49 protein-coding genes, 3 pseudogenes and 1 riboswitch are annotated in these 51,261 nt (G+C 67.1%); of the genes and pseudogenes, 23 read left to right on the plus strand and 29 right to left on the minus strand.

Going from position 1 to position 51,261, the window contains the following annotated elements; all coding sequences use genetic code 11:
* Nucleotides 1-4: 4 nt before the first annotated feature.
* The 6 genes from F6Q13_RS06850 to F6Q13_RS06875 all read right to left on the minus strand — a co-directional run bounded on the left by F6Q13_RS06850 (nucleotide 5) and on the right by F6Q13_RS06875 (nucleotide 6,128).
* Complete coding sequence (locus F6Q13_RS06850) at nucleotides 5-1,312, minus strand: ISL3 family transposase (RefSeq protein ID WP_293054320.1); 1,308 nt, start codon at nucleotides 1,310-1,312, stop codon at nucleotides 5-7.
* Nucleotides 1,313-1,394: 82 nt separating this feature from the next.
* Nucleotides 1,395-1,604: a hypothetical protein gene (locus F6Q13_RS06855; protein WP_293054323.1), complete on the minus strand. Its 210-nt coding sequence runs from the start codon at nucleotides 1,602-1,604 to the stop codon at nucleotides 1,395-1,397.
* Nucleotides 1,605-1,803: 199 nt separating this feature from the next.
* Nucleotides 1,804-2,664, minus strand: a complete 861-nt coding sequence (locus tag F6Q13_RS06860; RefSeq protein WP_293054326.1) for a cyclopropane mycolic acid synthase family methyltransferase — start codon at nucleotides 2,662-2,664, stop codon at nucleotides 1,804-1,806.
* Between the two features lie 170 nt (nucleotides 2,665-2,834).
* Complete coding sequence (locus tag F6Q13_RS06865; RefSeq protein WP_293054440.1) at nucleotides 2,835-3,692, minus strand: 3-hydroxybutyryl-CoA dehydrogenase; 858 nt, start codon at nucleotides 3,690-3,692, stop codon at nucleotides 2,835-2,837.
* A 71-nt stretch (nucleotides 3,693-3,763) separates the two neighbouring features.
* Complete coding sequence (aceA, locus tag F6Q13_RS06870; RefSeq protein ID WP_293054329.1) at nucleotides 3,764-5,050, minus strand: isocitrate lyase; 1,287 nt, start codon at nucleotides 5,048-5,050, stop codon at nucleotides 3,764-3,766.
* A gap of 280 nt (nucleotides 5,051-5,330) precedes the next feature.
* Nucleotides 5,331-6,128: an acyl-[acyl-carrier-protein] thioesterase gene (locus F6Q13_RS06875; RefSeq protein ID WP_293054332.1), complete on the minus strand. Its 798-nt coding sequence runs from the start codon at nucleotides 6,126-6,128 to the stop codon at nucleotides 5,331-5,333.
* Between the two features lie 130 nt (nucleotides 6,129-6,258).
* Here F6Q13_RS06875 and ramB point away from each other — a divergent pair, with 130 nt between their 5' ends.
* The gene (gene ramB, locus F6Q13_RS06880; protein WP_293054335.1) at nucleotides 6,259-7,680 is read left to right on the plus strand and encodes an acetate metabolism transcriptional regulator RamB; all 1,422 of its coding nucleotides are present in this window, start codon (nucleotides 6,259-6,261) and stop codon (nucleotides 7,678-7,680) included.
* Nucleotides 7,677-8,252, plus strand: coding sequence for a carboxymuconolactone decarboxylase family protein (locus F6Q13_RS06885; protein WP_293054338.1), 576 nt, complete (start codon nucleotides 7,677-7,679; stop codon nucleotides 8,250-8,252). The genes ramB and F6Q13_RS06885 overlap by 4 nt, the downstream gene beginning before the upstream one ends.
* Here the strand turns inward: F6Q13_RS06885 and F6Q13_RS06890 are convergent.
* The 7 genes and pseudogenes from F6Q13_RS06890 to F6Q13_RS06920 all read right to left on the minus strand — a co-directional run bounded on the left by F6Q13_RS06890 (nucleotide 8,243) and on the right by F6Q13_RS06920 (nucleotide 14,282).
* A complete protein-coding gene (locus F6Q13_RS06890) occupies nucleotides 8,243-8,560 on the minus strand; it encodes a hypothetical protein (protein ID WP_293054341.1) in 318 nt (105 codons plus the stop codon). The two genes, F6Q13_RS06885 and F6Q13_RS06890, sit on opposite strands and share 10 nt — an antisense overlap.
* Nucleotides 8,521-9,916: pseudogene (gene lpdA, locus F6Q13_RS06895) on the minus strand (dihydrolipoyl dehydrogenase). Before lpdA ends, F6Q13_RS06890 begins: the two are co-directional and overlap by 40 nt.
* A 106-nt stretch (nucleotides 9,917-10,022) precedes the next feature.
* Nucleotides 10,023-11,135, minus strand: a complete 1,113-nt coding sequence (locus tag F6Q13_RS06900) for a fatty acid desaturase (RefSeq protein ID WP_293054344.1) — start codon at nucleotides 11,133-11,135, stop codon at nucleotides 10,023-10,025.
* Between the two features lie 188 nt (nucleotides 11,136-11,323).
* On the minus strand, nucleotides 11,324-11,728 hold the full coding sequence (locus F6Q13_RS06905) for a hypothetical protein (protein ID WP_293054347.1): 405 nt from the start codon (nucleotides 11,726-11,728) through the stop codon (nucleotides 11,324-11,326).
* Between the two features lie 136 nt (nucleotides 11,729-11,864).
* On the minus strand, nucleotides 11,865-12,146 hold the full coding sequence (locus F6Q13_RS06910; RefSeq protein WP_293054350.1) for a putative holin: 282 nt from the start codon (nucleotides 12,144-12,146) through the stop codon (nucleotides 11,865-11,867).
* Nucleotides 12,147-12,176: 30 nt separating this feature from the next.
* Nucleotides 12,177-12,758 carry a DUF779 domain-containing protein gene (locus F6Q13_RS06915; protein ID WP_293054353.1) on the minus strand — a complete coding sequence of 194 codons (582 nt, stop codon included), beginning with the start codon at nucleotides 12,756-12,758 and terminating at the stop codon, nucleotides 12,177-12,179.
* Entirely contained in the window at nucleotides 12,759-14,282 is a 1,524-nt protein-coding gene (locus tag F6Q13_RS06920; protein ID WP_293054356.1) for an aldehyde dehydrogenase family protein, read from the minus strand.
* Nucleotides 14,283-14,349: 67 nt separating this feature from the next.
* On the opposite strand from F6Q13_RS06920, the gene F6Q13_RS06925 reads away from it, so the two are divergent.
* Nucleotides 14,350-16,404, plus strand: coding sequence for a prolyl oligopeptidase family serine peptidase (locus F6Q13_RS06925; protein WP_293054359.1), 2,055 nt, complete (start codon nucleotides 14,350-14,352; stop codon nucleotides 16,402-16,404).
* A 30-nt stretch (nucleotides 16,405-16,434) separates the two neighbouring features.
* Here F6Q13_RS06925 and F6Q13_RS06930 read toward each other — a convergent pair whose 3' ends face one another.
* The 3 genes from F6Q13_RS06930 to F6Q13_RS06940 form a co-directional block, all read right to left on the minus strand.
* Nucleotides 16,435-17,019, minus strand: coding sequence for a fasciclin domain-containing protein (locus F6Q13_RS06930; protein ID WP_293054362.1), 585 nt, complete (start codon nucleotides 17,017-17,019; stop codon nucleotides 16,435-16,437).
* Nucleotides 17,020-17,143: 124 nt separating this feature from the next.
* Nucleotides 17,144-18,841, minus strand: a complete 1,698-nt coding sequence (locus F6Q13_RS06935) for a cytochrome c biogenesis protein DipZ (protein WP_293054365.1) — start codon at nucleotides 18,839-18,841, stop codon at nucleotides 17,144-17,146.
* A gap of 107 nt (nucleotides 18,842-18,948) precedes the next feature.
* Nucleotides 18,949-19,605: a fasciclin domain-containing protein gene (locus F6Q13_RS06940; protein WP_293054368.1), complete on the minus strand. Its 657-nt coding sequence runs from the start codon at nucleotides 19,603-19,605 to the stop codon at nucleotides 18,949-18,951.
* 378 nt (nucleotides 19,606-19,983) lie between these two features.
* Here F6Q13_RS06940 and F6Q13_RS06945 point away from each other — a divergent pair, with 378 nt between their 5' ends.
* From F6Q13_RS06945 to F6Q13_RS06955, 3 genes are all read left to right on the plus strand, one after another.
* Nucleotides 19,984-20,550 carry a sigma-70 family RNA polymerase sigma factor gene (locus tag F6Q13_RS06945; RefSeq protein ID WP_293054371.1) on the plus strand — a complete coding sequence of 189 codons (567 nt, stop codon included), beginning with the start codon at nucleotides 19,984-19,986 and terminating at the stop codon, nucleotides 20,548-20,550.
* Nucleotides 20,547-21,245 carry an anti-sigma factor gene (locus tag F6Q13_RS06950; protein WP_293054374.1) on the plus strand — a complete coding sequence of 233 codons (699 nt, stop codon included), beginning with the start codon at nucleotides 20,547-20,549 and terminating at the stop codon, nucleotides 21,243-21,245. The genes F6Q13_RS06945 and F6Q13_RS06950 overlap by 4 nt, the downstream gene beginning before the upstream one ends.
* Nucleotides 21,246-21,450: 205 nt before the next feature.
* Entirely contained in the window at nucleotides 21,451-22,062 is a 612-nt protein-coding gene (locus tag F6Q13_RS06955; RefSeq protein WP_293054377.1) for an LpqN/LpqT family lipoprotein, read from the plus strand.
* A 35-nt stretch (nucleotides 22,063-22,097) separates the two neighbouring features.
* Here the strand turns inward: F6Q13_RS06955 and F6Q13_RS06960 are convergent, their stop codons facing one another.
* Nucleotides 22,098-22,616 carry a mycothiol transferase gene (locus F6Q13_RS06960; protein WP_293054380.1) on the minus strand — a complete coding sequence of 173 codons (519 nt, stop codon included), beginning with the start codon at nucleotides 22,614-22,616 and terminating at the stop codon, nucleotides 22,098-22,100.
* Nucleotides 22,617-22,705: 89 nt separating this feature from the next.
* Between F6Q13_RS06960 and F6Q13_RS06965 the strand changes: the two genes are divergently transcribed.
* Entirely contained in the window at nucleotides 22,706-24,433 is a 1,728-nt protein-coding gene (locus F6Q13_RS06965) for an amidohydrolase family protein (RefSeq protein WP_293054383.1), read from the plus strand.
* Nucleotides 24,434-24,504: 71 nt separating this feature from the next.
* Here F6Q13_RS06965 and F6Q13_RS06970 read toward each other — a convergent pair whose 3' ends face one another.
* The 5 genes from F6Q13_RS06970 to F6Q13_RS06990 form a co-directional block, all read right to left on the minus strand.
* Entirely contained in the window at nucleotides 24,505-25,377 is an 873-nt protein-coding gene (locus tag F6Q13_RS06970; RefSeq protein WP_293054386.1) for a hypothetical protein, read from the minus strand.
* A 149-nt stretch (nucleotides 25,378-25,526) separates the two neighbouring features.
* Entirely contained in the window at nucleotides 25,527-27,152 is a 1,626-nt protein-coding gene (gene groL / locus F6Q13_RS06975; RefSeq protein ID WP_293054389.1) for a chaperonin GroEL, read from the minus strand.
* A 202-nt stretch (nucleotides 27,153-27,354) separates the two neighbouring features.
* The gene (locus F6Q13_RS06980) at nucleotides 27,355-28,047 is read right to left on the minus strand and encodes a M24 family metallopeptidase (RefSeq protein ID WP_293054443.1); all 693 of its coding nucleotides are present in this window, start codon (nucleotides 28,045-28,047) and stop codon (nucleotides 27,355-27,357) included.
* A 109-nt stretch (nucleotides 28,048-28,156) separates the two neighbouring features.
* Entirely contained in the window at nucleotides 28,157-29,629 is a 1,473-nt protein-coding gene (locus tag F6Q13_RS06985) for a PH domain-containing protein (RefSeq protein ID WP_293054446.1), read from the minus strand.
* Between the two features lie 44 nt (nucleotides 29,630-29,673).
* Nucleotides 29,674-30,186 (minus strand): PH domain-containing protein, encoded by a 513-nt coding sequence (locus F6Q13_RS06990; RefSeq protein WP_293054392.1) that lies wholly within the window; start codon nucleotides 30,184-30,186, stop codon nucleotides 29,674-29,676.
* A gap of 66 nt (nucleotides 30,187-30,252) precedes the next feature.
* Here F6Q13_RS06990 and F6Q13_RS06995 point away from each other — a divergent pair, with 66 nt between their 5' ends.
* The 3 genes from F6Q13_RS06995 to pssA all read left to right on the plus strand — a co-directional run bounded on the left by F6Q13_RS06995 (nucleotide 30,253) and on the right by pssA (nucleotide 32,831).
* Nucleotides 30,253-31,176, plus strand: a complete 924-nt coding sequence (locus F6Q13_RS06995) for an SDR family NAD(P)-dependent oxidoreductase (RefSeq protein ID WP_293054395.1) — start codon at nucleotides 30,253-30,255, stop codon at nucleotides 31,174-31,176.
* A gap of 126 nt (nucleotides 31,177-31,302) precedes the next feature.
* The gene (locus tag F6Q13_RS07000) at nucleotides 31,303-31,971 is read left to right on the plus strand and encodes a phosphatidylserine decarboxylase (RefSeq protein ID WP_293054448.1); all 669 of its coding nucleotides are present in this window, start codon (nucleotides 31,303-31,305) and stop codon (nucleotides 31,969-31,971) included.
* A complete protein-coding gene (pssA, locus tag F6Q13_RS07005; RefSeq protein ID WP_293054451.1) occupies nucleotides 31,971-32,831 on the plus strand; it encodes a CDP-diacylglycerol--serine O-phosphatidyltransferase in 861 nt (286 codons plus the stop codon). Before F6Q13_RS07000 ends, pssA begins: the two co-directional genes overlap by 1 nt.
* A 28-nt stretch (nucleotides 32,832-32,859) precedes the next feature.
* On the opposite strand, the gene F6Q13_RS07010 is transcribed toward pssA, so the two are convergent.
* The 4 genes from F6Q13_RS07010 to F6Q13_RS07025 all read right to left on the minus strand — a co-directional run bounded on the left by F6Q13_RS07010 (nucleotide 32,860) and on the right by F6Q13_RS07025 (nucleotide 35,148).
* Entirely contained in the window at nucleotides 32,860-33,507 is a 648-nt protein-coding gene (locus F6Q13_RS07010) for an LON peptidase substrate-binding domain-containing protein (RefSeq protein ID WP_293054398.1), read from the minus strand.
* Nucleotides 33,508-33,647: 140 nt separating this feature from the next.
* Nucleotides 33,648-34,280: a superoxide dismutase family protein gene (locus F6Q13_RS07015; RefSeq protein ID WP_293054401.1), complete on the minus strand. Its 633-nt coding sequence runs from the start codon at nucleotides 34,278-34,280 to the stop codon at nucleotides 33,648-33,650.
* A 27-nt stretch (nucleotides 34,281-34,307) separates the two neighbouring features.
* On the minus strand, nucleotides 34,308-34,775 hold the full coding sequence (locus F6Q13_RS07020) for a LytR C-terminal domain-containing protein (RefSeq protein ID WP_293054404.1): 468 nt from the start codon (nucleotides 34,773-34,775) through the stop codon (nucleotides 34,308-34,310).
* Between the two features lie 64 nt (nucleotides 34,776-34,839).
* Entirely contained in the window at nucleotides 34,840-35,148 is a 309-nt protein-coding gene (locus F6Q13_RS07025) for a DUF3263 domain-containing protein (protein ID WP_293054406.1), read from the minus strand.
* 191 nt (nucleotides 35,149-35,339) lie between these two features.
* Between F6Q13_RS07025 and F6Q13_RS07030 the strand changes: the two genes are divergently transcribed.
* The 5 genes from F6Q13_RS07030 (at nucleotide 35,340) to F6Q13_RS20275 (ending at nucleotide 42,794) form a co-directional block, all read left to right on the plus strand.
* Nucleotides 35,340-35,936: a peptide deformylase gene (locus tag F6Q13_RS07030; protein WP_293054409.1), complete on the plus strand. Its 597-nt coding sequence runs from the start codon at nucleotides 35,340-35,342 to the stop codon at nucleotides 35,934-35,936.
* 32 nt (nucleotides 35,937-35,968) lie between these two features.
* On the plus strand, nucleotides 35,969-36,850 hold the full coding sequence (locus tag F6Q13_RS07035; protein WP_367141217.1) for a GNAT family N-acetyltransferase: 882 nt from the start codon (nucleotides 35,969-35,971) through the stop codon (nucleotides 36,848-36,850).
* Nucleotides 36,851-36,892: 42 nt separating this feature from the next.
* Nucleotides 36,893-37,735 carry an exodeoxyribonuclease III gene (locus tag F6Q13_RS07040; RefSeq protein ID WP_293054454.1) on the plus strand — a complete coding sequence of 281 codons (843 nt, stop codon included), beginning with the start codon at nucleotides 36,893-36,895 and terminating at the stop codon, nucleotides 37,733-37,735.
* A gap of 136 nt (nucleotides 37,736-37,871) precedes the next feature.
* Entirely contained in the window at nucleotides 37,872-38,297 is a 426-nt protein-coding gene (locus F6Q13_RS07045; RefSeq protein ID WP_293054456.1) for a hypothetical protein, read from the plus strand.
* 42 nt (nucleotides 38,298-38,339) lie between these two features.
* Nucleotides 38,340-42,794 carry an HAD-IC family P-type ATPase gene (locus F6Q13_RS20275; protein ID WP_367141225.1) on the plus strand — a complete coding sequence of 1,485 codons (4,455 nt, stop codon included), beginning with the start codon at nucleotides 38,340-38,342 and terminating at the stop codon, nucleotides 42,792-42,794.
* Here the strand turns inward: F6Q13_RS20275 and F6Q13_RS20280 are convergent.
* A pseudogene (locus tag F6Q13_RS20280) lies at nucleotides 42,718-42,951 on the minus strand (hypothetical protein); the annotation flags it as partial. The gene F6Q13_RS20275 and the pseudogene F6Q13_RS20280 sit on opposite strands and share 77 nt — an antisense overlap.
* Between F6Q13_RS20280 and F6Q13_RS07060 the strand changes: the two are divergent.
* The 4 genes from F6Q13_RS07060 (at nucleotide 42,857) to F6Q13_RS07075 (ending at nucleotide 46,398) form a co-directional block, all read left to right on the plus strand.
* Nucleotides 42,857-43,132: a hypothetical protein gene (locus tag F6Q13_RS07060; protein ID WP_293054462.1), complete on the plus strand. Its 276-nt coding sequence runs from the start codon at nucleotides 42,857-42,859 to the stop codon at nucleotides 43,130-43,132. The pseudogene F6Q13_RS20280 and the gene F6Q13_RS07060 sit on opposite strands and share 95 nt — an antisense overlap.
* Nucleotides 43,133-43,199: 67 nt before the next feature.
* A riboswitch (TPP riboswitch) is annotated at nucleotides 43,200-43,310 on the plus strand.
* On the plus strand, nucleotides 43,302-44,948 hold the full coding sequence (gene thiC, locus F6Q13_RS07065; RefSeq protein WP_293054414.1) for a phosphomethylpyrimidine synthase ThiC: 1,647 nt from the start codon (nucleotides 43,302-43,304) through the stop codon (nucleotides 44,946-44,948). Its footprint overlaps the riboswitch before it by 9 nt.
* Entirely contained in the window at nucleotides 44,945-45,781 is an 837-nt protein-coding gene (thiD, locus tag F6Q13_RS07070) for a bifunctional hydroxymethylpyrimidine kinase/phosphomethylpyrimidine kinase (RefSeq protein WP_293054416.1), read from the plus strand. The genes thiC and thiD overlap by 4 nt, the downstream gene beginning before the upstream one ends.
* Nucleotides 45,778-46,398: an alpha/beta family hydrolase gene (locus F6Q13_RS07075; protein ID WP_293054419.1), complete on the plus strand. Its 621-nt coding sequence runs from the start codon at nucleotides 45,778-45,780 to the stop codon at nucleotides 46,396-46,398. The genes thiD and F6Q13_RS07075 overlap by 4 nt, the downstream gene beginning before the upstream one ends.
* Nucleotides 46,399-46,411: 13 nt before the next feature.
* On the opposite strand, the gene F6Q13_RS07080 is transcribed toward F6Q13_RS07075, so the two are convergent.
* Complete coding sequence (locus F6Q13_RS07080) at nucleotides 46,412-46,861, minus strand: Hsp20/alpha crystallin family protein (protein WP_293054422.1); 450 nt, start codon at nucleotides 46,859-46,861, stop codon at nucleotides 46,412-46,414.
* A gap of 138 nt (nucleotides 46,862-46,999) precedes the next feature.
* Here F6Q13_RS07080 and F6Q13_RS07085 point away from each other — a divergent pair, with 138 nt between their 5' ends.
* Nucleotides 47,000-47,377 carry a helix-turn-helix transcriptional regulator gene (locus tag F6Q13_RS07085; RefSeq protein ID WP_293054425.1) on the plus strand — a complete coding sequence of 126 codons (378 nt, stop codon included), beginning with the start codon at nucleotides 47,000-47,002 and terminating at the stop codon, nucleotides 47,375-47,377.
* A 79-nt stretch (nucleotides 47,378-47,456) separates the two neighbouring features.
* Nucleotides 47,457-48,941, plus strand: coding sequence for an NAD(P)/FAD-dependent oxidoreductase (locus F6Q13_RS07090; protein WP_293054428.1), 1,485 nt, complete (start codon nucleotides 47,457-47,459; stop codon nucleotides 48,939-48,941).
* Nucleotides 48,942-48,976: 35 nt separating this feature from the next.
* On the opposite strand, the gene F6Q13_RS07095 is transcribed toward F6Q13_RS07090, so the two are convergent.
* On the minus strand, nucleotides 48,977-49,423 hold the full coding sequence (locus tag F6Q13_RS07095; protein WP_293054431.1) for a nitroreductase family deazaflavin-dependent oxidoreductase: 447 nt from the start codon (nucleotides 49,421-49,423) through the stop codon (nucleotides 48,977-48,979).
* Nucleotides 49,424-49,639: 216 nt separating this feature from the next.
* Here F6Q13_RS07095 and F6Q13_RS07100 point away from each other — a divergent pair, with 216 nt between their 5' ends.
* Both F6Q13_RS07100 and F6Q13_RS20285 read left to right on the plus strand, forming a co-directional pair.
* Nucleotides 49,640-49,891, plus strand: a complete 252-nt coding sequence (locus tag F6Q13_RS07100) for a hypothetical protein (RefSeq protein WP_293054434.1) — start codon at nucleotides 49,640-49,642, stop codon at nucleotides 49,889-49,891.
* A gap of 2 nt (nucleotides 49,892-49,893) precedes the next feature.
* Nucleotides 49,894-50,370 (plus strand): annotated as a pseudogene (locus F6Q13_RS20285) (helix-turn-helix transcriptional regulator); the annotation flags it as partial.
* Between the last annotated feature and the right edge of the window lie 891 nt (nucleotides 50,371-51,261).

Raw genomic sequence — 51,261 nt, forward strand, 5'->3', positions numbered from 1 at the left:
GGCTCTACGCCACCAAGCTGGGACGTCGGGTTCTAATCCGTGATGTCTGGTGATTGTTCTGGATTCGGCCGTGGTTGAGAAGTAGCCGCAGCCGGTAGTTGTCGAAGTTGCGGAATCCGCGCGCGGTGCGCTTGGTGTTTTTGATCTTCAGATTCAACGATTCGGTGGGCCCGTTGGAGACGTCGGTGTGGGCGAAGTAAGCCAGAAACTCCACCCGCCAGGTGTGCAAGGTCTTTCCCAGGCGGGCGACTTCGGGAACGGGGCAGTCGCGGGCGGCGGTGATGACCGCTGCCGCGGCGTTGGCGTCGCGCAGCTGGTAGCAGCGCATCAGATCCTGGGCGATGCTCCAGGCCGCGGTGATTTCCCCGTGCGGGTCACCAGCCAGCAGTCCGGCCCGCAGCCGATCCCAGGCCCGCTCGGAGAGCCGGTCAGCGCGGCACCGCAGGATGCGGCGGATCCCGTAAAGCGGGTCGCCGCGATGACCCCGATGCCCGTGGCTATCTTGCTGCACGCGGCGACGCACCTGGTCGAGCGCGGTCAGCCCAAGCCTGGTGACATGGAACGGGTCGAGCACGCGAACCGCTCGCGGCAACTGCTGTTTTAAGGCGCTGGCATAGCCGCGGAATGGGTCCAGCGACGCGGTGGCGATCTGCGCCTTCCACTGGTCGTCACGCTCGGAAAGCCAGCTGGCCAGCACCACACCGGAGCGGCCGTCGACCACCTCGAGCAGCCGCGCCGGCTGACCCGGTGTCAGATCAGCGATGCCGGTCGCATACTTCGTCGGATGCTGTCCAGTCGCGCGCAAGAACGCGGTCTCATCCACCCCGATCGCCCTCGGCGCATCCAGCCGGGCGGGGTCGTCGATGAGCGGCTTACCGCGAGCGGTGACGATCCGCATGATGGTCGCCCAGCCCACACCGAGCGCCGAGGCGACCCGCGAGACGGCGCCGTCGTGGGCACCGACCTGCTTGAACGCCCACCCCCGGGCCCGCTCGGTCAAACACGCGCGCGGCTGGATCGCAGGATGCTGCTCAGTCCACGTCTTTTTCGGACATAACGCATGCGGGCAGCACCAGATGCGTTTATGCCAGCACACCACCACCGGCCTGTCGCCAAGCGGCAGGTCGCGCACCCACACCGGGCGGCGATCCTTGGCCCGCGCCACCGCGCCGCACTCCGGGCACGCTACCGCTTCGGTGATGGTCTCTACCAGCAATTCCACCTCACCGCCGGCATCCGCGGCGGCCAGTACCCGAAACCCATCCAATCCGAACAACGCAGCAACCACCGATCCGGTAACCTCTGTTTCCAACCTGGGGCTCCTCAACAATCCGTGTGAACTTTGGTTTGTCATCACGGATCATGCCGAGCCCCAGGCCCACGATCAGCTCATTTCAAAGCCTCAAGCGGGTCTCGCCCGGACCCCCAGCTCCCAGGATCATGAAGAAGAGCCCGTAATGCTCAGGCTTGGTCTGGTAGCCGGCGTTTCTGGCCCACTTCCGCCCTGTGTTGCCCGATACCCCGGCCACCGTGGCCGCCGCCGTCGGTGACAACCCCGACCCCAGCGCCTCCCAGAACCTTTCCCGCACCGACGCTGCTGACATAACATCAAGATGAACACCCTGCCGCCGAAACCCCGTCTCGTACCCCATTGCTGCCAACACCTCTCGCTAAGATGTTGCAGCGATCACTTGAGGCTAAGCGGCGTGTCGTCGCCCTGGATGCACAGTCAAACCGATCATGTTCTGCACGCACCACTAGACCCGCACACCACGCTCCTAACCCCAGCGGCTTTTTGGGTGCTTATTTGGTCAGGGTGAACTGAGCGACTTCGGTGATGCCGCGCCGGAAGAAATCCGCACAGCCCACCAGATAACGCATGTAGCGGTTGTAGACCTCTTCGGACTGGACGGCAATGGCGCGGTCTCGATGAGCCTCGAGATTGGCCGCCCAGGTGTCCAAGGTTCGCGCGTAGTGCGGGTTAAGCGATTGGATCTTCTCGACCGAGAACCCGGCAGCCTGGGAAAACTCGAGGATATCCTCTTTCGAGGGCATTTGCCCGCCGGGAAAGATCTCTTGGCCGATGAAACGCATGAACCGCAAATCGCTCATCGACACCGGGATGCCGTGCTCGTGCCAGTAGGTCCAGGGATGGGTGAATAGGCTGTGCAACAACATCCGGCCGTCGCCGGGCATAATGTCAAAAGACCGTTCGAAGAACGCGGGATAACGCTCCTTCTTGAACGCGTCGAAGGCCTCCACGGTGATAATCCGATCGACTTTTTCGTCGAACTCTTCCCAGCCTTGCAGCCGCGCTTGTGCGGTCCGTTTGCTCGGAATGCTTGCCAGCTTCCGTTTGGTGTACTCGTATTGGTTGCGGCTAAGGGTGATACCGATGACATTGACGTCGTATTTCTCGATCGCCCTGGCCACGGCCCCGCCCCATCCGCAACCGACGTCGAGCAGCGTCATCCCCGGCTCGAGGTCCAACTTGCTCAGCGCCAGATCGATTTTGGCAAGCTGAGCCTCCTCCAGCGTCATGTCTTCTCTCTCGAAGTACGCGCACGTGTAAGTCATCGTGGGGTCGAGGAACAACGAGAAGAACTCGTCGGACATGTCGTAGATCGCTTGCGCCTCTTCGTAGTAGGGCCTTAATTTCGTCATAGAACCAACTACCCCGTTCACGCTGTCCGCACTGTTTTGATAGCACCCTACCGCACGCGTGGGGGCGGCAATATCGCGATGCGAGCTTGGCGCGCACCCCACCCCGTGATCCGGGTCGAAATGGCCGACCCCGGTGTCGGGGTAAGCACGTACCAAGCTTAGTAGCGCGCTCAGTAGCGGTAGAAACCCTGGCCGGATTTCTTACCGAGCAGACCCGCCTCGACCATGCGCAGCAGCAGCGGCGGCGGCGCATACTGCGACTGCTTGAACTCGTCGAACATCTTGTCCGCGATGAGTTTGAGCGTGTCGAGCCCGATGAGGTCGGACAGCCGCAACGGGCCCATCGGGTGCGAGAGCCCGGCGACCACGGCCTTGTCGATGTCCTCGGCGCCGGCAAAACCGGCCTCGACCATCCGGATCGCCGACAGCAGGTAGGGCACCAGCAAAGCGTTGACGACGAACCCCGACCGGTCCGCGCAGCGCACCACCTGCTTGCCCAGGACCGCACCGGCGAAGTCCTCGGTGCGGGCGGCTGCGGCGTCGTCGGTCACCAGCGTGCTGACCAGCTCGACCAGCGGCAGCACCGGGACGGGATTGAAGAAATGCAAGCCCAGCACGCGGCGCGGGTTTTTGGTGGCCGCGGCCAGCTTCATGATCGGAATGCTGGAGGTGTTCGAGGCCAATACCGCATCGGGGTCAGTGAGGATGTCATCCAGTTGGGCGAATATCTTGGCCTTCACAGCCTCGTCCTCGATCACGGCCTCGATCACCAGTTGCCGGTCGACCAGATCATCGAGGTTGGTGGTGAAGGACAGCAGGGCGGTGGCGGCGTCGCGTTCGCGCTCGGTGATCTTGCCGGCACTGACGCCGCGCTCCAACGATTTCACGATGCGGTCGCGACCAGCGGTGACCAGCGCCTCGGTGGGCTCGAACACCGTCACGTCGACACCCGCGCGCGCGGACACCTCGGCGATCCCCGCGCCCATCTGGCCCGCCCCGACCACACCGACGCGACCTATGCGTTCGATCGGCACAGCACTCCTTCCGGAAACCTTCGCTCAGCTGGTGGCCGGGCAGGGCCGCCGAACACCACCGAGCCTCAGTGGAACTGGCCCTCCTCGGTAGATCCGGCCAGCGCAGTCGTCGAGGAACGCGGGTCGACGGTGGTGGCGACCCGGTCGAAGTAACCGGCGCCGACCTCGCGCTGGTGCCTGGTCGCAGTGTAACCGCGCTCCTCGGCGGCGAATTCGCGTTCCTGGAGCTCGACGTAGGCGCTCATCTGGTTGCGGGCGTAACCGTAGGCCAGATCGAACATCGAGTAGTTGAGGGCATGGAAGCCGGCCAGCGTGATGAACTGGAACTTGTATCCCATCGAGGCCAGCTCCTTTTGGAACTTGGCGATGGTGGCATCGTCGAGATGCTTTTTCCAGTTGAACGACGGCGAGCAGTTGTAGGCGAGCATCTGGTCGGGATGCTCGGCCTTGACCGCCTCGGCAAACTGGCGAGCCAGCTCGAGATCCGGGGTGCCGGTCTCCATCCAGATCAGGTCGGCGTAGGGCGCGTAGGCCGTGGCCCGCGCGATGCACGGGTCGATGCCGTTGCGGGTGCGGTAGAAGCCCTCACTGGTGCGCTCGCCGGTGATGAACGGCCGGTCGCGTTCGTCGACGTCGGAGGTGATCAACGTCGCCGCCTCGGCGTCGGTGCGCGCGATGATGACGGTCGGCACATCGCACACGTCGGCGGCCAGACGGGCCGACGTCAGCGTCCGGATGTGCTGCTGGGTCGGAATCAGCACCTTGCCGCCCAAATGCCCGCACTTCTTCTCCGATGCCAGCTGGTCCTCCCAGTGCGTCCCGGCGGCGCCGGCCGCGATCATCGCCTTCTGCAGCTCGAAGACGTTGAGCGCTCCCCCGAAACCGGCCTCAGCGTCGGCGACGATCGGCGCCAGCCAGTTCTGCACCGAGGTGTCGCCTTCGACCTTGGCGATCTGGTCGGCGCGCAGCAGCGCATTGTTGATCCGGCGCACCACCTGCGGCACCGAATTCGCCGGGTACAGGCTCTGGTCGGGGTACGTGTGACCGGACAGGTTCGCATCCCCGGCAACCTGCCAGCCGGACAAGTAGATAGCCTTCAGGCCGGCGCGCACCTGCTGGACGGCCATGTTGCCGGTCAACGCACCCAAAGCGTTGATCCACTCCAGGTCGTGCAGCTGCTCCCACAACACTTCGGCACCGCGGCGGGCCAGGGTGTGCTCCTCGACCACGGTGCCCTGCAGTGCCGCCACGTCCGCGGCGGTGTAGGTCCGACGCACACCCTTCCACCGTGGATTGGTGTCCCAGTCGTGCTGGATTTGCTCGGGAGTTCTGGCCGCGCCAACGGTCGACATCAAGGTGCTCCTTCGGGTCCGTCACCGCGGCGGCCAAGCCCGGCCAGTTCTCAGGCCTGTTAACCTGCCAGCGGCTTCACTGGTTTGCTCAGCCGACGATGACATAACTTAGCGCCGCAGGTCTACCCGTTTCATTTGCCAACTTTCGTGACGGCCTTGCGGGGATTTGCAAAAGTTGCGAAGAGCCGACTCGCAGGATCACGGCCATCGTTACCCATCGGTAACCCGATTGCACAGGTGAACGCCGGTATTTGCCAATCGATGTCGCCCGCGATGGGCGCTACAGCGCGAAGATCGCCGCGACGGCCTTGGGCTCGTCGCCGACGGCATATGTGAGCGTTGTAACAGTACGGTCAACCAGTCCGGGACCGAACCGGTCGGTGGAGCCCGGCGGGTAGGCGTGCGAGATGATCTCCAACTTGTCGCCCAGGGCCACCGGCGCCTCGTGCTCGATGGTGACCCGCAGCGGCTTCTCCAGCATGGCCGGATGGGACGCCAGGTAGTCCTCGATGACACCCCAGTACACGGAGTTGTTCATGTGGTGAAACAGGTCGATGTCGGTGACCCGGACCGGATACTCGTGGATCTCCAGGGCGTCGTCGCGGCCGGCGGCCGCCAGGTAGGCCCGCCACCGGAGCCGGTCGACGTCGGTGGTGCGCCGCAGCCCCGCGACGAAGTCGTCGGAGATGCGGGCCGGCCCCTGGGTGTCGGGGTTGATGTTGATCCAGAACGCCTCGGACTCCATCAGGCCGCGGCCACGCTTTCCATCGATACGGACCCGCATCTCGCACCACCGGTTGGAGGTGCCCGAACACCAGCGGCGCAGCCGCAGCCTGTCCTGGAACTCGATCGGGCGAATCAGGTCGATCATGGTGCGACGCACGATCCACAGCGGGTGGGTCTCCTCGAAGCCCAGCTCACGCAGGTGGTCCTGGCCGATGTCCTGGATGTGCCGGGCTGCGGCGTCGAACCGGAGACGGCCCTCGCGGTCGATGTCGGCGACGCGCAACGGCCATTCCCGGTCGAAGACGTCGGGGTGACCGTCTGGCACCGGCATCAATTCTTTGTCGAGGCTCAACGACTCCACTCTCGCGCGACTGGTCAGGCTTCCTGCCGACAAGGATGCCAAACAACGACGCCGCCCCGCCAATCCGGGCCGCTGTGCCAACCCTGCAAACTGCGGATTCGCAACCCGGTAGCCTAGACGAGTGTCCAAGACGTTCGTCGGCTCACGCGTCCGTCAGCTGCGCAGCGAGCGCGGATTCAGCCAGGCCGCGCTGGCCCAGATGCTCGAGATCTCGCCAAGTTACCTCAACCAGATCGAGCACGACGTCCGACCGTTGACGGTGGCGGTGTTGCTGCGGATCACCGAAGTCTTCGGGGTGGATGCGACGTTCTTCGCCCCCCAGGACGACACCCGGCTGGTTGCCGAACTTCGCGAGGTGATGATGGACCGCGACCTCGACATCGACGTCGATCCTCCCGAGGTCGCCGCAGTGGTCAACGCCCACCCCGCGTTCGCCCGGGCGATGGTCAACCTGCATCGCCGCTACCGCATCACCGCCGCGCAATTGGCCGCCGCCACCGAGGAGCGGTTCTTCGACGGCAGCGGCAGCGGATCGATCACCATGCCGCACGAAGAGGTGCGCGACTACTTCTACGAGCGACAGAACTACCTGCACGAACTGGACACCGCCGCCGAGGAACTCACCACCCGGCTGCTGATGCACCGCGGAGACTTGGCCGGTGAGCTGTCGCGGCGACTCACCGAGGTGCACGGGGTGCACATCGTAAAGCGGATCGACCTCGGCGACACCGTGCTGCACCGCTACGACCCGCAGACCAAAACGCTGGAGATCAGCAGCCACCTGTCGCCGGGCCAGCAGATGTTCAAAATGGCCGCCGAGTTGGCGTACCTGGAGTTCGGCGACCTGATCGATGCCCTGGTCACCGACGGCAAGTTCACCTCCGACGAGTCGCGCACGCTGGCCCGGCTGGGACTGGCCAACTACTTCGCCGCCGCCGCGGTGTTGCCCTACCGCCAGTTCCACGACGTCGCCGAGAACTTCCGGTACGACATCGAGCGGCTCTCGGCGTTCTATTCGGTCAGCTACGAGACGATCGGGCACCGGCTGTCCACCCTGCAGCGTCCGTCGATGCGGGGGGTGCCGTTCTCGTTCGTTCGAGTCGACCGCGCCGGGAACATGTCGAAACGTCAGTCCGCGACCGGTTTTCACTTCTCCTCTAGCGGTGGCACCTGCCCACTGTGGAATGTTTACGAGACGTTCGCGAACCCGGGCAAGATCTTGGTGCAGATCGCCCAGATGCCGGACGGTCGCAACTACCTGTGGGTGGCCCGCACCGTTGAGCGGCGGGCGTCACGGTATGGGCAGCCCGGTAAAACCTTCGCGATCGGTTTGGGCTGCGAACTTCGGCACGCCCACCGGCTGGTGTACTCGGAAGGACTCGACTTGTCGGGGGACCCGAATATTGCGGCCACCCCGATCGGCGCGGGTTGCCGGGTCTGCGAGCGCGACAATTGCCCGCAGCGAGCGTTTCCGGCGCTCGGCCGCGCCCTCGACCTCGACGAGCACCGCAGTACCGTATCGCCCTACCTGGTGCGCCAGTGAGCGGGTCCGCACCTGATCCGCCCGCCCGCATCCCGTCGTCGGGCCGGGTGCGTGAGCTGGGCGTGGTCAACTGGGCGCTGGCCAAGCTGAGCGCGCGCGTGGTGGGTGCCCCGCAGATGCACCTGTTCACTACTCTGGGCCAGCACAGACGGCTGTTTTGGACCTGGCTGCCGTATTCCGGCGCGCTGCTGCGGGGTCGGCTGCCGCGCGCCGACACCGAGCTGGTGATCTTGCGGGTGGCCCATCTGCGCGGCTCCGCCTACGAACTGCAGCACCACCGCCGGATCGCGCGACGCCGCGGCCTGGGTGCCCGGACCCAGCAGGCGATCTTCGCCTGGCCCGACGGGACGGGCGAAACCAGCGGGCTCACGGCCCGCCAGCAGGCGCTGCTGCGCGCCACCGACGAGTTCGTCCACAACCGCTCGATCGGCGCCGAGGTTTGGCAGCAGTTGTCGAGCCATCTCGACCGGCGCCAGCTGATCGAGTTTTGCATGCTGGCAGGCCAATACGACGGTCTGGCGGCGACGTTGTCGGCTCTGGCGATCCCGCTGGACCACCCCGGTCACAGATAGGTCGACCGCAACACAGCCAGCGTGAGCACGACCGCGGGAATAGGCAGCATGAAGAAGAACATCGCCCAGGGATGGCGGCCGCGCCGGCGCAGCCGCCATCCCCACAGCCCGGCCACGATCGCCAGCAGCACCGACGCCGCCAGCACGATGAGACTCCACAGGCTCACCGTGGTGAGCTCGGCGCCGATCGAGATCGCGACCAGCCAGCCCATGTAGCCCAGCAGCAAGCCGCCGATGGTGGCCACGACCGAGTCGGTACGCACGGTGTTCAGAAGTTGATCATGTGGCCGGTCAGGCCGTGGAAGCATTCCTGCAGCGCCTCTGACATCGTCGGATGGGTATGCACGTTGCGCGCCAACTCCGCGGCGGTCAAGTCCCATTTCTGCGCCAGCGTGAGCTCCGGCAGCAGCTCGGAGACGTCGTGGCCGACCATGTGCGCGCCGAGCAGCTCGCCGTGGCGGCCGTCGGCGACGAGTTTGACAAATCCGCTGGGATCGCCCAGCCCGTGCGCTTTCGCGTTGGCGGTGAACGGGAACTTGGCGACTTTGACGTCGTACCCCTCGTCACGGGCCTGCTGCTCGGTGAGCCCGAAGCTGGCCACCTGAGGCTGGCAGAACGTCGCGCGAGGCAGCATCCGGTAGTCGCCGAGCGGCATGGTCTGCACGCCGGCGATGGCTTCGGCTGCCACCACACCCATGGCCTCGGCGACGTGGGCCAGCAGCAGACGGCAGGTGACGTCGCCGATCGCATAGATGTGCGGCACATTGGTGCGCATGTACTCGTCGATGCCGATGCCCCCGCGTTCGTCCAGCGCCACACCTGCCCTGTCCAGCCCATAACCCGCGACATTGGGCGCAAACCCGATGGCTTGCAACACTTTCGCAGCCTGGAGCTCCTCAGCGCGGCCATCTTTGCTGACCGCCACCGTGACCCGCGAGCCATCGTCGACAATCGATTCGACTTTGGTTCCGGTGCGGATCGTGACGCCCAGCTTCTTGAACTGCTTTTCGATCTCCCTGGATACCTCGGGGTCCTCGTTGGGCAGCGCCCGGGGGAGGAATTCGACGATGGTGACGTCGACACCGTAATTGGCCAGTACGTAACCGAACTCTATGCCGATCGCCCCGGCTCCGGCGATGATGATCGATTCCGGCAGATCCCGCGACAGGATCTGCTCCTCGTAGGTGACGACGTTGGCCGACAGCGACGTGCCCGGCACCAGCCGGGCGCTGCTGCCCGTGGCGATGATCGCGTTGTCGAAGGTGACGGTTTGAGCACCGCCGTCGTTGAGGTCCACCGACAGCGTGTTGGCATCGGTGAACCGGCCATAGCCGTGAATTTCGGTAATCTTGTTCTTCTTCATCAAGAAGTGCACCCCGGCGACCCGGCCCGCGGCCACGTTGGCGACTGCGGTCGTAGGCGACGCCGTAGTCGAAGGTCGCCTCGCCGCTGATCCCGAACGTCTTGGCGTCCCGGGTGAGGATGTGCGCGAGTTCGGCGTTGCGCAGCAGGGCCTTCGACGGGATGCAACCGACATTCAGGCACACTCCGCCCCAGTATTTGGGTTCGACAACGGCGGTGTTGCGCCCCAGCTGGGCGGCCCGAATCGCCGCGACGTACCCGCCCGGGCCGGCTCCGAGAACGACGACGTCAAAATGGCTCACGACACCACCCTAAATGGCCAAGAATTCGGCGGGATCTGCGACTGGGCCCGGCCCGCGTCACCGACGGCTCCCGACGGTGCTTCCGGGGAGGGCTACGGCCGCGGCCTCAACGCGCCTCAGTGGCGGCAGTGGGGAGCGCGCCCTCCGAGGTGAACCGGTCCGGCAGCGCCAATCGGCAGATTGTGCGCACCGTGAGCAGATACTGGCGCAGTAACGGGCCGGTCGTGTAGGGCAGGTCGTGGGCAAGGCACAAGGCGCGCACCCGTTCGGCGATCGCAGGGTACCTACTGCTGGGCAAGTCAGGATAGAGGTGATGCTCGATTTGGTAGCAGAGGTTGCCACTCATGAACCTCAGCACCGGGCCTGCCCGGAAGTTCGCGGTACCGAGCATTTGCCGCAGATACCATTCGGCCTTCGTCTCCGCGTCGAGCACCGCCGGCGCGAATTTCTCCGCTCCGTCCACCAGGTGCCCGCAGACAATGACCACGTAGGCCCATACGTTGCGCAGCCCGTTGGCTACCACGGTGGCCGCGAGTGTGCGACACCATCGGCGGCGACTCAGCGCAGGAAAGAGCACGTAGTCCTTGCCGACCTGACGAGCTATCTTGCGGATCAGCGCCCTGGTGTGGAGGGATTTAGCGGTGTCTGTCGTCTCGCGTTCCTGCACCGCGTACAAGCCGTGAAGTGCGACGCCCCATTCGAAGGCAAGGGCCAACAGCACCGCGTACACCGGCTGCAGTAACGCGCTCGGCCGCCAGTGCTGGTCCCGCGTGACGCGCATGACCCGGAATCCGAGGTCGTCATCCACCCCGACGCTATTGGCGAAGACGTGGTGTCGGTAGTTGTGCGAGTAGCGCCAATGCGACGTGAGGCCGGCGTTGTCCCACTCCCAGGTATTGGAATGGATTTCCGGGTCGTTCATCCAATCCCATTGGCCGTGGATGATGTTGTGGCCGAGTTCCATGTTCTCGATGCACTTGGCGACCGCGAGCGCCGCCGTTCCGAGAGTCCATCCATACCTGCTTTTGCTGGCAAGGATCGTCACCCTTGCGGCGATCTCAAGGCCTCGCTGAAAAGCGATGACCCGCCGGATGTACGTCCGGTCTTCGGCGCCGCGCGAATCCTCGACCTCGGAGCGGACCGCGTCCAACGCGGCCCCGAGCACCTCGAGGTCCGCGTCGCTCAGATGGGCGTATTGAGGTACATCGGTGATGGCCACGGGCCCTCAACGGGGTTCGGGCGTGGTCGCTGCCGGGTGGGTCAAGCACACGACTTCGACATGACAGGCGTGCTGCGCCATCGTGCTCACGTCCGATCTGATAGGTGGGTTTGCCAGCCTCGTCGGTAGACCATAGTCCCAAACGATGAGAACCACCAACCGCCGGAATGGGGAGTCGGCTGGGCGCCTCAGTGCGGAACCACGCCCAGCAGGCAGGGCGCCGTGGTGTGGGCACAGTAGAAGGAGCCGTAGAACGGGGCCGCAGCAGCGACGGAGGCGAACAGCGCCGACATCATCGCGATGGCCAGCGCGGACAACAGCGGCCGATCCGGCACCATCGCCAGCGTCAGGCCCGCGACCACGCAGACCACGGCGTAGACAAACGTGACGAACACGACCGGGGTCTTGTGGGGCGACATGTCGTGGGTCCACCAGTAAAACAGCCCCGGGCCGATCGCGGCAGCCGGCAGCCACACCGCGATCAGCGTCAACACGAGCTGCCACCACTTCAGGTAGTGGTAGCGGCTGGGCACGGCCAGCGGCGGGGCGGGCGGGGCAACCGGCTCGGCGCCGAACGTAACGCGCTGGCCCAACTCGACGCTGCGCGCGTCCGGCTGCGTTTCACCGGCCGGCGGTTCCCCCAGCTCCAGCGCGCCGGTCTGGAAGGTCGGCAGGTACGGCTCGGTCGGCGGCAGCGATTCGGCGCCGTCGTGCGTGTTGTCGTGCTCGTTATCGGGCAGGGGTCATCACCTCGATCACAGTGAGCACTCCGAACCATCCCGGTGCCAACGCCAGCACGAACGCGCCCAGCCCGGTCACCCATCGACGCCGGGAGGACAGGATCACCAGCAGTCCGGCGACGGTGGGTAAACCGACCACCAGCCCGATCACGATGTCCGACCGGACCCGGACCGAGACCAGCAGGGTGGCTGCAGTTCCCGCCACCACCCCCACGGCGACACCCAACAGCATGGTGCTGGCCAGCACCCAGGCTCGCGGCAGCGGTATCACAGTTGAGGACCTTACTGCGGCAACGCCCGGCTACCGCGCTGCGCGTGCGGCGTGCCCAGCAGGTACTCGACAAACGTCACCTGCCTCGGCCACCACCGGGCTGCGGGCCGCCGGCCGCTCGCCGCGGGCGTAATCGGCGCCGGTGATCACCGGGGCGGTCGCCAGGGCCGCGACCTCGGTGTCGCGGAATGCCCGCCCGCGGGACAGGAACCGCACACCTTCGGGGACTTCCAGACTGAACCCGCCGCCGCGGCCCGGCACCACGTCGATGACCAACTGGGTGTGCTTCCACGCCTGAAACTGCGGCCCGGAGATCCACACCGGCACCCCGCCGTCGGCGTCGTTTTCCACGTCGGGTTCTATGCCGGGTTCTAAGCCGGATTCTATGTCGAGCACCCCGAGCAACACGTCGCGGTCACCGACGACGAAGTCTCCCTGCGGGTAACACATCGGCGAGGAGCCGTCGCAGCAGCCGCCGGACTGATGAAACATCAGCGGTCCGTGCTGCTCGCTCAGTCGCCGCAGCAGGGCGGCCGCGGCGGCGGTGACCACCACCCGGTCGACGCCGCGGCGCTCCTGGGTTTCATCGCTGCGCTGCGCATCGTCGCGCATTCAAAACAGCCCCAGTGCCTGATCCGAGTAGGACACCATCAAGTTTTTGATCTGTTGGTAGTGCTCCAGCGTCATCGTGTGGGTCTCGCGACCGAACCCGGACTGCTTGTAGCCGCCGAACGCGGCGTGCGGGGGGTAGAGGTGGTAGCAGTTGATCCAGACCCGGCCGGCCTGGATGTCGCGGCCGGCCCGGTAGGCGGTGTTGCCGTCGCGGCTCCACACCCCCGCGCCCAGGCCATACAGGGTATCGTTGGCGATGCTGATCGCGTCGTCGTAGTCGCGGAACGACGTCACGGCCACCACCGGCCCGAAGATCTCCTCCTGGAAGATGCGCATCTTGTTGTGCCCGGCAAAAATCGTCGGCTGCAGGTAGTAGCCGCCGGACAGGTCCCCGCCGAGCTCAGCGCATTCACCGCCGATGATGATCTTGGCGCCCTCGTCCTTGCCGATCTCGATGTAGGACAAGATCTTTTCCAATTGGTCGTTAGAGGCCTGCGCACCCAGCATGGTCTCGGTGTCCAGCGGATCGCCCTGCCGGACCGCTTTGGTGCGGATCGCGGCGAGCTCCAAAAACTCGTCGTAGATGTCGGCCTGGATCAGGCTGCGCGACGGGCAGGTGCACACCTCGCCCTGGTTGAGGGCGAACATCGTGAAGCCTTCCAGCGCCTTGTCGCAGAAGGCGTCGTTTTTGGCCATCACGTCGGCGAAGAAGATGTTGGGGCTTTTGCCGCCCAGCTCGAGAGTCACCGGGATCAGGTTCTGGCTGGCGTACTGCATGATCAGCCGCCCGGTGGTGGTCTCCCCGGTGAACGCGACCTTGGCGATCCGGTCGCTGGAGGCCAGCGGCTTGCCGGCTTCCACCCCGAAGCCGTTGACCACATTGACCACGCCGGGCGGCAGCAAGTCACCGATCAGGCTCATCAGATAGAGCACCGAAGCCGGGGTTTGCTCGGCGGGCTTGAGCACTACCGCGTTGCCGGCGGCCAGCGCCGGCGCCAGCTTCCAGGCACCCATCAGAATCGGGAAATTCCACGGGATGATCTGTCCCACCACGCCCAACGGTTCGTGGAAGTGGTAGGCGACAGTGTCCTCGTTGATCTGACTCAGAGTGCCTTCCTGGGTGCGGATCGCGGCGGCAAAATACCGGAAGTGATCTGCGGCCAAAGGGATGTCGGCACTCAGCGCTTCCCGGATCGGTTTGCCGTTGTCCCAGGTTTCAGCCACCGCCAGCTCCTCGCGGTGGGCGTCGATGCGGTCGGCGATCTTACCGAGAATCGCCGCACGCTGCGCCGGGGCCGTCTTACCCCACGACGGCGCGGCGCGATGGGCGGCGTCGAGCGCTTTGTCGACGTCGGCCGCGTCGGAACGCGGCACTTCGCAAAATGTCTGGCCGGTCACCGGCGTCGGATTCTCGAAATAACGGCCCCCGACCGGCGCCACCCACTCGCCGCCGATGAAGTTGTCGTACCGCGATTGGAAGCTCATCAGCGCCCCCGCGGTTCCCGGACGTGCGTAGACGGTCATCGGATCTCAGCTCCTCGATCTGTCGTGTAATACAGCTCACACTACCGCCGGGGCCACAATAAGTTCCATGGGTGGAAATGCCCCGGGTGGCGACGAGGCGGACCCGTTCCGGTGGCTTGAGGACATCACCGGCGAGGCTGCACTGAATTGGGTACGCGCCCGAAACGAGCCCACCGTGGCCGAGTTCGGCGGCGAGGAGTTCGAGCGGATGCGCGCTGCGGCGCTCGAGGTGCTCGACACCGACGCCCGCATCCCTTATGTGCGCCGTCGTGGCGAGTACCTCTACAACTTCTGGCGAGATGCGGCCAACCCGCGCGGGTTGTGGCGGCGTGCCACGCTGGAGGAATACCGCCGCGATCGGGATTGGGACGTGCTGATCGACGTCGATGAGCTCAGCCGAGCCGACCGGGAGAACTGGGTGTGGGCGGGTGCCGACGTCATCGAGCCGGACTACACCCGTGCCCTGATCAGCCTGTCCCGCGGCGGTTCGGACGCCGCGATTGTCCGCGAGTTCGACATGGCCACCAGGAGGTTCGTGGCCGACGGGTTCACCCTTGGCGAGGCCAAGACCCGCATCAGCTGGGCCGATCCGGACACCGTGCTGGTGGGCACCGACTTCGGCGAAGGCTCGCTGACCGACTCCGGCTATCCACGGATCGTCAAGCGGTGGCAACGAGGCCAGCCGCTGACCGCGGCGCAAACGGTGTTCGAAGGGGCCCACAGTGACGTTGTCGTCGCTGCGGGTGTCGACCGCACCCCGGGGTTCGAGCGCACCCTGCTGCACCGCGCTGTCGACTTCTTCAACGACGAGGTCTACGAGCTTCGCGGCCTCCCGGACGACTCGGAGCTCATCCGCATTGCCACCCCCACCGACGCTACTATTTCGGTGCATCGGCAATGGCTGCTGATCGAGTTGCGCACCGACTGGCACACCGACGCCCGCTCGTATGCGGCGGGTTCGCTGCTGGCCGCCGACTACGAGAAATTCCTGGCCGGCACGGCGACTTTACATGTGGTATTCGAACCTGACGCGCACACCGCGCTCTACCAGTATGCGTGGACGCGCGAGCGGTTGGTGATGGTCACGCTGGCCGACGTGGCCAGCCGGGTGGAGATCGTCACGCCCGGCAGTTGGGAACGCCGGGCGGTCACCGATGTGCCCGCCAACACCAACACCGTCATCGTCGCCGCCGACGCAACCGGTGACGAGATCTTTCTGGATTCCAGCGGATTTGACACACCATCGCGGCTGCTGCACGGTGCCGCCGACGGGCCGCTGCAACAGATCAAGTCCGCGCCGGCCTTCTTCGACACCGAGAACATCAGTGTCACACAACATTTCGTGGCGTCCAAGGATGGGACACCGATCCCGTACTTCGTGGTGCGGCCCAGCGACGCGACCGGCCCCACGCTGCTGAGCGGCTACGGCGGGTTCGAAGTGGCCCGCACCCCAGGGTACGACGGCGTGTTGGGGCGGCTGTGGCTGGCCCGCGGCGGCACGTACGTGCTGGCCAACATCCGTGGCGGCGGTGAATACGGCCCAGGTTGGCACACCCAAGCGATGCGGGAGGGCCGACACAAGGTGGCCGAGGATTTCGCTGCAGTGGCAACCGATCTGGTCGACCGCGGAGTCACGACGGCCGAGCAGCTCGGTGCACAGGGCGCCAGCAACGGCGGGCTGTTGATGGGTATCATGCTGACCCAGTACCCGCAGCTGTTCGGCGCGTTGGTGTGTCAGGTTCCGCTGCTGGACATGCGCCGCTTCCATCGGCTGCTGGCCGGCGCTTCCTGGATCGCCGAGTACGGCAATCCCGACAATCCCGACGACTGGGAATTCATCTCGAAATACTCTCCCTACCACAATATTTCGTCGAAAGTGCGCTACCCTCCGGTGCTGATCACCACGTCGACCCGAGACGATAGAGTGCATCCCGGGCACGCGCGCAAAATGGCCGCGGCGCTCGAAGCCGCCGGGCAGCGGGTCTGGTACTACGAGAACATCGAAGGCGGCCATGCCGGTGCGGCCGACAACGCCCAGATCGCGTTCCGGGCGGCGCTGATTTTTTCGTTCCTGTGGCGGACGCTGGGCACCGCCCCAGTTGATGGCTCCGGCATCACATAGCCGCACCCGCCGACTTCGGCGCCGCCGGCCTCACTGCCCGGGTGGCATCAGCACGGTGTCGATCATGTACACCTGCGCATTGGCGGTCGGCACGCCGCCGCAGACCAAACCGGCGTTGTTGACCTTGAGGGCGTCGCCCGAGCCGGTCACGTTCACCGATGCACCCTCGAGAGTCTTATGTGAGCCGTCGATCTGCGCCGGGCTCAACTGACCGGAAACGACGTGATAGGTCAGGATTTTCTTCAACATGTCGGCGTTGGTCTTGAGTTCATCGATGGTCGATGCCGGCAACTTGTTGAACGCGGAATCGGTGGGCGCGAAAACCGTGTATTGGCCGCTGTTGAGGGTGTCAACCAGGTTGACGTTGGGGTTGAGCTGACCCGAGAGAGCAGCGGTCAGCGTGGTGAGCTCGGGATTATTCGATGCCGCCACCGCCACCGGGTCTTGCGACATCCCGGCGACGGAGGCCGGACCGTCCGGGTGCAGCGCCGCGTAGTCGGCGCACCCCGGCCCGATCAGATCGGGCGCTGCGGTTGCTGCTGTCGAGGTCACGACGCTACCCGCAACCGTCGCGGCCGCGAAAGCCGTCACTAGAACTGCTTTTTTTCTGTTCATGGTGTTCATGGTGCAGAGCTCCTCGGTATCGGCGACGGCGGTGCCGCCTGGTTCACGGCTGACATGGTTGGTTCGGAGCCGGGTGGGTTCCGGACGGGTGGCACCGCGATTCGATGGGCCGCGGTCAGCCGTAGGTGAAAGAATATAGGGTCAGCCCCGCACTGGGCCGCGCTTCCAGGAATCCGCTGGAGACCTCGGAGCCCGCAACGATCTGATGCGCGTTAGGCGGGCCGCTGATCGGCACCGTGATCGTCTTCCCGGCGCGAGTCACGACCAGATGCCCGGTTCCGCCGACGACGATGTAGACGTCTTTGGCGTGGTAGGCCAACTCGACGCCCGCCGTATTGCTTTCGGGTCTTGCGCCCTGGTAGTCGAGTGTCCAGAGCCCCCGCAGCGCAAAGGAGTCGTTCGGCAGCGACGGCGGGAACGCAAAAGTCGCCGTCCCCTGGTCGTAACGGCCGACACCGGCGTAGTTGACCATTTTGCCGGCTCCGAAGTAGGTCTCCGGAGTCCGGTCGAGCGGCCCGGTGGTATGACGCACGTCCACTGGGGGCGGCAGCTGAATATCCGGGTGGACGTCGGTGAGCAACTGCCGGATCAGCTGCTCGGTGCCGTCGTAATCGCCCTCGCCGAAATGGATGTGTCGCACCACGCCGTGGGCATCGATCAGGTATTCGGCCGGCCAGTAGCGGTTGCGGTAGTTAGTCCAGGTGGCGTAGCGGTTGTCCAACGCGATCGGATAGGTGATGCCCAGGTCGGCCGCACCCTGTTTGACGTTTCCAGTGACCTTTTCGAAGGCGTATTCGGGGGTGTGCACCCCGATGATTTCCAGGCCGGCGCCGTGGTAGGCCCGATACCACTCCTCGACGTGGGCAATGGCGCGTTGGCAATTGACGCAGGAATAGGCCCAAAAATCGATCAGGACCACGTTGCCCCGCAACGCCTGCAGGTCGATAGGCTTGTCGCCGGGCGTGTTCAGCCACGCAGTGATGCCTTTGAGATCAGGTGCAGGACCGCATTTTTCAAGATGCGACGTGTCCTGGGTGCAGTTCGACAACTGTCTGTTCTGGTCGTTGACAAGGCCACCAAGAAAGAGATGGTGCTGCAATTTCTGGCCGCCCAGATTGTTCTGCAGTGCGCCGGTGTAGTCGGGGATGGCCCGCTGCACAACCGTCGGAAGGTGGAAAACCAGTGCGACCGCCAGCAGGATCGTCACGATGCCGGCCACGACCCGGATCTCACGCTGACGGCGCCGGAAAACACCGACCCGTTCGGCGACGCGGTGTCCGGCCAGGGCGAAAAACAACAGTGGCACCCCGGTTCCCACGGCGAACGCCGCGGTGAGCACGAGCACGGGCACACCGATGTGCGCAGTGGCGCCGGCAACCACAATCGCGGCCAGCACCGGCCCGGCACAGGGGACGTAGAGCACCCCGAGCGTCAAGCCGAGAACCAACCCGTCGGCGCGGCTCCCGAACTCCCGTCGCGGGATGAGACTGAACGGCCGCTCGAGCAGCTGCTCGATGCGCGGGAAGATCAAGCCGAGACCGATCGCCACCAACGCCAGCAGGGCGGCCCAGCGAAGGACGTCCTGCGGCAGATGCAGCACCGACAACAAGGCCGAACCGGCCAGCGTGACCAGGCTGAAGCTCACCACCAGACCGGCGATCACCTGGTAGGGCCGAGATGACCTGACCGCGACCGCGCCCTGGGCGCCGGCCTGCGCGCCGGAGAAAAAGATGACCGGCAGCACCGGAAGGACGCAGGGTGAAATGCCCGTGACCAGCCCTCCGAGCAGTCCGATCAGCGCCAGTGACAACATATTTGGTATTCGCTGTCATCCCGGCCTTGGATGGTTGATCAGGGGTTCGCAATGGGACAAGGCAGCCCGCCGTAGCGAGCTGCCTTGTCTTATGGAGGTGACGGACCTTACTGGCCGGGAGGCATCAGCACCGTGTCGATCATGTAGACCGTCGCGTTCGCGGTGTGCACCCCTCCGCACACCAGGCCCGCGTCGTTGATCTTCAGATCGTTGCCGTGGCCGGTCACATTCACCTCGGCGCCCTGCAATGTCTTGTGGGTGCCGTCGACCTTCGCAGGACTCTCCTGACCCGACACCACGTGATAGGTCAGGATGCTCTTGAGCATCTCGGAGTTGGTTTTGAGCTCGTCGATCGTAGCCACCGGTAGCTTGTCGAACGCGGCGTTGGTCGGCGCGAACACCGTGTACTGGCCGTCGTTGAGGGTGTCGACCAGGTTCACCTTCGGGTTCAGCTTGCCCGAGAGCGCCGCGGTCAGCGTGCTCAACATGGGATTATGCGACGCGGCCGTCACAACCGGGTCCTGCGCCATCCCGGCCACCGAAGCCGGGCCGCTGGGGTGCAACGCCGCGTAATCGGCGCATCCGGGACCGATCAGGTCGGTCCCGGGTTCAGCCATTGCGGTGGTGGTGGCCGTCGCAGTGACCGCCGGATTGCCGCTGGTCTGCCCCCCGGACTCCGATTTGTTCTTCGAACATGCCGACAAGCCCGCGACGGCGATCGCCGCCAGGCCCGCCGCGAGCATCGTGTGACGCATGCCTGTCATCGCGCGTTGGCTCCTTCGTCGCGGCGGCCGGGCCGCCGCTTCCGGGTGGGGACACTTGCTATTCGGAGCGAAGGCCGTCCCGGGTGGCGTTTGACTGCGAGCAAAATCTCGGGCAGCCATCGATCGTTCGGTCCGCTGGGCGTACCGCGCCGAATAACCAATGTGCAATCCCCGGTCGCAAGTCTGGCCACCGCGTCGGAGTTGTCTGGCCGTATGCGGGCCACCTTCGCCGTGACCGGCCACCATGGCGGCGCTTTACTGCACGACCGCGTCCGGCAACGGTTCGAGGCATGCCGGGCGGTCGTGTCCGATCCCACGACCACCGCGATAGGCCCGGCACGGACAACCGCTGTGACCGGCGCGATAGGCTACCGGTCGATGACCGGACCGCCGCCGAGCGCCCACAGCGATCTCGACAGCTTGTTACGCCGTGTGGCGCTTCGTGACGCCGACGCGTTCGCCGAGTTCTACGACCACACCCGCACGCGAGTCTACGGCCTGGTGTCCCGCGTGCTGCGGGACTCGGGTTACAGCGAAGAGACAACCCAGGAGGTCTACCTGGAAGTGTGGCGGACCGCGGGCTCATTCGATTCCGCCAAAGGCTCGCCGCTGTCCTGGCTGCTGACCCTCGCGCATCGGCGCGCCGTCGACCGAGTCCGCTCCGAGCAGGCCGCCGGTGAACGGGACGCCCGTTACGGCGCCGCCAACGTCGAGCTGTCCGCCGATGTCGTCGCCGACTCGGCGATCACCCGCGACGAGCGGCGCCGGGTCACCGAGTGCCTCGACGGGTTGACCGACGCGCAGCGGCAGTGCATCGAGCTCGCTTACTACGGCGGATTGACCTACGCCGAAGTATCGCAGCGGTTGTCGGCCAATCTGTCGACGATCAAGTCACGGATGCGCGATGCGCTGCGTCGCCTCCGCAGCTGTCTGGGTGTGCCATGACCGAACCGATCGACCTCGAACTGCTCGAGCTGGCCACGCCCTATGCGCTGAACGCGATCTCCGACGCCGAACGCGCCGCGATCGACCAGCGTGTTGCGGACGCTCCGGAGCGGGTCGCCCAAGCATTCAGTGAGGAGGTGCGCGCCGTTCGCGAGACGATGGCGCTGGCCTCCGCGGCGACCGCCGCCGAGCCGCCGGCCCATCTGCGTGCCGCGGTGCTCGCCGCGGTGCAATCCGAGGCCAACCGCCCAACCCGCTGGCGCACAATAGCGTTGACGGCAGCAGCGGCAATGGTTCTGGGTCTGGCCGGTTTCGGGCTGGGCATTGCGCTGAGGCCTTCGCCGACACCGACGCTCACCGAGCAGATCATGGCGGCGCCGGACCTGCGAACCGTCTCACGCCGACTCGCCGACGGCGGGACGGCGACAGTGCTGTTCTCCCGGGACCGCAACGCCGGTGTGCTGGTGATGAACAACGTGCCGCCGCCATCGCCGGGCAGCGTGTATCAGATGTGGCTGCTCGACAACCGGGAGCCCATTTCGGCCGGCACGATGAACAGCGCTGCCGTCGCACCGTCAACCACCGCCGTGCTACCCCACCTGGGCGACGCGAGCGCGCTGGCGTTCACGGTCGAACCAGGTGCCGGTTCACCCAAGCCGACCGGGAAGATCTTCGCGGAACTGCCGCTGCGCTGAGTCCTCGCTACCGGATCGCCGACCGCGCAGGCGGAGCCAGCTGATCTGGACCTTACCCGGGGCTTAAATTGGGCTTAAATTGGGCTTAAATAGGGGATTGAGTGCCGGCGCCGATCGCGGCATGATGATCGCACGTTCCGACGGGAGCGCAGGAGGTGCTGCGATGTTGGGCGTCACGCCGGCACGGCCACTCCGGTGGCCCTTGGTGGCCTTGGCCGGGTTATCGGTGTTGGCGGGCTGCACCACGGTGGTGACCGGTTCGGCGGTGAAGGACCCCGGCGCTGCCACCGTGGCCAGTTGGGCCTGCCGGGCCGTCTCGGCACAGCTGACATCGATCGCCCGAAAGTCTCCTGCGGAGCCGCAGCTGCGGATTCCGCAGCCACCGGGGTGGCGTCGATTTACGACGCTGGACTCCAAGCGAGTCTGGTATGCGATGGCAAACGACGAGCTCGCCTCGGCCGGCTTCCCGCCCACCGTCGTCGTGGGTCTTGAATCGGTGCCCGATGCTACCGACCCGCAACGAGCACTCGAGCAGGAGCGAGCCGGATTGCGCCGGTCGCTGGGCGCGCGCGAGCTCACGGTGAGGCCGACCACGGTGTGCGGGTATCGCGCTGAATCCGTCACCTACCCCGCGCCCGCGATCGGAGAGATACCCGCGCGCGAGGCGTTGTCTCTGGTCACGGTCGGGACTTTCGGTGGCAAAACCTACGTCGCGACCGTCACTATCCAGAGCACCGAACCGGGCAACCCGACCTACGCCCGGGATGCGAAGACCATCCTCACCGGTTTTCAGATGCTGCCACCTGGCTCGGGCTAGCGGGATCGCCACCGCGACGGCGCCCTACGCGGGCCTCAGTGCGCGGGCACGATTCCGCGCACGTAGGCGGCCGCGCCGAGATGCTGGGCACAGTCGTCGATGATGCTGACCAAGCGCGTGCTGGCGGTGACCGGCGGATTCCAGCTGGTGTCGATGATGCGGGCCAGCTCGTCGCCGGTGAGGCTGGCAATGTATTCCAGCGTCAGCTTGTGCACGGCGTGGTAATAGCCGGCCAGCAGCCCGGCCGGGGCGTGCACCTTCGCTACCTGCTCGGGACTGTGACCATAGCCGGTGTCGGTGCGCGGCAGGTCTAGCCCGAACCGGTCCGCCCAGCCGTCGCGGGTCCAGGTCTGCTCGACGCCGGCGATGGGCGCGATCTGGGCATCCTGAACGCGGGCGCTGTGCCAGACCAGCCAGGCGATGCTGTTGGCGTTCGGAGTCGGCCGGTAGGTGGCTTCGTCGTCGGTCAGCCCGTCGGTGATCGCCTCGACATGTTCGATGAGCCGCGTGAAGGCATCCCGGAGCAATTCCTGCGCAGCGGCCATGCTGGACATAGCGCTGACTTTACGCCCGCCGACAGCTCGTGCCCGATCGTCGCGACTGCGCCTGGCATGAGCCGGCGCAGCGGTCGTAGATTGATTAGATGGCCTACGACCTCGTCCTACGAAACGGCACCATCATCGACGGGTCGGGAAGCGAGCCGTATGTTGGCGACGTCGGGGTGCGCGACGGTGTCATCGCCGCGGTCGGGGCACTCGACGGCGGGGGCGAACGCGAGATCGACGCCACCGGCCTGCTGGTCACCCCGGGCTTCGTGGACCTGCACACCCACTACGACGGCCAGGCCATCTGGTCAGACCGGTTGAATCCCTCGTCGGCGCAGGGCGTGACGACGGTGGTGATGGGCAACTGCGGCGTCGGCTTCGCGCCGTGCCGCAGGGAAGACCACGACGTGCTGGTCGACGTCATGGCCGGCGTCGAAGACATTCCCGGGGTGGTGATGACGGACGGGCTGCCCTGGACTTGGGAAAGCTTCGGTGAATATCTCGACGCCCTGGAGTCTCGACGGCGTGACATCGACGTTGCGGCGTATCTGCCGCACTCGCCGTTGCGGGTCTACGTGATGGGCCGGCGCGGCGCCAACCGGGAGCCGGCCACCGCGGAGGACCTGGCTGCGATGCGGGCGCTGGCCAGGGAAGCCGTCGAGTTGGGTGCGCTGGGGTTCGCGTCGTCGCGGCTGGCCACGCACCGCACCGAGGGCGGTCACCGCATTCCCAGTTACGACGCCGCCTATGCCGAACTCCTCGAGATCGGGCGGGGGGTCGCCGAGGGCGGTGGCGGGCTGATCCAGTTCGTGCCCGACATTCCGGCGGGGGGATATCAGCCGGTGCTCCAGCAGGTGTTCGACGCCGCCGCTGAAACGGGGTTGCCGGTCACCTTCACCCTGATCGTCGGCAACTCCGGCGACCCGATGTGGGAAGACGCGATCACCATGGTGGAAAAAGCCAACGGGGCCGGCGCCGAGATCACCGCGCAGGTCTTTCCCCGGCCGATCGGGCTGATGATCGGCCTGGACCTGACCGTCAACCCGTTCATGCTCTATCCCAGCTACCGCACGATCGCGGACCTGCCGCTGGCCGAGCGGGTGGCGCAGATGCGCAAACCCGAAGTGCGGGCTCGTATTCTGGCCGACAAGCCCACCGAGGCTGCGGTCAACCCGCTGTTCTACCTGGCGCAAGCGTGGGAGTGGATCTTCCCGCTCGGCGAGAACCCCGACTACGAGCCTCCGGCGTCCGACAGCATCGCCGCCCGGGCCCGGGCCCGGGGAGTGTCGCCGGCCGAGGAGGCCTACGACCGGTTGCTTGACGACGACGGTCATGCGATCCTGCTCGGCGCGATGGCCAACTTGCCGAACAACTCGCTGGATTCGATCGGTGAGCTGCTGCGCCGCGACGACGTCGTGCTGGGCCTCGGCGACGGGGGCGCTCACTACGGAATGATTTGCGACTCGAGCTTTCCCACGTATGTGCTGACCCACTGGGCCCGCGACCGGAAATCCGGGCGCCTCAGCGTGCCCGCGGCGATCCGTGCGCTCACGTCGGTGCCGGCCCGGGTCGCCGGGCTCGGCGATCGCGGCCGCATCGCCGTCGGCTACAAAGCAGACCTCAACGTCATCGACCATGCCGGGCTGCGGCTGCACAAGCCGGTCGTCACCTACGACCTGCCTGCCGGCGGGCGTCGACTCGACCAGACCGCCGACGGGTACGTCGCCACGATTGTGTCCGGCGAGGTGATCGCCCTGGGCGGCGTGCCCACCGACGCGCGTCCCGGTCGGCTGGTGCGGGGACGTCAGCCGGCGCCGGTTCTCTGAGCGCATCGACTGTGCGAAGTCGTACGCGACACGCCGCTCAGGGCGGATGAAAACGCACACTCGACCGGCTCTCACCAGGTCTTCGGGCAGCCGCGGCGGATGAGCGCATCGCCGACGCGGTCGAGGAAAACGCGGGGCCGGTTGTGCAGTGTCGTAGCGGTCAATCTGACATCGATCCAGCCCAGTTCGGCGAGTTTGGCATACCGCTCGACATCCCATGCCCGCTGCCGGGGGTCGGTCCAATGGTGTGCGCCCTCGAAATCAACCCCGACGCGCCATTGCGGCCAGCCCATATCGATGCGCGCCACCACGAACCCGTAGTCGTCGTGCACCGAGATCTGGGTCTGCGGCCGGGGAAATCCGGCTTGCATCAAAAGCAAACGGGTCAGCGACTCATAGGGCGACTCGGCGCCGCCGTCGACCAGCCCCAGGGTTGTATGCAGCTGCCGCAAGCCCCGAACGCCCCGATGTCGTGCCACGACCGCCTCGATGTCGTCGACCTTGACGTCGGTCGCGTTCATCAGTGCGTCGATAGCCTGCACACCCTCCTTTCGCCCAAGTCGCCTGCCGAGGTCGAAGGCCGTACGAGCGGGAGTCGTAGTGGGCATTCCGCAGATCACTTGCGTTTCGTCCGGCAGCAGAGCGTCGGTATGGACGATGATCATCGGCGGTGGCCGCCGATTGGTGTGCACGAGTTGCGCCGGAGCGTCGGGTTCGATCCACTTGGCCCCCAGCATCGCCGACGCCGAAAGGCCGGCGAGCACGCCGCGGCGGCCCGACCACAGCCAGGCCGCGCGGGCACGCCGATCCGCCGACAGTTCGACTCCGCGCGGTACCCACACGCCCGGGTAGACCGCAGCGTGAAAACGGCGCAACGCGCGAAAGCTCAACGCTCCGCTCGACAGCGCGTCCGCCGCCAGGAACGGCCATTCGATCGCCTGCATGGCCGGACAATGCCACCGCTGCCGGCCGTACGGTCGACAGTCGTCCACAGGCGGCCCGCCCGACTGTGCGTATCGATACGGCAATCGCGGCGAGCCACGGATGAAACAGCCCGGTCCCCCTGGGGACCGGGCTGTTTCCGTCGGCGACTTTAGAAGTCCATGCCGCCCATGTCGCCGCCGCCTCCGGGCACGGCGGCCTTCTCCTTCTCGGGCTTGTCAGCGACAACGGCCTCGGTCGTCAGGAACAGCCCGGCGATCGAAGCGGCGTTCTGCAGCGCCGACCGAGTCACCTTGACCGGGTCGGCGACGCCGGCCTTGAGCAAGTCCTCGTACTCGCCGGTGGCGGCGTTGAGACCGTGTCCGGCCGGCAAGTTGCGGACCTTCTCGGCGACCACGCCCGGCTCGAGGCCGGAGTTCAGCGCGATCTGCTTCAGCGGAGCCTCCAACGCCACCTTGACGATGTTGACGCCGGTGGCCTCGTCACCCTCGAGTTTGAGGTCGTCCAGCGTCGGGGCCACCTGCAGCAGCGTCACTCCGCCACCGGCCACGATGCCTTCCTCGACGGCAGCCTTGGCGTTGCGCACCGCGTCCTCGATGCGGTGCTTGCGCTCCTTGAGCTCCACCTCGGTGGCGGCACCGGCCTTGATCACCGCAACGCCGCCGGCCAGCTTGGCCAGCCGCTCCTGCAGCTTCTCGCGGTCGTAGTCGGAGTCGCTGTTCTCGATCTCCTGGCGGATCTGAGCCACCCGCCCGGCGATGGCGTCGGGGTCACCGGCACCTTCGACGATGGTGGTCTCGTCTTTGGTGACGACGACCTTGCGGGCCTTACCCAGCAGCGAAAGGTCGGCGTTTTCCAGGGTCAGGCCCACCTCTTCGCTGATGACCTGACCACCGGTCAGGATCGCCATGTCCTGCAGCATCGCCTTACGACGGTCACCGAAGCCGGGGGCCTTGACCGCCACCGACTTGAAGGTGCCGCGGATCTTGTTGACAACCAGGGTGCTCAAAGCCTCACCCTCGACGTCCTCGGCGATGATCAGCAGCGGCTTCCCGGCCTGAATGACCTTCTCCAGCAGCGGCAGCAGATCCTTGACAGTCGACACCTTGGAGCTGACCAGCAAGATGTAGGGGTCCTCCAGCACCGCTTCCTGGCGCTCGGCGTCGGTGACGAAGTAGCCCGAGATGTAGCCCTTGTCGAACCGCATACCCTCGGTGAGCTCCAACTGCAGGCCGAAGGTGTTGGATTCCTCGACGGTGATCACACCCTCGTTCCCGACCTTGTCCATCGCCTCGGCGATCAGGTCGCCAATGGACTGGTCACCGGCGGAGATGGCCGCAGTGGCCGCGATCTGCTCCTTGGTCTCGACCTCCTTGGCGCCTTTGAGCAGCGTCTCGGTGACCTTCTCGACCGCTTTCTCGATGCCGCGCTTGAGGCCGAGCGGGTTGGCACCGGCCGCGACGTTGCGCAGGCCCTCTTTGACCAGCGCCTGGGCCAGCACGGTGGCCGTCGTGGTGCCGTCGCCGGCGACATCGTCGGTCTTCTTGGCAACCTCTTTGACCAGCTCGGCGCCGATCTTTTCGTACGGGTCCTCCAGCTCGATCTCCTTGGCGATGGAGACACCATCGTTGGTGATCGTGGGAGCACCCCACTTCTTCTCCAGGACGACGTTGCGGCCCTTGGGACCCAACGTCACCCGTACCGCGTCGGCGAGGGCGTTCAGACCCCGCTCGAGGCCACGGCGGGCCTCTTCGTCGTACGCAATTTGCTTGGCCATTGCGAAGTGATTCCTCCGGATTGGGGATGACACGTCCTGGCCGGGTGCAGTGCCCGCGACGGACGACCGAAGCTCTCGTGGGCCACGAGGAAGCAGCGGTCTCACCGTCCCGACCTAGCACTCACTGGTCGCGAGTGCCAACGTCATTCTTAGCACTCACCCCTGCCGAGTGCAAGAAACCGGCCTATCGGCCCAGGTCGGACTACGGTAGGTCGAGCAACTGTTCGTAGAAACCGCCGATGCGCCGGACCCGGTCCACCAAGTGGACCTCCAGAATCCAGTGACACAGCCGGCCACTGGGGTCGCGCCGCCGCATGGGCTTGCTCGAACCCGGGGCGATATACCACTGACGGCCGCCGCCGACAATTTTCCGGTGCGGAAACTGCCCGACCAGGTGGCCGGCGATGGGGCTGCCCCACCCGAACCCGGCGCTGCGCGCCACGTCGACGACATGGTCGAACAACTCGGCGCCAGTGACGTCGGGATGCGCGGCGAAGTAGTCACGCCCGGCGTCCCACACCTGCGGCAGCGCGTCGCGCACGGCCCGCTTGTCCGGGTCGTCACCGAGCACGAAGGTGCGACCGAAGTCGGCTTCCCACTCTTGGAAGACCGGTCCCAGGTCGAGGAAGACGACGTCGTCGGCGGCGATCACCCGGTCGCGCGGGCGCGCGGAGAACGGCTGCAGGGTGTTCTCGCCGGCCCGCACGATGCGGCGGTGCCAATGCCGGGTCACGCCGAACATGTCGGCGGCCAAGTCGCGAATCTCGTCGGAGAGCTCATGTTCACCGACGCCGGGGCGAACCATGCCGCGACGTTGGATCTCGTCGAAGAGCTGCGCCGCCTTGGCTTCGGCGTCGAGCAGGCGTTGCACCCGGACGCTTTCCGGCGCGACCACCTTCACCATGACGCCGATCCTATGTCTCTGCCCCAAAAGCCATCGCGTCCGAGCACGGGCTGCGGCGCGACCCTCGGCCCGGCGACCCCGGCGCAGCTGCGGGCCCGGATCAAGGCGGTGCGTGACCTGGGCTGAGCCCGCGCGGCCGAATCGCCCAGACGCTCTCGGCCACCCACGGCGACGCCGTAGCGGCAATCGACCAGGCCTGCGTCACCGGCACGTCGATCAGCGGGTAGCGCTTGACCCCGGCCGCGGTGGCGGCGATCAGGGTAACCACCCGGGCGCGGCGTTGCAGCGGCGTCTGGCGCACCGTCCAGCCGACGATGCCCGCGGTGGCCAGGCAGGTGCGGCGCCGCTGCAAACTCCCGGCACGGGTGACCAGCCAATGCGGGTCAACCCGGTGCCCGAGCGCGCGGACCCGGTCGGCGGCCAGCAACATGCACCACAACACGACTGCCACCCACGCCGGCCATAACCAGGCCGGTACGCCTTCCGTCCCGCTCAACGCGGTCGCGGCGGCCAACCCCGCCCCGGCAGCCGCCGGCACCAGCAGGGCGCGAGTCCAGCGGCGACGGGCCGCCCGGCGGCCGTGACCGCGCAGCGGGCCGCTCACCGCCTCGCGGTGGCCCACCAATCCGGTCAACACCGACTCGGCGGTCGCGGTCGGACACGGCGGCAATAACACCGACGATTCGCCGGCGCCGTGCACCCCGGTCATCACCGCGTCCAGCCGGGCGCCGCCCAGGCCGCGCACCAGCAGTGGCTGCCTCAGGGTGCCACCGCGCAGCCGACTCATGTCGTAGGTGTGCTCGCGCACCCGCAACAGACCATGCCGCAGGTGCAGGACGTCGCCGCGGCGTTGCAGCACCAAGTCGCCGTAGGTGACCAGCGACCGCAGCACCGCCAGCGCCGCCCCCACGACCAGTACCGCCGCCGCGACGACCGCCGCACTCGGGGCCGCGCCCAGCCGCTCAGCGACGTCCCAGCCCCACCGGCCCAGGCGCGAATTCCGCAGCGGCGCATCCAGACCGGTCTCATACAGCGCGCCCGCACCGGCAGCGATCGTCACCACGCCGGACAGGCTCAGCGGCGCATACCGCAACCACGACGGATGCCAGCGCGCCAGGACCGTCGCCGGTGCCGAACTGGGCCGGCAGGCCGGTTGCGCCGACTCGGCCAGCAATATCGCCCGCAGCCGCGGCACCTGCGACACCTCGACGGCGTCGAGCTCGAAGACCGCAGCACCCGAACCGTCGGCCCGGCCGGTACTCAACCGCAGCACCGCCAGCCCCAGCAGCCGGTGCAGCAGTCGAGCATCGGTTTGCACGGAACGAATCCGGTTGCGCGGCACCGACAACACCGTGCGTTGCAACACCCCGGCCCGCAATTGCACCTGGCCGGTTTCGGGGTCGCCCTCGATGCGGTAGCTGGTCGTGAACCAGCGCGCAACCCCCAGCGCGAGCGTCGCGGCCAGCACCGCCACCGCCCACCACGGATTGCCGGTGGTCGATCCCAACACGACCGCACCGACCAACCACGGCAGTTGGCGCAGCAGCTCATAGAACGGATGCACCAGCAACATTCGGGGACTCAACCGATGCCAGGCCGGCGACGAGGGTCCGGTGGTCACGTCGCGTCCTCGGCGCCGATCGCGGCGATGTCGGTCAATTGGGCAACGATCTGGTCGGCCACGGCCGAGTCCAGCGCGACGATGTGCACCGCACCTGCCGACGACGCGGTCGTGACCGTGACGTTGGCCAACCCGAGCAGCCGCTCCAAGGGGCCGCGCTGGGTGTCGACGGTCTGCACACGGGATATCGGCGCGATGCGCCGTTCCTGGACCAGCCACCCGGTGCGGGTGTACACCGCCTGTGGGCTGATCTCCCAGCGGTGCACCCGATAGCGCCATAACGGCGCAACCGCCACGGCGACGGCGGCGCCGACCACGGTGCCCAGCCCGCAAAGCCAGTGCAACCACAGCAGGCGTTGATCCAGCACCAACCACACCAGCTGGCCGACGGCCAGCACTGACCACGGGATCGCCCCGCTGAGCGCCCACATCAGCGGCGCCCGCCGACTCGGCCGATGAGCGGGATCGGCCATGCCCACCACGGCCGCGGCCGGTAGTGCGTCGTCCATGCACCGAGAATGCCACCGCCAATGCCACCGGGCGGCCCCGGCCAGTCCTGGGTATCGTTTGGCGCCATGAGCGCCCAGCGGAAATGGTCGGAACTCGACGTGCCCGACCAGCGCGGACGCACCGCAATCGTCACAGGTGCCAATACCGGCATCGGCTACCACACCGCTGCAGTGCTCGCCCGGCGCGGCGCACATGTGGTGCTGGCGGTGCGCAATCTGGGCAAGGGCAACGCCGCGCTGGCGCGGATCGTGGCTGCCCAGCCACAGGCCGACGTGACGCTGGCCGAGCTCGACTTGAGCTCGCTGGCATCGGTGCGCTCGGCCGCGGCCGCGCTGCGCGACAGCTACCCGCGCATCGACCTGTTGATCAACAACGCCGGCGTGATGTGGACGCCCAAACAGCTCACCGCCGACGGGTTCGAATTGCAGTTCGGCACCAACCACCTCGGCCATTTCGCGCTGACCGGGCTGCTGCTCGACCGCATGCTGGGGATCCGCGGTTCGCGGGTGGTGACGGTCAGCAGCCTGGCCCACCGCATCCGCGCGGCGATTCACTTCGACGACCTGCACTGGGAACGCCGCTACGATCGGATCGCCGCCTACGGGCAGTCCAAGCTGGCCAATCTGTTGTTCACCTATGAGCTGCAGCGGCGGTTGGCCGCCTCGGAGCACAGCACCATCGCCGTCGCCGCGCATCCGGGCGGCTCCGACACCGAGCTGACCCGCAACCTGCCGACCATCTTCAAGCCGGCGGTCGCGGTGCTCGGGCCGGTGTTGTTACAGAGCGCAGCGATGGGCGCGCTGCCGACGCTGCGGGCCGCGACCGACCCTGACGTGCAGGGCGGGCAGTACTACGGCCCGGACGGGCTCTGGGAGCAGCGCGGCCACCCGAAGCTGGTGTCCTCCAGCGCGCAGTCCCACGACGAGGAGCTGCAGCACCGGCTGTGGACGGTCTCCGAGGAGCTCACCGGCGTCCGGTTTCCGGTCTGATGTGCCGGATCGATCAGGCGGTTACGGGCCCAGATCCGGGATCTGCGCCGGCTGATCGCTCCGTAAGATGACCGCGTGGCACGACGCCCCCGCGCCGGCAGCGATCCAGGGCCGGGCCTGCAGCACATGGTGGTGTTGCTGCGGGCCACCGTGACGCCGGTGCATCCCGCGGGTCTGCCGTTCATCTCGGCGGGGCTGGCCGTCGCCTTCAGCGCAGCCCTGGCCGGACGCCGATACCGGTGGCTGCGCAGCGCCGGCCTGCTGGCCGCCGGCGCCTGTGCGGGTTTCTTCCGCCACCCGCCACGGGTGCCGCCCCGCCGGCCTGGTGTCGTCGTCGCCCCCGCCGACGGCTCGATCTGCGTCGTGGACTCGGCGGCGCCGCCCGCCGAGCTGGGACTCGGTGCCACGGCCCTGCCCCGAGTCAGCATCTTCTTGTCGCTGCTGGACGCGCACGTGCAGCGGGCCCCGGTCAGCGGCGAGGTGATCGACGTGGCGCACCGGCCGGGCAGCTTCGGCCCGGCCGACCTGGCGGCGGCCAGCGACCGCAACGAGCGGACCAGCGTGCGGATTCGCACCGCCGACGGCGCCGAGGTGGTCGCCGTGCAGATCGCCGGCCTGCTGGCGCGGCGCATCGTGTGCGATGTCGACCGCGGAGACAGGTTGACGATCGGCGACACCTACGGCCTCATCCGGTTCGGCTCCCGACTGGACACCTACCTGCCCGCCGGGACGGCGCCACTGGTCACCGTCGGGCAGCGCGCGGTGGCCGGCGAAACGGTGCTGGCCGAACTGTGATGATCGCCAAACCGCGGGCCCGGCGAGCGGTCAACCTGCGCATCCTGCCCAGCTCGATGAGCGTGCTGGCGATCTGCGCAGGGCTTACCTCGATCAAGTTCGCGCTGGAGGCGAGGCCGCACGCCGCGATGGCGTTGATCGCCGCGGCCGCCATCCTCGACGGGCTGGACGGCCGGGTGGCACGAATCCTCGACGCCGAGTCGCGGATGGGCGAAGAGATCGATTCGCTCGCCGACGCGGTGAATTTCGGTGTCGCCCCGGCACTGGTGGTTTACGTGTCGTTGTTGTCGCCGGTGTCGGCGGGCTGGGTGGTGGTACTGCTGTACGCGGTGTGCATCGTGCTGCGGCTGGCCCGGTTCAATGCGCTGCTCGACGACGGCGCCCAGCCGGCTTACGCCCGGGAGTTCTTCGTCGGCATGCCGGCCCCCGCCGGTGCCATCGCGGCGCTGGGACCGCTGGCCGCCAAACTACAGTTCGGTGCGGGCTGGTGGACGTCCCCGTGGGTGGTCTGTGCCTGGACGGCGGCCTGCTCGATGCTGGTGGTCAGCCGGATCCCGATGAAGAAGATGCACGCGGTGTCGGTACCGCCGAATCTGGCGGCGGTGCTGCTGGCTGCCCTGGCGATCGTCGCAGCGGCCGCGTTCTTGTTCCCCTACATCCTGGTCATGGTGGCGATCGCGGCTTACCTGTGCCACATCCCGTTTTCAGTGCGCAGCCACCGTTGGCTGGCGGCCCATCCGGAAGTGTGGGGCGAGCGGCCCAGGCAGCGCCGCGCCGTGCGACGGGCGATCCGCCGGGCACAGCCCAACCGCCGGTCGATGGCCCGGCTGGGTCTGCGCAAGCCCGCTCGACCGACCTGAGCGTTAACCTCGCGCCGCGACACCGTCGTCATTGCGAGAGCTGGAATTCGACCACGGCGGCGATCGATTCGAGGGCATCTCGCAGCGCCGCCAGACGCTGGGCGGCCGACGGTGCGGCGAGAATCTTGTAGCGGTCAGCCGGGCCCACCGGGACGCGCGATGCCAACGAGTACAACCGCGTCCCGGCGTCGGCGTCGTCGCCGCTTCCGAGCAGCACCTCGCGGCCGGGCAACCGGGCACCGCGCGCGGCTGCTATCCGCTCGAACAACGCCAGCAGCTGATCTTCGAGTCTGCGGAGTTGCTCGGCGCGCACCACCGGTCCGGGCTCGTCGGGCCAGGCCCGCACCATCGCGCGCGGGTAAGGCTGGTCGGGCAGCCAGTCGTCGACCCTGATCCGCTCTCCCATCCGGCACCGCAACACATATCGGCCGTCGCCTTGGTCGATGCATTCGGCGATGCGGGCCAGCGCGCCCACATCACAGCGCACCTCGCCTCCGCCGACCTCGCGGCCGCGGGAGATCAGCACGACCCCGAATTGGGGTTCGGCGCTGTGCAGGCAGTCCTGCACCAAAGCCACATAGCGCGGCTCGAAGACGCGCAACGGCAGATCCTCGCCGGGCAGCAGCGCAGATTCGAGCGGAAACATCGCCAGCGGAACAGGACCCGGCCCGATCATGTCAGACCTCCGCCCACCAACGCGTCGAGGACCACCCGCAGGTTTGCGTCGTGGTCCCGGGCGACTCGATGCGGACCACGGCGCGAGCGGAACGGTGCAGTCACCCACACCGCCGGACCGCAGACCGGCTTAGCGGTCTGCTAACCGGCACCGATGACACCGCACGCCACTCGCTTGCCGGCGTCAGCGATGGATTCCGACGCGCCGTGAATGATCAGCGCGGTCCCGGACAACAGGTCGTCTTTGGTGAACGCGTCGGTGGTGGTCACCAGTAGGCCGGCACCGTCATCGCGGATCTGAAGCGAAGTCAGGTCACCGCTGGCAGGTTCTCCGGTGTGCCCGGGCGCCTGGTAATGGCCGCCGGCGGACAGGAAGTTGCCGGGCGCGCCACCACCGGGAGCCACCGAGTTGGGCTCGCACTTGCCGACCTGATGAACGTGCAGGCCGTGAAATCCAGGGGTCAGCTTACCGACGTTGGTCGTCTGCACGGTGACGGTCACATACCCGTTGTTGAACTCGAACTTAGCGGTCGCGACTTCGGTGCCGTCGGGTGTCCTGAGCCGGGTGGTCAAGCTCTCCGACGTCGCCGCGCCGCCCGCGGCCGGCGTACTGGTCGGTTCCGGTGAGCCCGTCCAGATCGACGGCGTGGTCCCCGGCGACTTCGACGGAACCTCGCCCGGCGGCGAACACGCGCTCAGCAGCGCGACCGGGGGGGCAAGTACTCCCAGGGCAATGACAGCGACGACGTTGCGGCTCGCGGCGGGCTTGAACATGTGCAGCAGCCTATCCCGAGGCAACGGCTAGCTCGCGACCACCACGATGACGCCGGGCGGTTGATCGGCGACCTCGGGAATCCGCGGCTCGACCGGGGCCCCCAACAACTTGCCCACCGCCGCGGCTGCTTCCCGCTCGCCGGCAGCGTCGGCGTAATACACCGTGGTCGTCGCGACGGCGGGCAACGACAGGTTGCCGACTTCGGGGACGGTGTAGCCGGCTGCCCGCAGCTGATCGGCGACCCGTCCGGCCGCACCTTCTTGATGGGAGATGTTGTAGACCCGCACGTCAATGTTCGGTGCGGCCGGCTCCGACGGCTTGGACCCGACGGAGCTCGTCGACAAGGTCGCCAGCGCCGAGCCCTCGTCGCCGGCGTTCCCACCCGACCCCATCGCCTGGAAACCGAACAGCAGGAAAATGACGCCGAGAAACAGCAGCACCATCACCATGGCCCGCAGAGGTAGCCCGGCCGAGTCGGGAACGCGCTCAGTCATCGAGGCCACTGTAGTCAGGAGTTCGCCAGAACCGTTACGGACGCGCAGCCCGGCGAGTGAAACCTCAGGTCGGCTCGAAGCCGAGCCGCCGAGCGGCCCGCGCCTTCTGCCGGCTGGCGCGCAGCCGTCGCAGCCGCTTCACCAACATCGGATCCGCCGCCAACGCCTCGGGCCGATCGACCAATGCGTTGAGGACCTGGTAGTACCGCGTCGCTGACATCGAGAAAAGCTCTTTGATGGCTTCTTCTTTGGCGCCGGCATATTTCCACCATTGGCGCTCGAACGCCAGAATGTCATGCTCGCGACGAGTTAACCCGTCCGCGATTTCAGAGTCGTCCCCCGATCGATGAGCCCGCGCCATAGCGCTATCCATATCGCTTCCTCGACCCTTTCGGCGAATTCTTGAATACTCGCTGTTCCGGCGCATATTCAACCACGCCGGTAACTGTCGACCCGTTACCTTGGCCCGCGAGTCGCTGGGCTAATACTGCGCGGCCGCGTTGCCGGCGTACTCCTCCCGCCGCCGCACGGCGGGCATCCTCGGACCGCTTAAGCTTGCTGATCGTGGCAGTCGTTCCCATTCGCATCGTGGGCGATCCGATCCTGCGCACCCCTACCCGACCAGTAGCGGTGAATGCTGACGGTTCGCTGCCCGCCGATCTGGCCGAGTTGATCAGCACGATGTACGAAACCATGGACGCCGCCCACGGAGTCGGCCTGGCCGCCAACCAGATCGGCGTGGGAATGCGGCTGTTCACCTACGACTGCCCCGAGGACGTCGGACAATCGACGCGGCGCCGGGGCGTGGTCATCAATCCGGTGTTGGAAACCTCCGAAGTGCCCGAGACCATGCCCGATCCGGATCACGACGACGAAGGTTGCCTGTCGGTGCCCGGCGAATCATTCCCGACCGGACGGGCGAAGTGGGCCAGAGTCACCGGAGTCGACGCCGACGGCAACCCGATCGCCGTGGAGGGCACCGGACTCTTCGCACGGATGCTGCAGCACGAAACCGGCCACCTCGACGGCTTGCTGTATCTGGACCGGCTGGTCGGCCGGCATGCCCGCGCCGCCAAGCGGGCGGTCAAATCGCATGGGTGGGGTGTTCCCGGTCTGTCCTGGACTCCGGGCGAGGGACCGGATCCGTTCGGCCACCGATGATGACCCTTCCCCGTGTCGGCAGCAGGGTCAGCGTGCGGTACCGCCGGCCTCCGGGGTCTATTCCGGCGTTGTCCGACGCGGTGGGCTACCTTGTGCAGGTCGATCCAACCGTGCGGGTGCAGACTCGCCACGGCGAGGTGGTCGAATTCGCCGCCGCCGACGTGCTGACGGTGCGCCGGCTAACCGATGTGCCGGTGCGTAATTCGCAGATCCGCGCGGTCGAACACGCCGCGGCGCTGGCATGGCCGGGCGTGCAGCAGCACTGGATCGACGGCTGGTTGCTGCGCGCCGGCCATGGAGCCACGCTGCGCGCCAACTCTGCTGTGCCGCTGCAGATCGGTGCATCCATGGACACGGTGCCGGCGATTGCGGACTGGTACTCCCAGCGCGGCCTCGTCCCGCGGCTGGCAATCCCGGATCGGCTGATCCCACTGGAGATCGACACCCCGATCGAATGCGAAACCCGCATGCTGGTCCGTGAGCTGACGAGCGTGACGCCGCCGTCACGCGAGGCGTCGACCGTAACGCTGGCGTCACGGCCGAGCCGGCAGTGGCTGGACTGCTATGCGCGCGACGTCCCGGTCGACGTGCTCACCGCCGTCGTAGGCGGCGACGTCGTCTTCGCCATCCTCAACGACACCGCGGTGGGGCGCGCATCGGTCACCCGGGCACCCGACGGCACTCGCTGGCTGGGCCTGTCGGCGGTGCGGGTCGCGCCCGACGCCCGGGGCAAGGGTCACGCCAAGGCGGTCTGCGCTGCCCTGCTGGCGTGGGGGATTGATCACGGCGCCACCCGCGGCTATGCGTACGTCGCCGATGGCCGCCCGGACACGGCGGCCGCACTCGGCCTTTTCGGGTCACTGGACTTCACCGCGCAGCACCGGTGCCGCTACCTGGCGGTCGCACCCCGCTAGAGTCGAGAGATGCCCGAGGGCGTGGTTGACGGCAGTGCCCCGCTGCGGCTGGCCACCTGGAACGTCAACTCGATTCGCGCGCGCCTGGACCGCGTCCTGGAGTGGCTGACCCGTGCCGAGGTCGACGTGTTGGCCATGCAGGAAACCAAATGCTCCGACGACCAGTTCCCGGCACTGCCGTTCGTAGGGCTCGGCTACGAGGTGGCACATTGGGGCTTCGATCAGTGGAACGGGGTGGCGATCGCCTCGCGGGTCGGCCTGCGCGACGTCGAGGTCGGCTTCGACGGCCAGCCACCCTGGAGCGGCACGCCGCGGGGTGCGGCGGCGGCCACGACGGAAGCCCGCGCGATAGCCGCCACCTGCGGCGGCGTGCGGGTGTGGAGCCTGTACGTGCCCAACGGCCGCACCCTGGATGATCCGCATTACGCCTATAAACTCAACTGGCTTGCCGCGCTGCGCGATAACGCTGCGCGGTGGCTGCGCGACGATCCTTCCGCACAGATCGCACTGGTCGGCGACTGGAACATTGCACCCACCGACGACGACGTCTGGAGCGTCGAGTACTTCCGGGGCTGCACCCATGTCTCCGAGCCGGAACGCGCGGCGTTCAACGCGTTCATCGAGGCGAAATTCACCGACGTCGTGCGGCCGTTTACCCCCGGACCCGGCGTGTACACCTACTGGGACTACACCGCGCTGCGGTTCCCGAAAAAACAGGGAATGCGCATCGACTTCATCCTCGCCTCACCGGCTTTGGCGGCGCGGGTCGTCGATGCCCAGATCGTCTACGAGCAACGCAAAGGCAAATCGCCGAGCGATCACGCGCCGGTGCTGGTCGATCTCCGCACGGACGACGCGCCCCGGGTCACCGCCGAGAATAATTAAGGGAATCGCTCGACATTGGCGACGACATTGGAGACGACATTGGAGACGACATTGGAGACGACATTGGAGAATTTTGCCGGTTTACCGCTGTACAAGCGCCGCTAATCTGGGAACAATGTACCGGCAAGGAGTCATGATGGGTGTCGACGGCGTGGCGCGCAACATAGGCCGAACAGTTGCGCGGGCCGCCACCGTGACCACCGCGGCGGCCGGCGCGGTGGGCGGTGCCACGGTCGACGGCATCATCGGCGGGGTGGCCGGAACGGTCGCCGGTGTGCAACGCGGGATCAGCAAAGGCAGTCGGTCCACGCCGGCGGCCGCGTTGACCTTCGGCGCTCTTGGCATCGCCGGGCTGGTCGAGTGGCCGGTGCTGTTAGCGGTCGGCGGCGGTGTGTTGTTGCTTCGGCAGCTCAGCCTGCGGCGCGACGGCCCGGCCGCCCGGTCGAACTCGGCGCCCACCGAGTCCGCGCCGTCGATGCAATCCGGGGCGCGCCGCAGCGCCCCGGCCAAGCAGGCGGCAGCCCGGCCGCCGCGCGGCAGCCAGTCGAGCGGCCGCCGCTAGTCCGCCTTGAGTACCGTCGGATCCGTGCGACGATCCTGGCCGCTGCGCGCCGTGGCGGCAGGCGTTCGAACCGTGGGGTCGGCGGCTTCCGCCGGCCTGAGCATCGCCGCCATCCCGGTTCGGGAAGGAGTCCGGGCGCTGTCGGGCGACCTGCCCGCGCCGCCCCTGACCCGGCATTGCTGGCGGGGCGGTAACCGTGCCTGGATCGAAGTGCGCGGGCTGGACCGCCCGGACGGTGCGCAACGGGGCCGCGCCGTGCTCGACGCGGTCTGCGGCCATCCCGCCGTGACCTCGGCGACCCTGAACCGCCCGTTGTCGCGCATCGTCGTTCATCTCAACGGCACTCCCGCGTCGCTGCGCGAGCTGTGCAGGATCATCGATGAGGCCGAGCAGGGTTACCCGCCCGCCGGTGCGGGCCTGCGAGATCGCGGTCGGGCAGCCCGCCCGCAGCCGCTGCCCGGTGACGGCCTGGTGCTGGCGGCCAAAGTCGTGGGGACGGGCGCCACCGCCGTCGGGATGGGTGTGGCGCTCGCGGGTTGGGCACTGCGCTGGCCGCGACTGCCCGCCGGCATTGAAGCGGCCGTCACAGCCGTCGACTACCAGCCGCGGCTGCGTCGTCTGCTCGAGGACCGGATCGGTCCTGGCGCCACCGACACCGTGCTGACCATCGCCATGACGGTCGCCCACGTCGTGTCGATCGCGCCGGCGTCGCTGGCGGTGGATCTGATGATGGAAATGGTCAAAACCGCCGAATGCCGCGCCGAAGCGCAGGCGTGGCGGCGATACGAACCAGTACTGGCCCGCCACGCCGAGCACGGCGATCCCTGCCCGCCGTCGCGCCCGGTGCCGCCGCCGGACGGGCTAGCCGTCCGGCACGCTCGGCGCAGCGCCTGGGTGCAGGCCGCCGGTGCCCTGCTGATCGGTGCGAGCACCCGCAGCCTCGACAGGGCCTCGACGGCGGTGTTGGTGGCTACACCGAAGGCGATGCGCACCACCCGGGAGGCCTTCGCGGCGACGCTGGGCCAAGGGTTGGCCGACCGGCATGCGGTGCTGCCGTTGCGTCCGGAGAGTCTGCGCCGGCTCGAGCGGATCGACGTGCTGCTCGTCGACCCGCGAGTACTGTGCGGCGACAGCTTGCGTGTCGTGCGGGTCCGCGGCGCCGGCGACGGTGCGCTGTCGGCAGCGTGGGACCACGCGCAGGCGTTGCTGTCCGATCCCGGCCTGCGGCCGGGCTGGCATGCGGTCGACGGCTCGGCGCACAGTAAGTCCCGATCGCGGGTCGAGGCGCTGATCGCGCCCACGCACGATCCGTTGGCACCGGCCGTACTGGCCGAGGCGCGCCGGTGCGGTCTGGACCTGGTCTCGGTCGCCGTCGACGCGCTGGGTGAGCTGTGTCCCGCCTTCGACGAGCTGCGGCCGGGCGGCGGATCGATCGACGACGTCCTCACCGCAGCACTGGCCGACCTGCAACGGGCGGGCCGCACTGTCGCCGTGTTGTCCTCGGCCGGCGCGCAGGCATTGTCTTCCGCCGACCTGGGGCTCGGGGTCATGCCCGACGCCGGACCGCCGCCGTGGACCGCGGATCTGATCGTGGCCGATCTCGCGGGCGCCTGGCGGGTGCTGCACGCGCTGCCCGCGGCCAGGACGGCGAACCGGCGCGGGGTGGAGATATCCACGGGCGCGTCGGCGCTGGGTGCGCTGCTGATGCTGCCGGGTGTCCGCGGACGGGGCCCGGGCCCGGTCACCACCGGCGCGGCGGCGGGCTTGCTCTCCGGCTCGTTGTTAGCCCGCGCAGTGCTGCGCGCGCCCACGCCGCAGCCGGCGCCCATGCAGGAATGGCACGCGATGTCCGTCGAGCAGGTCCGCCGGCTGTTGCCGCCGCCGGAACCCGCTGAATCGGCCGGGCACGGTCGCCGGCGGCTGACCGGTCGCACGCTGGCGGCGGCCCGGCGCGGGGTGCAGATCACCGGGCGGCCCCGGCGGCTGGTCTGGCGATTCGCCAACGCCGTCCGCGCCGAGCTGTCCGACCCGCTGACTCCGGTACTGGCGCTCGGGTCGGCGGCCAGCGCGGTGCTGGGGTCACCGGTCGATGCGGTGCTGGTCGGTTCGGTGCTGACCGGAAACGCCATGCTCGCCGCCAGTCAGCGACTGCGTGCCGAGAGCCGGCTCGACCAGCTGCTGCAGCAGCAGGTCCCGCCGGCCCGAAAGGTGACGCCCGGACCCGACGGCGCGCCCAGGTACACCGACGTGGTCGCGGCGCAGCTGCGCCCCGGGGACGTGATCGAGGTACGCACCCACGAGGTGGTGCCCGCCGACGCCCGGCTGGTCGAGGAAGACGACCTCGAGGTCGACGAATCGACGCTGACCGGCGAGTCGCTGCCGGTGGAAAAGCAGATCGAGGCCACCCCCGGTGCGGAGCTGGCCGAGCGCCGCTGCATGCTGTTCGCCGGCACCTCCGTCGTGGCCGGCACAGCCGTGGCTCTGGTGACCGCGGTCGGCGACGAAACCCAGGCGCGCCGCGCGGCCCAGCTGGCTTCCGGCGAGCTGGCCCCGATCGGTCTGCAACACCAGCTGAGCCAGCTCACCAACCGCGCGTTCCCGGTCAGCATGGCCGGTGGTGCTCTGGTCAGCGCACTGGGCTTAGTGCGCAGCAAGGGCTTGCGCCAGGCCGTGGCCAGCGGCATCGCCGTCAGCGTGGCGGCGGTGCCGGAGGGGATGCCGCTGGTCGCGACCCTCGCCCAGGCGGCGTCAGCACGGCGCTTGACGAATTTCGGGGCGCTGGTGCGCATCCCGCGCTCGGTGGAGGCGCTCGGCCGGGTGGACGTGGTCTGCTTCGACAAGACCGGGACACTGTCGGAGAACCGCCTGAGGGTCGTACGCGTGCATCCCGCCCCCGGATACTCCCCCGAAGACGTGTTGCGTTACGCGGCGCATGCCGCACCGGTCGCCAACGGCGGAACCCAGGCGCATGCCACCGACCGCGCCATCATCGAGGCGGCGCTGTCCAACGGTGCCGTGTCCGGCTCGGCGCCGGCCACCGAACCCGACGCGCATCTGCCGTTCCGGTCCGGTCGATCGTTTTCGGCCTCGGTGTCCGGCGACGAGCTGACCGTCAAAGGTGCGCCCGAAGTGGTGCTGGCTGCCTGCCACGACGCCGACGCCGGCCTGCAACACACCGTGCGACAACTGGCGGCCGAAGGATTGCGGGTGATCGCCGTCGCACGACGCCGGCTGACTCCCGAACACGCCCGGCGCGTGCAGGACGACGAAGACGCCATCGAGACCATGTGCGACGACGGGTTGTCGTTGGCGGGATTGCTGGGCCTGGCCGACACCGCCCGCGCCGAAGCGCCGGAGCTGCTGGCGAACCTGCGCCGCCGCGACGTCGACATCCGGCTGATCACCGGTGATCACCCGATCACCGCCACCGCGATCGCCGCCGAGCTGGGCATGCCGGTGACCCCTGACCGGGTCATCAGCGGCGCTGAGTGGGATGCCATGTCGCGCAAGGATCAAGAGCGCGCCGTGGCCGAGCGGGTGATCTTCGCGCGGATGTCCCCGGAGAACAAAGTCGCGATCGTCCAAACACTCGAACGCACCGGGCGGGTGTGTGCGATGGTCGGCGACGGCTCCAACGATGCAGCCGCCATCCGGGCCGCCACCGTCGGTCTGGCGGTCGTCGCCCGCAGCAGCGACCCGGCCCGCACCGCCGCCGACGTAGTGCTGGTCGACGGCCGCATCGAAGCGCTGCTGGCTGCCATCGACGAAGGCCGTGAACTCTGGCGACGGGTTCAGGCAGCGGTATCGGTGCTGCTCGGCGGCAATGCCGGCGAGGTCGGCTTCGCCGTCATCGGCAGCGCGATCACCGGGAGCTCGCCGCTCAACACCCGCCAGCTGCTGCTGGTGAACATGCTCACCGATGCGCTGCCGGCCGCTGCGCTGGCCGTGAGCCCAACGACCGGTTCGAGTGACCGCGACGGACGCGGGCCCGACCAGCGCGCGCTGTGGCGTGCGGTGGCGATCCGTGGCACGACGACCGCGGCCGCCGCGACCGCGGCCTGGACCATGGCCGGCTTCACCGGTCGTCCCCAGCGCGCGTCCACGGTGGCGCTGGTCGCGCTGGTGACCGCCCAGCTCGGGCAGACGCTGCTGGACTCACACGCCCCGTTGGTCGTCGGCACCGCGCTGGGCTCTCTGGCGGCGATGGGGACGCTGATCAGCATCCCGGGCGTCAGCCAGCTGCTTGGCTGTACTCCGCTGGGGCCACTGGCCTGGGCGCAGGGGCTGGCATCGGCAGGGGTGGCGACTGTCGCCGTGGCCGTGGGGACCCGCCTGCTGTCGGATCAGCGGACGCCGATGCCACAGATCGACCGCTCGATCCAACCTGCACCACTCCCGCCCGCCAAAGCACCGCATATAACTCGGTTAGCGGAATGGTCAGCAAGGAAGCAAGCTCGGCAGCCAGCAGGTCGGCGAAGCGGTCGGTCGTCGACATAGTCCTGACAGTGACCGACGAACCCGGCCGGGCGGCAAAGTCCACATTAAGGAAAGGCAAAACAATGGTGGAAAGTAAGTCGCGCCGCAGCACGTCCCAGCGCGCGGCCGTCGAACACATCCGCGCAGGCGAGAGCTTCTTCGTGAACGTGCCGATCATCGGGCGACTGGAAGTGCCGCGTCCGGAGGAGTTGGCCTATTACGGCGGCTTAGCGGCACTGGCGGCCTTCGAGCTGATCGACTGGCCGGTGGCGCTGGTCATCGCGGCCGGGCACCTTCTGGCCAGCAACCATCACAACCGGATCCTCGAGGAGCTCGGCGAAGCTATCGAAGAGGTCTGATGCGGGTCGGCGCATGCCGGTGCGCTGCGCTAGCGTGGAAGGACGCGCCGGTCACCGCCGGCGCCCACAGAAAAACCGCGGGAGCGCACACCGAGTGTGCTGAGAGGACGGCTCGGGGCCGTCGACCGTACGAACCTGACCGGGTAATGCCGGCGTAGGGAGATGACATATGACCAGCGTGTTTTCCGGAACTGTCGGACCATCCGTGACCACCGGCCCCATCGCGGGCAGCAGCAAAATCTACCGTGATCTCGACGCCGTTCCCGGAGCGCGGGTGCCGTTTCGGCGGGTGCACCTGTCCAACGGCGAGCACTTCGACCTCTACGACACGTCCGGTCCCTACACCGACCCCGACGCCACGATCGACCTCCACCGCGGGTTGGCGCACCGCCCGGGGGTGGTGCGCGACCGCGGCACCCAGCTGCAGCGAGCCCGAGCCGGGGAGATCACCGCCGAGATGGCGTTCATCGCCGCGCGCGAGGACGTGCCGGCCGAACTGGTGCGTGACGAAGTCGCCCGCGGCCGCGCGGTGATCCCGGCCAACCACAACCACCCCGAAAGCGAGCCGATGATCATCGGCAAAGCGTTTGCGGTCAAAATCAACGCCAACATCGGCAACTCGGCGGTGACCAGCTCGATCGCCGAAGAGGTCGACAAGATGGTGTGGGCCACCCGCTGGGGGGCCGACACGATCATGGATCTGTCCACCGGCCGCGACATCCACGAGACCCGGGAGTGGATTCTGCGCAACTCGCCGGTGCCGGTCGGCACCGTGCCGATCTATCAGGCGCTGGAGAAGGTCAAGGGCGATCCGACCAAACTGACCTGGCCGATCTACCGCGACACCGTGATCGAACAATGCGAGCAAGGTGTCGACTACATGACCGTGCACGCCGGGGTGCTGCTGCGGTACGTGCCGCTGACCGCCAAGCGGGTCACCGGCATCGTGTCCCGCGGAGGTTCCATCATGGCCGCCTGGTGCCTGGCGCATCATCAGGAGTCGTTCCTCTACACCAACTTCGAGGAACTGGCCGACATTTTCGCCCGCTACGATGTGACGTTCTCACTCGGCGACGGTCTGCGCCCCGGATCGATCGCCGACGCCAACGACGCCGCGCAATTCGCCGAGCTGCGCACCCTGGGCGAGCTGACCAAAATCGCGAAAGCCCATGGCGCACAAGTGATGATCGAAGGTCCAGGGCACATCCCGATGCACAAGATCGTCGAAAACGTCCGGTTGGAAGAGGAGCTGTGCGAGGAAGCGCCGTTCTACACGCTGGGTCCGCTGGCCACCGACATCGCTCCGGCCTATGACCACATCACCTCGGCGATCGGGGCGGCGATCATCGCGCAGGCCGGCACCGCGATGCTGTGCTACGTGACCCCCAAGGAGCATCTGGGCTTGCCGGACCGCAAAGACGTCAAGGACGGAGTGATCGCTTACAAAATCGCGGCGCACGCAGCCGATCTGGCCAAAGGCCACCCGCGGGCTTCCGAACGCGACGACGCCTTGAGCAGGGCGCGGTTCGAGTTCCGCTGGCACGACCAGTTCGCGTTGTCGCTCGATCCCGACACCGCGCGCGAATTTCACGACGAGACGCTGCCGGCCGAACCGGCCAAGACCGCGCACTTCTGCTCGATGTGTGGGCCCAAGTTCTGCTCGATGCGCATCACTCAGGATGTCCGCGACTATGCGACCGAGCACGGCCTGGACAGCGAGGAAGCCATCGAAGCGGTCCTGCAAAGAGGAATGGCGGAAAAATCACGCGAGTTCGCCGAGCATGGCAATCGGGTGTATCTGCCTTTGACCCAGTGAACTTCCTGCCGCTGGCACCGGCAGGGACGACACCGCTGCGGGTGCTGGCCATCGCCGGCTCGGACTCCGGCGGCGGCGCCGGTATCCAGGCCGACATCCGCACCTGCAGCCTGCTGGGCCTGCATACGCTGTGCGCGGTGACCGCGGTGACCGTGCAGAATTCGCTGGGTGTGCAGGGTTTTCACCAGGTCCCCGGCGAGGTGATCGCCGCCCAGATCGAGGCGGTGTGCCGTGACATCGGGCTGCAGGCGGCCAAGACCGGCATGCTGCCATCCGCCGAGATCATCGTCGCCGTCGCCGACGCCTGGCGGGCCCACGGCTCTGACGCACCACTCGTGGTCGACCCGGTGTGCGCGTCGATGCACGGTGATCCGCTGCTGCATCCCAGCGCACTGGATTCGCTTCGCCATGAGCTGTTTCCGCTCGCGACGCTGGTCACACCCAATCTGCACGAGGTACGACTGCTGGTTGACATCGAGGTCACCGACTCGAAATCACAGGCCGAAGCCGCCCGCGCCCTGCACGCACTGGGGCCGCAATGGGCGCTGGTCAAGGGCGGGCATCTGCGCGACGCGAACCACAGCACCGATGTGCTCTACGACGGCAAAGATTTTCACGAGTTCACGTCGGTGCGGGTAGACACCAGTCACGACCACGGTGCCGGTGACACATTGGCCGCCGCGACGGCTTGCGCTCTGGCGCATGGCTACCCGGTGCCGGACGCGGTCGCGTTCGCCAAGGGTTGGGTGACCGAATGCCTGCGTGCCTCCTATCCGCTCGGCCACGGGCACGGCCCGGTGTCCCCGTTGTTCCGGCTAACCCAGGCGCTATGAGTCTCGATCAGATCGGCGGCGTCGCGCACAAACCGGCCGGAATCCCCGCCGGCGTGGCGGTATTGACCCACGGCGCCGGCGGCAGCCGAGAATCGCCCTTGCTGCAACGGGTTTGTGACGAGTGGGCACGGCGCGGCTGGCTGGCAGTGCGCTACAACCTGCCGTATCGGCGACGACGGCCCACCGGCCCGCCGTCGGGCTCCGCCGCGACAGATCGTGCCGGCATCGTGGCAGCGATCACGCTCTGCCGTGGCCTTGCCGACGGTCCGCTCGTCGCCGGTGGCCATTCCTACGGAGGTCGGCAGACCTCACTGGTGCTGGCCGACTCGGACACGGTGCCGGTGAACGTGTTGATGTTGTTCTCCTACCCGCTGCATCCACCCGGTAAGCCGGAACGCGCCCGCACCGAGCATCTGCCGGACATCGCGGTGCCGACGGTGTTCATCCACGGCACGTCCGACCCGTTCGGCACCATCGATGAGTTGCGTACCGCCGCGGCGCTGATCCCCGCGACAACGGAGATCGTCGAGATCACCGGCGCGCGACACCCCCTGGACTCGAAGACCCTCGAGGTGCCTGCGTTGGCGGTCGACGCCGCGTTGCGGTTGCTGCGGTGAGTCGCCGGTTCAGTCAGGCGTCGACCAGTCCCCGCTCGGCGGGCTTGTCATCGCGGGCGCTGTGCCCGTTGCCGCGGCCGATGGCGATCTTGCGCGGCTTGGCCCGTTCGGCGACCGGGATACGCAGCCGCAGAACTCCGTCGTGGTAGGACGCCTCGATGTTGTCGGTGTCGAGGTTCTCGCCGAGGACCAGTTGCCGGCTGAACACCCCACGCGGGCGCTCGGCGGCCAGCATCTCCCGATCCGGGTCTACCGCGGGACGCTCAGCGCGCACGGTCACCACATTGCGTTCGATGTCGAGGTCCAGGGCGTCTTCCTTGATGCCCGGAAGATCGAACTCGACAACGAACTCATCACCGTGGCGCCAGGCATCCATCGGCATCGCCGCTGGGCGGGCCGCGGTGCCCGGCACTTGCTGCGTGAGGCGGTCCAGTTCGCGGAACGGGTCGGTGCGCATCAGCATGGTGGTCACCTTTGACTCTCCAATCCTCTACCAGAAGTTGCCTATAATCTGTGTCATATAGGACAGATTTGATATATCATACGGATTAAGAGAACGCAAGATTGATAAGTAGGATTTCTTTAGTGCGAGGCAAGGATGATGACCGATCGACCCGACAACGTGGGTGCGCCTTCGCCCGGCCAGGGGGTGTACGGGATTTCCGTGGCCGCCGAACTGTCCGGCATCCCGGTACAGTCGCTGCGCCTCTACGAGCGCCATGGCCTGCTCCGGCCGGCCCGCAGTGACGGTGGAACCCGTCGCTATAGCGCCGACGACCTGACCCGCCTGCGGCGTATCAGTGAACTGGTGGCCGCCGGTGTCAACCTGGCCGGCATCGCCCGCATCCTCGACCTCCAAGACGACAATGCCGCCCTGCTGGCTGCCAACTCCTATCTAAAAGCCCGCGTCGCGGACCGCAAGCCGAAGAAGTCGAAGAGCAAGAGCTCCGAGGGTAAGACGCAGGGTCCGGGCCCGTGATGCGCAAGGCCGGGGCTCGCCGCCGCTATGATCGGCGACAAGCCCACCAACGACTTACTCTGGAGTACGGGACGGTCTAATGACTGCCGAGCAATACGACGTCGTCATCGTGGGGGCCGGCTTCGGCGGTATCGGCGCGGCGATCCAGCTCAAGCGACTCGGCTACGAGAATTTCGTCATCCTGGATCGCGAGGCCGATCTGGGCGGAACCTGGCACGTCAACCGCTACCCCGGCCTGGCCGTCGACATCCCGTCGACCACCTACTCCTACTGGTTCGAGCCCAACCCGAACTGGTCACGCTTGTTTGCCACCGGCCCCGAGCTCAAGCAGTACGCCGAGCACGTCGCCGACAAGTACGACGTACGCCGCTACATGCGCTTTAACACGACCGTGGAAGGCGCCCGCTGGGACGAGGACGCACAACAGTGGCGGGTAGCCCTGGCCGGGGGCCAAACGCTGGCCACGCGCTTTCTGATCACCGCGACCGGCTTCCTCTCGCAACCGCACACCCCGGACATCCCCGGCATCGGCAGCTTCGACGGCAAGGTGATCCACACCACGGCGTGGGACGACAGCTACGCCTTCGAGGGCCGTCGGGTCGGCTTGATCGGGACCGGAGCCACCGCGATCCAACTCATCCCCGAGCTGGCCAAGACCGTCGCCGATCTGACGGTCTATCAGCGCACCGCGATTTGGGTCGCTCCCAAACTGGACTTCCGGATCTCCCCGGCCGTGCAGCGACTCTTCGCCCGGGTGCCGCTGACCCAGCGGGCACTGCGGTGGGTCACCGACAATCTGCTGGAGTTCATGACCTTTACCGGCGTGCTGAACTACCGCGCCTTTCGGCGGCTGTCCGTCGCCGCGATGGATCTGTGCAAAATCCACCGGTTTGTGCAGGTTCGTGACAAAGAACTACGGCGCAAGCTGACCCCCGACTACGACATAGGTTGCAAACGGCCGAGTTGGTCGAACGACTACTACCGCAGCTTCACCAAACCGCATGTGCACCTGGAAACCAACGGCATCGATCACATCGAGCCCGATGGCATTGTCACCAACGACGGCCACAAGACCGTCATCGACACCTTGGTGCTGGCCACCGGCTTCGACTTGTGGGACGCCAACTTCCCCGCTATCGAAGTGATCGGTCGACAGGGACGCAACCTTGGAAAATGGTGGCGGGAGAACAGGTTCCAGGCCTACCAGGGGGTGTCCATCCCGTACTTCCCCAACTACCTGAGCCTGGCCAGCCCGTACGCCTTTTGCGGGCTGTCGTTCTTCAACACCATGGAATACCAGATGCGCCACATGGACCGGCTCTTCGGCGAGGTCAAACGCAGGGGTGCAACCACTTTCGAGGTTACCGAAGAGGCCAATGCCCGTTTCCTGGATAGGATGACCCGGCACCTGGGCGGCTCGGTGTTCTACGCCGGCGACTGCGCCACGTCGCGGTCGTACTACTTCAACCACAGCGGCGAGGCGACTCTGTTGCGGCCCACCTCGGTGCGCAACGCGGTACGGGACGGCTCACGGTTCCCGTTGGAGGACTACGCGATCGCCTAAGGGGCGCCGCCGCAAGAGTTTCCGGGTCACCGCCGTCAGGGCGCCCCGCGTGCTTCGCTCAACCGGAACACCGGATGTTTGGCCGCTTCATCGACGAATGCCGTGTCCGGGTCGTCGGGACCGGCGTCGAAGTAGGGCCGGGTGACGGCGACTGCGCGAACGTAACGGTGCAGCACCGGTCCGGCGATAGCAGCAGCGACCTCCTCGGCGCGAAGCCGCCTCCGTTGACGTCCCCGGCGCAGTTCAACCGTCGGATTGGCGCGCACGTTATGCACCCACGACACAGTGCCGTAGGGCGCGACCAGCCAGCGGTCTGTGCCGTGTTCGACCAGCGTCACTGGGGTGGTGCGGAGCCGCCCGCTGCGACGTCCCCGCGTGGTCATCAGATACGTCGACCTGGGGCCGACGCCGGCCTTGAGCAAGACCGTCATGATGCTGTTGACCGCGCGTCGCGCCGGACCGAGCCGGTAGGTGCGTGCCATGACGGCATTCTGTCAAGCCCGGGCTCTTCCGGTCATGACAACGCCGGCCTGCATCACAGTCCACGCCAGCCGCTCGCGGGCATCCGACTGTGGAACGGGGGCGGGCAGTTCGTGTCCATCGGTTGGCTCGGCACCCCAGTGTTCCAGCGCTACAAACCATTGACGATGGTTCGTGTTTTTTATTACTCTTGACTAACCGCAAGAGAAATGAGGATCATGAACAGTGACATCGCGGACATCGCGAACTGGGCACGGTCGCAGGGATGGACGGTTGTTGACGACTCGAAGGGCTATACGCGGTTCTACGACCCTCAGCGCGTCTACATCACGAGCTACCCCGCCACACCTAGCAACCCGTACCGGCGGCAGCGAGACCTCGTGGTGGCACTGAAGAAGCCGGGGCTACCGTGGCCAGCGCCAAGCAAGAAGGAACAACGCGCGCAACGCAAGAAGGGAGACGCGAAGTGACGATCACCAGCGATTGGGTCATCACGTTCACGTTCGACGTCGACCCTTCCATGGAGACGATGGATGAGTGGGAGTCGAGGTTGGAAAGCTTCAACGCATCGGTTGCGCGGATCCCGGGCCGCGGCGTCGTTGATGTCACGGTGTACGCGCACGGCGATCTGACCATGGTCGATGCGATCAATAAGACGATCAACGAGGTTGCCCATGTAGTCCAGTCCGGGGCGCCGGTCGGCCTTGAGGTCGTCACCGAGCTTGAGCACGCACGTCGCGCCGAGGCGCCAACGATGCCTGAGCTGATGAGCGCCGCGGAGATCGCCGACGAGCTCGGTGTCCGCCGGCAACGCGTACACCAGTTACGCCAGAACCCTGCGTTCCCGGCGCCGCTCGCCGAGTTACGCGGCGGTGCGGTGTGGGACGCCGCCGCAGTGCGCAAGTTCAAGGAGGAATGGGAGCGCAGGGCGGGCCGCCCTCGGAGTGGGTTGCAGAGTTTGGGAAGGCAAGAGCGGGAAGCCTGCCTGATCGCTGAGCGAGCCCTCGGGGCAGTGGCCGAAGCGTGGGATGGTGGCGGCCGCCAGGGTGCCGTGGATGCGATGCTGACACTTCGCGACGGTCGTAAGGCGGCGTTCGAGGTGACTAACTTGGCGGCCAAGGATGCGCTGCACACCGCGAGTTTGCTTGCCCGCGAAAACCACAGATGGCCACTTCCCGGTAAGTGGTTTTGGAGAATCGACGTTGGTTCCGTCGAAGACCTCCGAAGACTCAAAGCGACCTACGAGAAAATCATCCTGCTCTGTGAAGCGGCCGGCGAACCAGACCCCCGACGGATAGGTTGGGACCCATCAGCGGATCCGGACTTGCAGTGGTTAGTTCGGTCGAAATCCACCCTGTGGGGTCACCCGGAACTCCTTGCGAAGGACATGCCAAACCCGGGCGCAACGGTCGTGTCGGCGTCAGGCGGCGGTGTCATTGACCACTCGATGTCGGGCTTTGCCGCTGAGCTCGGTAAAGCCTTCAAAAGCCCGCATATTTCCCGGCATTTCCGCAAACTCGCCGAGGTTGACGCTGACGAACGCCACCTGTTCATTGCGCTTCACGACAGCGCCTTGCCATTCAGCGTTGCCGCGGAACTGATGTTCGAAGAAGAGTCGCTCCCGCCCGAGCCGCCGCCCGTTCCGGATTACGTCACGCACGTTTGGCTGGCGCCGGCGTTCTCTCGCAGGGTGTTGCTGTGGAGCAGAGGAAAGGGTTGGGAGAGCTTCTCTCCCTACGAGCACGCGAAATAGCAGCCAATGACATTGACGCCGGGGATAGCTAGAACGTGGTGGCCAGGGGCGGGATCGAACCGCCGACCTTCCGCTTTTCAGGCGGAC

The organism is Mycobacterium sp., from assembly GCF_008709575.1.
GTDB lineage: Bacteria > Actinomycetota > Actinomycetes > Mycobacteriales > Mycobacteriaceae > Mycobacterium.

Bases quoted from the DNA above. Each gene is read 5' to 3' on its own strand.
- F6Q13_RS06855 (WP_293054323.1), bottom strand. From the start codon at position 1,604: ATGTCAGCAGCGTCGGTGCGGGAAAGGTTCTGGGAGGCGCTGGGGTCG.
- F6Q13_RS06860 (WP_293054326.1), bottom strand. From the start codon at position 2,664: ATGACGAAATTAAGGCCCTACTACGAAGAGGCGCAAGCGATCTACGAC.
- aceA (WP_293054329.1), bottom strand. From the start codon at position 5,050: ATGTCGACCGTTGGCGCGGCCAGAACTCCCGAGCAAATCCAGCACGAC.
- F6Q13_RS06890 (WP_293054341.1), bottom strand. From the start codon at position 8,560: ATGCTTCCACGGCCTGACCGGCCACATGATCAACTTCTGAACACCGTG.
- F6Q13_RS06915 (WP_293054353.1), bottom strand. From the start codon at position 12,758: ATGCGCGACGATGCGCAGCGCAGCGATGAAACCCAGGAGCGCCGCGGC.
- F6Q13_RS06920 (WP_293054356.1), bottom strand. From the start codon at position 14,282: ATGACCGTCTACGCACGTCCGGGAACCGCGGGGGCGCTGATGAGCTTC.
- F6Q13_RS06925 (WP_293054359.1), top strand. From the start codon at position 14,350: ATGGGTGGAAATGCCCCGGGTGGCGACGAGGCGGACCCGTTCCGGTGG.
- F6Q13_RS06930 (WP_293054362.1), bottom strand. From the start codon at position 17,019: ATGAACAGAAAAAAAGCAGTTCTAGTGACGGCTTTCGCGGCCGCGACG.
- F6Q13_RS06935 (WP_293054365.1), bottom strand. From the start codon at position 18,841: ATGTTGTCACTGGCGCTGATCGGACTGCTCGGAGGGCTGGTCACGGGC.
- F6Q13_RS06940 (WP_293054368.1), bottom strand. From the start codon at position 19,605: ATGACAGGCATGCGTCACACGATGCTCGCGGCGGGCCTGGCGGCGATC.
- F6Q13_RS06945 (WP_293054371.1), top strand. From the start codon at position 19,984: ATGACCGGACCGCCGCCGAGCGCCCACAGCGATCTCGACAGCTTGTTA.
- F6Q13_RS06950 (WP_293054374.1), top strand. From the start codon at position 20,547: ATGACCGAACCGATCGACCTCGAACTGCTCGAGCTGGCCACGCCCTAT.
- F6Q13_RS06960 (WP_293054380.1), bottom strand. From the start codon at position 22,616: ATGTCCAGCATGGCCGCTGCGCAGGAATTGCTCCGGGATGCCTTCACG.
- F6Q13_RS06965 (WP_293054383.1), top strand. From the start codon at position 22,706: ATGGCCTACGACCTCGTCCTACGAAACGGCACCATCATCGACGGGTCG.
- F6Q13_RS06970 (WP_293054386.1), bottom strand. From the start codon at position 25,377: ATGCAGGCGATCGAATGGCCGTTCCTGGCGGCGGACGCGCTGTCGAGC.
- groL (WP_293054389.1), bottom strand. From the start codon at position 27,152: ATGGCCAAGCAAATTGCGTACGACGAAGAGGCCCGCCGTGGCCTCGAG.
- F6Q13_RS06985 (WP_293054446.1), bottom strand. From the start codon at position 29,629: ATGTTGCTGGTGCATCCGTTCTATGAGCTGCTGCGCCAACTGCCGTGG.
- F6Q13_RS06990 (WP_293054392.1), bottom strand. From the start codon at position 30,186: ATGGACGACGCACTACCGGCCGCGGCCGTGGTGGGCATGGCCGATCCC.
- F6Q13_RS06995 (WP_293054395.1), top strand. From the start codon at position 30,253: ATGAGCGCCCAGCGGAAATGGTCGGAACTCGACGTGCCCGACCAGCGC.
- F6Q13_RS07000 (WP_293054448.1), top strand. From the start codon at position 31,303: ATGGTGGTGTTGCTGCGGGCCACCGTGACGCCGGTGCATCCCGCGGGT.
- pssA (WP_293054451.1), top strand. From the start codon at position 31,971: ATGATCGCCAAACCGCGGGCCCGGCGAGCGGTCAACCTGCGCATCCTG.
- F6Q13_RS07010 (WP_293054398.1), bottom strand. From the start codon at position 33,507: ATGATCGGGCCGGGTCCTGTTCCGCTGGCGATGTTTCCGCTCGAATCT.
- F6Q13_RS07015 (WP_293054401.1), bottom strand. From the start codon at position 34,280: ATGTTCAAGCCCGCCGCGAGCCGCAACGTCGTCGCTGTCATTGCCCTG.
- F6Q13_RS07020 (WP_293054404.1), bottom strand. From the start codon at position 34,775: ATGACTGAGCGCGTTCCCGACTCGGCCGGGCTACCTCTGCGGGCCATG.
- F6Q13_RS07025 (WP_293054406.1), bottom strand. From the start codon at position 35,148: ATGGATAGCGCTATGGCGCGGGCTCATCGATCGGGGGACGACTCTGAA.
- F6Q13_RS07045 (WP_293054456.1), top strand. From the start codon at position 37,872: ATGGGTGTCGACGGCGTGGCGCGCAACATAGGCCGAACAGTTGCGCGG.
- F6Q13_RS07060 (WP_293054462.1), top strand. From the start codon at position 42,857: ATGGTGGAAAGTAAGTCGCGCCGCAGCACGTCCCAGCGCGCGGCCGTC.
- thiC (WP_293054414.1), top strand. From the start codon at position 43,302: ATGACCAGCGTGTTTTCCGGAACTGTCGGACCATCCGTGACCACCGGC.
- F6Q13_RS07075 (WP_293054419.1), top strand. From the start codon at position 45,778: ATGAGTCTCGATCAGATCGGCGGCGTCGCGCACAAACCGGCCGGAATC.
- F6Q13_RS07080 (WP_293054422.1), bottom strand. From the start codon at position 46,861: ATGCTGATGCGCACCGACCCGTTCCGCGAACTGGACCGCCTCACGCAG.
- F6Q13_RS07085 (WP_293054425.1), top strand. From the start codon at position 47,000: ATGACCGATCGACCCGACAACGTGGGTGCGCCTTCGCCCGGCCAGGGG.
- F6Q13_RS07090 (WP_293054428.1), top strand. From the start codon at position 47,457: ATGACTGCCGAGCAATACGACGTCGTCATCGTGGGGGCCGGCTTCGGC.
- F6Q13_RS07095 (WP_293054431.1), bottom strand. From the start codon at position 49,423: ATGGCACGCACCTACCGGCTCGGTCCGGCGCGACGCGCGGTCAACAGC.
- F6Q13_RS07100 (WP_293054434.1), top strand. From the start codon at position 49,640: ATGAACAGTGACATCGCGGACATCGCGAACTGGGCACGGTCGCAGGGA.